At 61.9% G+C, this 54,421-nt stretch carries 61 protein-coding genes (2 of these 61 only partly in view); 32 read left to right on the top strand and 29 right to left on the bottom strand.

Annotated features, from left to right (window positions below; translation table 11 throughout):
- Window positions 1-1,023 carry the 3' portion of a cell wall hydrolase gene (locus HY17_RS09860; RefSeq protein ID WP_065382903.1) on the top strand. 60 nt of this gene lie to the left of the window's left edge, so 1,023 of the gene's 1,083 nt are visible here — the last part of the coding sequence; its start codon lies off the left edge, out of view; the stop codon is at window positions 1,021-1,023.
- Window positions 1,024-1,100: 77 nt separating this feature from the next.
- Here the strand turns inward: HY17_RS09860 and HY17_RS09865 are convergent, their stop codons facing one another.
- From HY17_RS09865 to HY17_RS09895, 7 genes are all read right to left on the bottom strand, one after another.
- Complete coding sequence (locus tag HY17_RS09865; RefSeq protein WP_034766238.1) at window positions 1,101-1,910, bottom strand: SDR family oxidoreductase; 810 nt, start codon at window positions 1,908-1,910, stop codon at window positions 1,101-1,103.
- 45 nt (window positions 1,911-1,955) lie between these two features.
- Complete coding sequence (nadC, locus tag HY17_RS09870; protein ID WP_034766239.1) at window positions 1,956-2,810, bottom strand: carboxylating nicotinate-nucleotide diphosphorylase; 855 nt, start codon at window positions 2,808-2,810, stop codon at window positions 1,956-1,958.
- Window positions 2,807-4,348 carry an L-aspartate oxidase gene (locus HY17_RS09875; RefSeq protein ID WP_051599905.1) on the bottom strand — a complete coding sequence of 514 codons (1,542 nt, stop codon included), beginning with the start codon at window positions 4,346-4,348 and terminating at the stop codon, window positions 2,807-2,809. The genes nadC and HY17_RS09875 overlap by 4 nt, the downstream gene beginning before the upstream one ends.
- A 1-nt stretch (window position 4,349) precedes the next feature.
- A complete protein-coding gene (locus HY17_RS09880) occupies window positions 4,350-4,814 on the bottom strand; it encodes a hypothetical protein (RefSeq protein WP_034766240.1) in 465 nt (154 codons plus the stop codon).
- A 71-nt stretch (window positions 4,815-4,885) separates the two neighbouring features.
- Window positions 4,886-6,028, bottom strand: coding sequence for a quinolinate synthase NadA (nadA, locus tag HY17_RS09885; RefSeq protein WP_034766241.1), 1,143 nt, complete (start codon window positions 6,026-6,028; stop codon window positions 4,886-4,888).
- A 211-nt stretch (window positions 6,029-6,239) separates the two neighbouring features.
- Window positions 6,240-7,697: an amidohydrolase gene (locus HY17_RS09890; RefSeq protein WP_081813091.1), complete on the bottom strand. Its 1,458-nt coding sequence runs from the start codon at window positions 7,695-7,697 to the stop codon at window positions 6,240-6,242.
- Between the two features lie 89 nt (window positions 7,698-7,786).
- A complete protein-coding gene (locus HY17_RS09895) occupies window positions 7,787-8,356 on the bottom strand; it encodes an NYN domain-containing protein (protein ID WP_034766397.1) in 570 nt (189 codons plus the stop codon).
- A 157-nt stretch (window positions 8,357-8,513) separates the two neighbouring features.
- On the opposite strand from HY17_RS09895, the gene rpoZ reads away from it, so the two are divergent.
- The 8 genes from rpoZ to recO are packed head-to-tail and all read left to right on the top strand — an operon-like array spanning window position 8,514 to window position 15,289.
- Window positions 8,514-8,864 (top strand): DNA-directed RNA polymerase subunit omega, encoded by a 351-nt coding sequence (gene rpoZ, locus HY17_RS09900; protein ID WP_034766242.1) that lies wholly within the window; start codon window positions 8,514-8,516, stop codon window positions 8,862-8,864.
- 8 nt (window positions 8,865-8,872) lie between these two features.
- Window positions 8,873-11,128, top strand: a complete 2,256-nt coding sequence (locus HY17_RS09905; protein WP_081813079.1) for a bifunctional (p)ppGpp synthetase/guanosine-3',5'-bis(diphosphate) 3'-pyrophosphohydrolase — start codon at window positions 8,873-8,875, stop codon at window positions 11,126-11,128.
- Complete coding sequence (gene pyrE / locus HY17_RS09910) at window positions 11,118-11,699, top strand: orotate phosphoribosyltransferase (protein ID WP_034766243.1); 582 nt, start codon at window positions 11,118-11,120, stop codon at window positions 11,697-11,699. Before HY17_RS09905 ends, pyrE begins: the two co-directional genes overlap by 11 nt.
- Window positions 11,699-12,454, top strand: coding sequence for a pyridoxine 5'-phosphate synthase (locus HY17_RS09915; RefSeq protein ID WP_034766244.1), 756 nt, complete (start codon window positions 11,699-11,701; stop codon window positions 12,452-12,454). Before pyrE ends, HY17_RS09915 begins: the two co-directional genes overlap by 1 nt.
- Entirely contained in the window at window positions 12,451-12,861 is a 411-nt protein-coding gene (acpS, locus tag HY17_RS09920) for a holo-ACP synthase (RefSeq protein ID WP_034766245.1), read from the top strand. The genes HY17_RS09915 and acpS overlap by 4 nt, the downstream gene beginning before the upstream one ends.
- A complete protein-coding gene (gene rnc / locus HY17_RS09925; protein ID WP_081813080.1) occupies window positions 12,858-13,607 on the top strand; it encodes a ribonuclease III in 750 nt (249 codons plus the stop codon). Before acpS ends, rnc begins: the two co-directional genes overlap by 4 nt.
- A gap of 2 nt (window positions 13,608-13,609) precedes the next feature.
- Window positions 13,610-14,557 carry a GTPase Era gene (gene era, locus HY17_RS09930; RefSeq protein ID WP_034766246.1) on the top strand — a complete coding sequence of 316 codons (948 nt, stop codon included), beginning with the start codon at window positions 13,610-13,612 and terminating at the stop codon, window positions 14,555-14,557.
- Between the two features lie 6 nt (window positions 14,558-14,563).
- Window positions 14,564-15,289 (top strand): DNA repair protein RecO, encoded by a 726-nt coding sequence (gene recO, locus HY17_RS09935; RefSeq protein WP_034766247.1) that lies wholly within the window; start codon window positions 14,564-14,566, stop codon window positions 15,287-15,289.
- A 3-nt stretch (window positions 15,290-15,292) separates the two neighbouring features.
- Here the strand turns inward: recO and HY17_RS09940 are convergent, their stop codons facing one another.
- Window positions 15,293-15,904: a glutathione S-transferase family protein gene (locus HY17_RS09940; protein WP_034766248.1), complete on the bottom strand. Its 612-nt coding sequence runs from the start codon at window positions 15,902-15,904 to the stop codon at window positions 15,293-15,295.
- Window positions 15,905-16,028: 124 nt separating this feature from the next.
- On the opposite strand from HY17_RS09940, the gene HY17_RS09945 reads away from it, so the two are divergent.
- On the top strand, window positions 16,029-16,217 hold the full coding sequence (locus HY17_RS09945; protein ID WP_034766250.1) for a hypothetical protein: 189 nt from the start codon (window positions 16,029-16,031) through the stop codon (window positions 16,215-16,217).
- A gap of 3 nt (window positions 16,218-16,220) precedes the next feature.
- Here the strand turns inward: HY17_RS09945 and HY17_RS09950 are convergent, their stop codons facing one another.
- On the bottom strand, window positions 16,221-16,838 hold the full coding sequence (locus HY17_RS09950) for an extensin family protein (RefSeq protein WP_175354437.1): 618 nt from the start codon (window positions 16,836-16,838) through the stop codon (window positions 16,221-16,223).
- Between the two features lie 197 nt (window positions 16,839-17,035).
- On the opposite strand from HY17_RS09950, the gene parC reads away from it, so the two are divergent.
- Entirely contained in the window at window positions 17,036-19,270 is a 2,235-nt protein-coding gene (gene parC, locus HY17_RS09955) for a DNA topoisomerase IV subunit A (RefSeq protein WP_034766252.1), read from the top strand.
- Between the two features lie 42 nt (window positions 19,271-19,312).
- On the opposite strand, the gene HY17_RS09960 is transcribed toward parC, so the two are convergent.
- Both HY17_RS09960 and HY17_RS09965 read right to left on the bottom strand, forming a co-directional pair.
- On the bottom strand, window positions 19,313-20,062 hold the full coding sequence (locus tag HY17_RS09960; RefSeq protein ID WP_034766253.1) for a Sir2 family NAD-dependent protein deacetylase: 750 nt from the start codon (window positions 20,060-20,062) through the stop codon (window positions 19,313-19,315).
- A gap of 32 nt (window positions 20,063-20,094) precedes the next feature.
- Window positions 20,095-20,541 carry an SRPBCC family protein gene (locus HY17_RS09965; protein ID WP_034766400.1) on the bottom strand — a complete coding sequence of 149 codons (447 nt, stop codon included), beginning with the start codon at window positions 20,539-20,541 and terminating at the stop codon, window positions 20,095-20,097.
- A gap of 47 nt (window positions 20,542-20,588) precedes the next feature.
- Between HY17_RS09965 and HY17_RS09970 the strand changes: the two genes are divergently transcribed.
- Window positions 20,589-20,930: a helix-turn-helix domain-containing protein gene (locus HY17_RS09970; protein WP_034766254.1), complete on the top strand. Its 342-nt coding sequence runs from the start codon at window positions 20,589-20,591 to the stop codon at window positions 20,928-20,930.
- Here HY17_RS09970 and HY17_RS09975 read toward each other — a convergent pair.
- Both HY17_RS09975 and HY17_RS09980 read right to left on the bottom strand, forming a co-directional pair.
- Window positions 20,927-22,132 carry a hypothetical protein gene (locus HY17_RS09975; protein ID WP_197020260.1) on the bottom strand — a complete coding sequence of 402 codons (1,206 nt, stop codon included), beginning with the start codon at window positions 22,130-22,132 and terminating at the stop codon, window positions 20,927-20,929. The two genes, HY17_RS09970 and HY17_RS09975, sit on opposite strands and share 4 nt — an antisense overlap.
- Before the next feature lie 81 nt (window positions 22,133-22,213).
- Window positions 22,214-22,936, bottom strand: a complete 723-nt coding sequence (locus tag HY17_RS09980; protein WP_081813081.1) for a VIT family protein — start codon at window positions 22,934-22,936, stop codon at window positions 22,214-22,216.
- A gap of 157 nt (window positions 22,937-23,093) precedes the next feature.
- Between HY17_RS09980 and HY17_RS09985 the strand changes: the two genes are divergently transcribed.
- The 3 genes from HY17_RS09985 to HY17_RS09995 are packed head-to-tail and all read left to right on the top strand — an operon-like array spanning window position 23,094 to window position 24,418.
- The gene (locus tag HY17_RS09985; RefSeq protein WP_034766255.1) at window positions 23,094-23,648 is read left to right on the top strand and encodes a LemA family protein; all 555 of its coding nucleotides are present in this window, start codon (window positions 23,094-23,096) and stop codon (window positions 23,646-23,648) included.
- A 45-nt stretch (window positions 23,649-23,693) separates the two neighbouring features.
- Window positions 23,694-24,056, top strand: a complete 363-nt coding sequence (locus HY17_RS09990; protein ID WP_034766256.1) for a hypothetical protein — start codon at window positions 23,694-23,696, stop codon at window positions 24,054-24,056.
- Window positions 24,053-24,418 (top strand): VOC family protein, encoded by a 366-nt coding sequence (locus HY17_RS09995; RefSeq protein WP_034766257.1) that lies wholly within the window; start codon window positions 24,053-24,055, stop codon window positions 24,416-24,418. Before HY17_RS09990 ends, HY17_RS09995 begins: the two co-directional genes overlap by 4 nt.
- A 68-nt stretch (window positions 24,419-24,486) precedes the next feature.
- On the opposite strand, the gene HY17_RS10000 is transcribed toward HY17_RS09995, so the two are convergent.
- From HY17_RS10000 to HY17_RS10035, 8 genes are all read right to left on the bottom strand, one after another.
- Window positions 24,487-24,864: a hypothetical protein gene (locus HY17_RS10000; protein WP_146740172.1), complete on the bottom strand. Its 378-nt coding sequence runs from the start codon at window positions 24,862-24,864 to the stop codon at window positions 24,487-24,489.
- 332 nt (window positions 24,865-25,196) lie between these two features.
- Window positions 25,197-26,324, bottom strand: a complete 1,128-nt coding sequence (locus tag HY17_RS10005; protein ID WP_034766259.1) for a pyridoxal phosphate-dependent aminotransferase — start codon at window positions 26,322-26,324, stop codon at window positions 25,197-25,199.
- A gap of 22 nt (window positions 26,325-26,346) precedes the next feature.
- A complete protein-coding gene (locus tag HY17_RS10010; RefSeq protein ID WP_034766260.1) occupies window positions 26,347-27,930 on the bottom strand; it encodes a TRAP transporter large permease subunit in 1,584 nt (527 codons plus the stop codon).
- On the bottom strand, window positions 27,920-28,588 hold the full coding sequence (locus HY17_RS10015) for a TRAP transporter small permease subunit (RefSeq protein WP_051599906.1): 669 nt from the start codon (window positions 28,586-28,588) through the stop codon (window positions 27,920-27,922). The genes HY17_RS10010 and HY17_RS10015 overlap by 11 nt, the downstream gene beginning before the upstream one ends.
- A 14-nt stretch (window positions 28,589-28,602) precedes the next feature.
- Window positions 28,603-29,712, bottom strand: coding sequence for a TRAP transporter substrate-binding protein (locus tag HY17_RS10020; protein WP_034766261.1), 1,110 nt, complete (start codon window positions 29,710-29,712; stop codon window positions 28,603-28,605).
- A 55-nt stretch (window positions 29,713-29,767) separates the two neighbouring features.
- Window positions 29,768-30,526, bottom strand: coding sequence for an arginyltransferase (locus tag HY17_RS10025; RefSeq protein ID WP_051599907.1), 759 nt, complete (start codon window positions 30,524-30,526; stop codon window positions 29,768-29,770).
- Between the two features lie 16 nt (window positions 30,527-30,542).
- On the bottom strand, window positions 30,543-32,387 hold the full coding sequence (locus tag HY17_RS10030) for an SLC13 family permease (protein WP_034766262.1): 1,845 nt from the start codon (window positions 32,385-32,387) through the stop codon (window positions 30,543-30,545).
- Between the two features lie 46 nt (window positions 32,388-32,433).
- A complete protein-coding gene (locus tag HY17_RS10035; RefSeq protein ID WP_034766263.1) occupies window positions 32,434-33,081 on the bottom strand; it encodes a flagellar motor protein MotB in 648 nt (215 codons plus the stop codon).
- A 172-nt stretch (window positions 33,082-33,253) separates the two neighbouring features.
- Here HY17_RS10035 and HY17_RS10040 point away from each other — a divergent pair, with 172 nt between their 5' ends.
- From HY17_RS10040 to HY17_RS10055, 4 genes are all read left to right on the top strand, one after another.
- Window positions 33,254-34,111, top strand: a complete 858-nt coding sequence (locus HY17_RS10040; protein ID WP_034766264.1) for an NAD(P)-dependent oxidoreductase — start codon at window positions 33,254-33,256, stop codon at window positions 34,109-34,111.
- 10 nt (window positions 34,112-34,121) lie between these two features.
- A complete protein-coding gene (locus HY17_RS10045; RefSeq protein ID WP_034766265.1) occupies window positions 34,122-35,123 on the top strand; it encodes a TIGR00341 family protein in 1,002 nt (333 codons plus the stop codon).
- Between the two features lie 28 nt (window positions 35,124-35,151).
- Window positions 35,152-35,706: a GNAT family N-acetyltransferase gene (locus HY17_RS10050; RefSeq protein WP_034766266.1), complete on the top strand. Its 555-nt coding sequence runs from the start codon at window positions 35,152-35,154 to the stop codon at window positions 35,704-35,706.
- 125 nt (window positions 35,707-35,831) lie between these two features.
- Window positions 35,832-36,269, top strand: coding sequence for a peptidylprolyl isomerase (locus HY17_RS10055; RefSeq protein ID WP_034766405.1), 438 nt, complete (start codon window positions 35,832-35,834; stop codon window positions 36,267-36,269).
- A 4-nt stretch (window positions 36,270-36,273) separates the two neighbouring features.
- Here the strand turns inward: HY17_RS10055 and HY17_RS10060 are convergent, their stop codons facing one another.
- From HY17_RS10060 to HY17_RS10070, 3 genes are all read right to left on the bottom strand, one after another.
- Window positions 36,274-37,155, bottom strand: coding sequence for a CPBP family intramembrane glutamic endopeptidase (locus HY17_RS10060; protein WP_081813082.1), 882 nt, complete (start codon window positions 37,153-37,155; stop codon window positions 36,274-36,276).
- A 45-nt stretch (window positions 37,156-37,200) separates the two neighbouring features.
- Window positions 37,201-37,554, bottom strand: a complete 354-nt coding sequence (locus HY17_RS10065) for a hypothetical protein (RefSeq protein ID WP_034766267.1) — start codon at window positions 37,552-37,554, stop codon at window positions 37,201-37,203.
- Between the two features lie 141 nt (window positions 37,555-37,695).
- Window positions 37,696-38,550, bottom strand: coding sequence for a metal-dependent hydrolase (locus HY17_RS10070; protein WP_034766268.1), 855 nt, complete (start codon window positions 38,548-38,550; stop codon window positions 37,696-37,698).
- Between the two features lie 68 nt (window positions 38,551-38,618).
- On the opposite strand from HY17_RS10070, the gene HY17_RS10075 reads away from it, so the two are divergent.
- Window positions 38,619-39,221 carry a TetR/AcrR family transcriptional regulator gene (locus HY17_RS10075; protein ID WP_034766269.1) on the top strand — a complete coding sequence of 201 codons (603 nt, stop codon included), beginning with the start codon at window positions 38,619-38,621 and terminating at the stop codon, window positions 39,219-39,221.
- Window positions 39,222-39,233: 12 nt separating this feature from the next.
- Here HY17_RS10075 and HY17_RS10080 read toward each other — a convergent pair whose 3' ends face one another.
- Window positions 39,234-39,707, bottom strand: coding sequence for a hypothetical protein (locus HY17_RS10080; protein ID WP_065383246.1), 474 nt, complete (start codon window positions 39,705-39,707; stop codon window positions 39,234-39,236).
- A gap of 182 nt (window positions 39,708-39,889) precedes the next feature.
- Between HY17_RS10080 and HY17_RS10085 the strand changes: the two genes are divergently transcribed.
- A complete protein-coding gene (locus HY17_RS10085) occupies window positions 39,890-40,693 on the top strand; it encodes a membrane protein (RefSeq protein ID WP_034766270.1) in 804 nt (267 codons plus the stop codon).
- 24 nt (window positions 40,694-40,717) lie between these two features.
- Here HY17_RS10085 and hemB read toward each other — a convergent pair whose 3' ends face one another.
- Window positions 40,718-41,713: a porphobilinogen synthase gene (gene hemB, locus HY17_RS10090; RefSeq protein ID WP_034766272.1), complete on the bottom strand. Its 996-nt coding sequence runs from the start codon at window positions 41,711-41,713 to the stop codon at window positions 40,718-40,720.
- A 30-nt stretch (window positions 41,714-41,743) separates the two neighbouring features.
- Entirely contained in the window at window positions 41,744-42,280 is a 537-nt protein-coding gene (locus HY17_RS10095) for a GNAT family N-acetyltransferase (RefSeq protein ID WP_034766273.1), read from the bottom strand.
- Window positions 42,281-42,344: 64 nt separating this feature from the next.
- Here HY17_RS10095 and HY17_RS10100 point away from each other — a divergent pair, with 64 nt between their 5' ends.
- The 3 genes from HY17_RS10100 to HY17_RS10110 all read left to right on the top strand — a co-directional run bounded on the left by HY17_RS10100 (window position 42,345) and on the right by HY17_RS10110 (window position 44,668).
- On the top strand, window positions 42,345-43,484 hold the full coding sequence (locus tag HY17_RS10100; protein ID WP_034766274.1) for an acyl-CoA dehydrogenase family protein: 1,140 nt from the start codon (window positions 42,345-42,347) through the stop codon (window positions 43,482-43,484).
- Window positions 43,485-43,508: 24 nt separating this feature from the next.
- On the top strand, window positions 43,509-43,976 hold the full coding sequence (locus HY17_RS20245; protein WP_139068952.1) for a hypothetical protein: 468 nt from the start codon (window positions 43,509-43,511) through the stop codon (window positions 43,974-43,976).
- A 215-nt stretch (window positions 43,977-44,191) separates the two neighbouring features.
- Window positions 44,192-44,668, top strand: coding sequence for a hypothetical protein (locus tag HY17_RS10110; protein ID WP_034766277.1), 477 nt, complete (start codon window positions 44,192-44,194; stop codon window positions 44,666-44,668).
- A gap of 21 nt (window positions 44,669-44,689) precedes the next feature.
- Here the strand turns inward: HY17_RS10110 and HY17_RS10115 are convergent, their stop codons facing one another.
- Window positions 44,690-45,049: a group 1 truncated hemoglobin gene (locus HY17_RS10115; RefSeq protein WP_034766408.1), complete on the bottom strand. Its 360-nt coding sequence runs from the start codon at window positions 45,047-45,049 to the stop codon at window positions 44,690-44,692.
- Window positions 45,050-45,195: 146 nt separating this feature from the next.
- Here HY17_RS10115 and HY17_RS10120 point away from each other — a divergent pair, with 146 nt between their 5' ends.
- The 4 genes from HY17_RS10120 to HY17_RS10135 all read left to right on the top strand — a co-directional run bounded on the left by HY17_RS10120 (window position 45,196) and on the right by HY17_RS10135 (window position 51,147).
- The gene (locus HY17_RS10120; RefSeq protein WP_034766278.1) at window positions 45,196-45,885 is read left to right on the top strand and encodes a helix-turn-helix domain-containing protein; all 690 of its coding nucleotides are present in this window, start codon (window positions 45,196-45,198) and stop codon (window positions 45,883-45,885) included.
- A gap of 92 nt (window positions 45,886-45,977) precedes the next feature.
- Complete coding sequence (locus tag HY17_RS10125; protein WP_034766279.1) at window positions 45,978-48,479, top strand: zinc-dependent metalloprotease; 2,502 nt, start codon at window positions 45,978-45,980, stop codon at window positions 48,477-48,479.
- A gap of 80 nt (window positions 48,480-48,559) precedes the next feature.
- Window positions 48,560-50,215, top strand: coding sequence for an acyl-CoA dehydrogenase family protein (locus HY17_RS10130; protein ID WP_034766281.1), 1,656 nt, complete (start codon window positions 48,560-48,562; stop codon window positions 50,213-50,215).
- A 92-nt stretch (window positions 50,216-50,307) separates the two neighbouring features.
- Window positions 50,308-51,147, top strand: coding sequence for a TauD/TfdA family dioxygenase (locus tag HY17_RS10135; RefSeq protein ID WP_034766282.1), 840 nt, complete (start codon window positions 50,308-50,310; stop codon window positions 51,145-51,147).
- A 34-nt stretch (window positions 51,148-51,181) separates the two neighbouring features.
- Here the strand turns inward: HY17_RS10135 and HY17_RS10140 are convergent, their stop codons facing one another.
- Window positions 51,182-51,442, bottom strand: a complete 261-nt coding sequence (locus HY17_RS10140) for a PilZ domain-containing protein (RefSeq protein WP_034766283.1) — start codon at window positions 51,440-51,442, stop codon at window positions 51,182-51,184.
- A 104-nt stretch (window positions 51,443-51,546) separates the two neighbouring features.
- On the opposite strand from HY17_RS10140, the gene HY17_RS10145 reads away from it, so the two are divergent.
- From HY17_RS10145 to HY17_RS10160, 4 genes are all read left to right on the top strand, one after another.
- Window positions 51,547-52,605 carry an enoyl-CoA hydratase/isomerase family protein gene (locus HY17_RS10145; protein ID WP_034766284.1) on the top strand — a complete coding sequence of 353 codons (1,059 nt, stop codon included), beginning with the start codon at window positions 51,547-51,549 and terminating at the stop codon, window positions 52,603-52,605.
- A gap of 76 nt (window positions 52,606-52,681) precedes the next feature.
- A complete protein-coding gene (locus HY17_RS19415) occupies window positions 52,682-53,419 on the top strand; it encodes a DUF805 domain-containing protein (protein ID WP_051599909.1) in 738 nt (245 codons plus the stop codon).
- 208 nt (window positions 53,420-53,627) lie between these two features.
- On the top strand, window positions 53,628-54,122 hold the full coding sequence (locus HY17_RS10155) for a MarR family winged helix-turn-helix transcriptional regulator (RefSeq protein ID WP_034766285.1): 495 nt from the start codon (window positions 53,628-53,630) through the stop codon (window positions 54,120-54,122).
- A gap of 141 nt (window positions 54,123-54,263) precedes the next feature.
- Window positions 54,264-54,421, top strand: partial view of a VOC family protein gene (locus HY17_RS10160; RefSeq protein ID WP_034766286.1) — the 5' portion only. 241 nt of this gene lie beyond the right edge of the window; the window shows 158 of its 399 coding nt (coding positions 1-158); the start codon lies at window positions 54,264-54,266; its stop codon lies off the right edge, out of view.

The following is a 54,421-nucleotide window of genomic DNA, read 5'->3' on the forward strand; positions in this document are numbered from 1 at the left end:
GTGGCAGCGACTGTGACCCTGCCTGTGATCGGCTCGGTTCAGTCCGATATTCGCGCTCAAGCAGATTTCAGCGAGCAGGCTCAGCGGTTTGCGCAGATCGAAGATGGCGGCGCCAGCGTCCGCCTGGCCGACCATGCACCGTCGCTGCTGGACACGCCGTGGATTCGCACAGTCGAATATACTCTGGAGCGCGACACAGCCTCCTCGATGAGCCGTTACGCCAAGCGTGACCGGGATGGTGCGGCAATCGCCTCGCTCGTCTCGTTCAAGCCGGAGCACCTGAAGCGCGCTGAAGCGCTCGACTCCGAAGCGCACTGCATGGCGCAGGCGATCTATTACGAATCCCGCAACGAGCCGCTGGCTGGTCAGCTCGCTGTTGCTGAAGTGATTTCCAACCGGATGCGCGACCATCGCTATCCGGACACCGCGTGCGGCGTGGTCTTCCAGGGTGCGACCCGGACGACCGGCTGCCAGTTCACCTTCACCTGTGATGGCGCCCTTGGCCGCAAGCCGAAAGGCACAGCCTGGGAACAGGCACAGGAGATTGCGGCCCACGTCCTGATGAACCTCGCCGAGGATCGTACGGGCGGCGCAACCCATTATCACGCGACCTATGTCGATCCGGTGTGGAGCGCGGGCCTGATCAAGACCGACAAGATCGGCCTGCATGTGTTCTACCGTTTCCCGCGCGGCTCCGAGTGGGCGAAGGTCCGCAGTGCGAGCGCGTCGCGGTCCGCCCCGGCGCCTGTGGTCGCTGCGGCGGAAACCAAGGACCTGAATGCGGAATCACTGTCCGTCCTGCGCGAAGCCACCGCGGATGAGATGAGAGTGGCTGCCAAGGTCGAAGCTTCTGCAGCTCCGGCCACGGTGACCACATCGACCCGCACCATCACCAATGGTGCCCCGCGCCTTACGACGGCCACCGAAGGATCGTTCGAGGTCGCCTCGAACGACATGGGCGTTGATTCCTACGCCGCTGCGCAGGCTGCGAAAGCTGTGACCGCATCAGGCGGCATGCGCTGATCTGAAATCCAGACAATGAAAAAGCCGCCGGCATATCACTGGCGGCTTTTTTTGTTTGCCTTACAGGCATGGAGGGATCAGTCGCGCGGCGGGACGGACTTTTTCACCTGATTGCGGATCAGGCCCGGCGCCCAGCGGCTGATGAACTTCGCCCGTTGTGCCGCTTTGCCCGCCATATAGTGGATGTCGTCACCATGCGCTGCGTCCCATGCCCGCTGAGCAGCCAGGGAGACCGGATAAACGTCTTGTCCATTCTCGCGGATCTCGTCTGCCATCTTCACATTGGCGCCTTCAGCGGTGCCCATGTCCAGGATCGGTGTATCGATAAACCAGGGCATCAGGCTGGTGACGCGGATGTCGAGATCCCGGAATTCCGCGTCGAGCGCTTCGGTCAATCCGCGGACGGCGAATTTCGTGGCTGAATATACGGCAAGGCGCGGCGAGCCGACTATCCCGGCTGTGGAGGCCGTGTTGACGATGCGCGCGCCTTCCGTTTCCTTCAGTAGCGGCAGGCAGGCCTGCACGCCATTGATGACGCCTTTGACGTTCACGTCGACAACGAGGTCGTTGTCTTCGCCCGAGATTTCCTCGAACCAGCCGTGCCGGCCGATACCGGCATTGTTAAACAGGACATGCATCTTGCCGCCGGTGGCTTCCGAGAAGCTCTTCACGCCCAGAGCCCAGTCATTGCGATCTCGCACATCCAGCTTCGCATAGACGGAATTGCCGGGGCCGAGTTCGCTGGCCACGTCTGCGAGGCCGGCGGTGTTCACGTCATAGAGACCGCAGAACCAACCCTTTTCGGAAAAGAAGCGCGCCGTTTCCGCGCCGATCCCGGAGGCGGCGCCGGTGATAAAAATGCTCTTGCGGCCGTTTGCGCTGGCCATGTCTGAAATCCCTCCTGCGCGGGCAGTTGCCCAATAAGCGCAGTGTCAGACCACATCCATTCCAAGGTCAAGGTTCGGCGCCGAATGGGTGAGCGCGCCAACCGAGATGAAATCAACGCCCGTCTCTGCAATTGCGGCGACTGTATCGAGGTTCACCCCGCCTGATGCTTCCAGCACGGTCTTGCCGCCGGCCATGGCGACGGCCTCGCGCAGCGTGTCGGGGCTCATATTGTCCAGCAGGACAGCATGTGGGCCGTGCGGAAGTGCTTCTTTTAGCTGGTCTAGCGAATCGACCTCGACTTCGATCATCCGCAAATGTCCGGCATAGGCTTTTGCGCGTTCCAGCGCAGTGGAGACCGAGCCGCAGGCCGCGATGTGATTGTCCTTGATGAGGACGGCGTCGTCGAGGCCATAGCGGTGAGCTGTGCCGCCGCCACAACGTACGGCGCGCTTTTCGAGAGCGCGGTGGCCTGGCGTAGTTTTCCGTGTACAGACAATTATCGCTTTTGTGTGCGCGATCTTGTCGGCGAAGGTGCGTGTCATGGTGGCCACGGCGGAGAGGCGGCCAAGGAAGTTCAGCATGGTCCGTTCAGCGATCAGGATGGACCGGGCAGAGCCTTCCAGGCGCGCGACCACGTCGCCCTTTTCCAGTACGGAGCCATCCGGCATTTCAATGGTCAGCTTTACGGACGGGTCGATCAGTTTCAGCGCGTAGGCTGCTGCGTCCAGTCCCGCGATCACGCCTTGCTGGCGCGCGGCGATGACGACTTTCAGCTGGGTGTCAGGCGCGATGGTCGCGTCGGTTGTCAGGTCACCTGCGCGGCCAAGGTCTTCCGCGAGCGCCAGGCGCACGATCGGATCAAGGATAATGTCGGGAAGAGGGGGCGGAACTTGAGTCATGAGGGAACGCTCTCTTTGAAGGGGCGTTGGAGGAACTGGCGATGCGGTTCGCCGGTTTCGGGAAAATCGGAACGGTAGTGGCCGCCGCGGCTTTCGTGCCGAGCCTGTGCGCTTTTTACGATCAGGCCTGCGGACGTGATTGCGCGGGCCGGACCATGTTGCTCACGCAGCTGGTCAATCAGCTCTGCCACTTCGGCGAGCCCGCTCGCATCACGGACCACACCGCAGTTTTGCGACATTGCTGAACGCAAGGCCTGCAGGGCTTCATGCGGCAGCGCGTCAGGCACATGCCCCTTGCTGGCTTTGATGTCCGGCAGTTTTGCCTCTCGCAGGCGCTCGGCAATGCGATGTGAGAAGACGACGGCTTCGAGCAGTGAATTCGAGGCGAGCCGGTTGGCGCCGTGTACGCCGGTGGACGTACATTCTCCGCAGACGGAGAGACCATCCAGGGAGGACTTGCCCCAGAAGTCCGGCACGATACCTCCCATGTGATAATGCGCTGCCGGGGCGATAGGGATCATGTCCACGCGCGGGTCTATGCCAGCCGATTTGCAGGCAGCAAAAACGGTTGGGAAGTGTTCGGGGAAATGTTCCCCGACGGCTTCTCGGCAATCGAGGAAAGCGCCGCGGCCGGATGTGCGCTCGGTATGGACCGCGCGTGCCACTTCATCGCGCGGGGCGAGTTCAGCCAGTTCATGATAGGATTCCATGAAGCGCTTGCCATCGCGGTTGCGCAGGATGGCGCCTTCGCCGCGCAGCGCCTCGGTGGCGAGCGGTGCCGGATCGCGGCCGATATCGATGGCTGTCGGGTGGAACTGAACGAACTCCAGATCTGCGACCAAAGCGCCGGCCTCCCAGGCCATGGCGATGGCATCGCCGCGCGCGGCAGGCGGATTGGTGGTGACCTGGAACAGGCCGCCTGAGCCGCCGGTGCACAGCACGGTTTCGCGGGCTGTCTGCGTCGACAGCCGCCCAGCGGCGTCGCGCAGGATGACGCCCGCAACATTCAGCTGATCGTCCTGCATCAAGCCGACAGCGCGCACGCCTTCAACAATACGGATGTGAGAGGCGGAATGAACGGCCGCGACGAGCGCGTCCATGATGGCCTTGCCTGCAAGATCTCCGGCCACGCGGGCAACGCGCGGATGGGAGTGGGCAGCTTCCAGTGACAGGGCGAGGGCGCCATCGGGCGTACGATCGAAAGGCACGCCAAGCGCGATCAGGTCGCGAACGCGGGCCGGGCCTTCCTCGGCGATCAGGCGGGCGATGATCGGATCCACAAGCCCGGCGCCCGCCGCGATCGTGTCGGCCGCGTGCTGTTCCGGGCTATCGTTCGGGTGAAGGGCTGCGGCAAGGCCGCCCTGTGCCCAGGCTGATGAAGCAGCCTGGCCGAGAGGTGCCGGCGAGATCACGATACAGGGACGCGGAGCGAGCTTCAGTGCCAGGAACAGGCCGGCGAGGCCCGCTCCCACGATCAGGACATCACTGCCGGCGTGTGCATCTGCCGTCAGGGTCTGAACATGCTGCCCGTCCGCCAAGTCAGGAAATACCGTTCGTTGCGCGCCGGAATTCCGCCGGAGCGGTCACCGCCGAGACAAGCGCGCCGAACATGCGGTCGGCCGACTCGATGGTGAGGGTGAAATTGTCGGGCACATAGATCAGACCCTCGACTTTGGATTCCAGCATTTCCTCGATCTCGGAACGAATGGAGAGCTGGTCCCCGAAGCGGCGCGCCTTGCAGGACTGGCGTACGACGGAGCGGCCCCAGACGGAGCACACTTCCACCGCTGTCAGCTCGCAGGTGAACTGGTCCGGTTCCGGGTGAGGGGTGAGATACATTGTGCCGGTCATCAGGCATTCACCACCGCGATAGGGTTTTGTACGGAAACTCCACGTGCCGAGCACGTCGGTCGCATCGTCTTCAGTTCCGGCATGAACCGGCGTTGTTGCCAGCAGGGTACCCGCCAGCGCGAGCGCGGTCATGCGTGCCAGGCGGGAGGTCATGCTGCCACTCCTATTTGTCCTCACACGCATAACCTAGACCCGGCGGCGGGATACGCCAACGCCCCAGCCGCTTAAACCACCATCTCGATTTCGAGGGGTGCAAGTCCAGTCACGAAGTCGAGCGGCTTCTCCATGCGCGGCAGGGCCATCATGGCATCGAGCGCTTCCTTGGCACGCAAGCGCACGTCTTCCGGAATGGTCACCTCATGCTCGCCCGTCACGAGGCAATCATAGATGTTTTCCAGCGTGATGCGCTTCATGTGCGGGCACAGATTGCACGGGCGAATGAAGTTCGTGCCCGGGTTCTCGGCGGCGACATTGTCGCTCATCGAGCATTCCGTCAGCAGCACGACCTTCGGCGGGTGTTTCTCAGCCACATAATTGGCGAGAGCTGCCGTGGAACCGGCATAGTCAGCGGCTTCCAGGACGTCTGGCGGGCATTCCGGGTGGGCCAGAATGACGACGCCCGGATGGGCATCGCGCAGCTGGTGAACGTCTTCGGCGCTGAACATCTCGTGCACTTCGCACGCACCCGGCCAGGTCATGATACGGATATCAGTCTGGGCGGCGACGTTCTTGGCGAGATATTGGTCCGGCACCAGGATGACGGTGTCGGTATTCCATTCCTTTGCAACGGCTTCCACAACCTGCGCTGCGTTGGAGCTGGTGCAGGTGATGTGGCATTCGGCTTTCACGTCGGCCGTCGTGTTTACATAGGTGACGACCGGATAGTTCGGGTATTTTTCCTTGATCAGCCGGACGTCCGCGCCCGTGATCGAGGCGGCAAGCGAGCAGCCTGCGCGTGTATCCGGGATCAGGACGGTCTTTTCAGGGGCGAGGATCTTGGAGGTCTCGGCCATGAAGTGCACGCCGGCTTGGACGATGATGTCGGCATCGACCTTGGACGCTTCGCGGGCGAGCTGGAGGCTGTCGCCCCGGAAGTCGCCGACCAGACGGAAAATGTCCGGCGTCATGTAATTGTGCGCCAGGATGACGGCGTTCTTCTGAACTTTCAGTCGGTTGATCGCAGCGACGAGCGGGGCAATGGCCGGCCACTCCATCGGCGTCACGAAATCTTTGACCAGCGGATAGAGATGGTCTGTTTCTGCGCGCACGGCATCATCATAGCTGAGGCCACGAGCCTCAGCCGCATTCGGGCCGCGCAGCGGCGTGGGGGTAGGGCAGCCAGGTCCAGAATCGATCAGACGAGCCATGTCACGTCCTCCTTTGACCAACCGAGCACTTTTGCTCGATTTGAGTATAATGTGGCCCCGAAAGTGTGCGTTTCAAGGGGAATACCTTCAAACGTCCGGGATCAGGGCGCTCGTGCGACAAGCAATTGAAGCTTTTGCGCACTCTGAGCAAAAGGGGTGTAGCGTAGCCGGCGCGAAAACGCAATCGCAGAAAGTTGAGGGTGGCGCGGCGTCAGTCTTTGAAAAGTTCCAATGCTGCGGCCGTCATGGCATCCGATCCGGTCTGGATGGTGCGGGCATAGTCTGGGGCGAACAGCGAAGAGTGCAGGGATGGCAGCGGCATGCCATCCGCCTTGGCCTTGGCGTACTTCGACGGTTCCACCGCGCCGACCCAGAACAGCACGCTCGGGATCTTGTCAGCCGTCCGACCGTATTGGGAGAAATCTTCTCCGCCCATAACCGGCTTCACCTGGGTCACATACTCCGCGCCCAGCTTCTTGCTGACCGCCTTCATCGCCCGTCCGGTTGTGCCGGGATCGTTGTACGTGGAGGGCGTATAGTCGGACTCGATGGTGATTTCCGGTTCCGGTGCGTCGAAGGCGGCGGCCTGAGCCTTGGCGATGCGTTGGATGCCGTCGAGCAGCATCTGGCGGGTTTCATCATCGTAGGAGCGGACCGTCAGCAGCAGCGTCGCCTCGTCCGGAATGATGTTGTGCTTCGCGCCGGCCTTGAAAGAGCCGACCGTCACAACGGCGCTGTCCAGCGGATCAACGTTGCGGGCGACAAGACTCTGCAGGGCGGTCACGATGTGGGAGCCGATCAGGATCGGATCGCGGGTCGCCTGGGGATAGGCACCGTGCCCGCCAATGCCCTTCACATGGATGTCCACGCTGTCGACATTCGCCATGGCATAGCCCGTGGAATAGACCACCGTGCCGGAAGGCGCATCGGCCGAGACATGCAGGGCGAGGTTGTAGTCAGGCTTCGGAAAGCGCTCGAACAGGCCGTCGGCCAGCATGGCTTCGGCGCCCAGGCCGATTTCTTCGGCAGGCTGGGCGATCATGACCAGTGTGCCTTTCCATTTGGACTTCTGGGCGACGAGCGCACGGGCCGTTGCGAGCCAGGATGTCATGTGCACGTCGTGACCACAGGCGTGCATCACCTTGCTTTCCACGCCGGTCCAGGTTTGGGCCTCGACTGTAGAGGCGTAAGGCACACCGGTTTGTTCAGGCACGGGCAGAGCGTCCATGTCCGTCCGGATCAGGACCGTCGGGCCATTGCCATTCCTGAGGACACCAACGATGCCATAGCCGCCCACGCCAGGTTTGACTTCGCCTATGTCGCGTGTCGCCTTGTCGACGACCCAATCCTGTCCAACGCCGGTCGTGACCTCAAATCCGAGGGTTTCCAGTTCGCTCGCAAGAATGGATGAAGTCTTGGCCTCCTTGAATGAGAGTTCCGGAGCCTGGTGAAGTTGAAGGTAGAGATCGAGGATAGATTGTTCCGGCGTGCCAACCTCGCGGACCGACATGGCGGCTGGCTGGACAATGGCCGTTTCTGACGCCGTGGATTCTGTCGCCGGGCTCGTGGATTCAGCATTGGCTGGCGCAGTAGCCGCAGGCGCTTGGCTCCTGGAGCATCCGGAAATGGCAAGGCCGAGGGCGAGTGTGGATACGAGAGCAGGGCGCAACATGGCAGATCTCCGGAAAACAGATTGGAAGACCCTAGCAAGGTTTCCTTGAGTGCCAAGTGTGGCCGCTGAGCGCGGATGTGGATCGCTTAGTCGTCTTCGTCGAGCGCCGGGGCATCCGGCTGGTCTCGCCGCGGCCGGGCGATCATTTCGGCGATGTCTTCCAGTTCGATAAAGGCGTCTGCCTCCCGGCGCAGGTCATCCGCCACCATCGGTGGGCTGGATGTGTTCGTTGAAACGACCGAGACCCGTACACCTTTGGCCTTTACCGCCTCGATCAGACGCCGGAAATCGCCGTTCCCGCTGAACAGGACGATATGATCCACATGAGCTGCCGCTTCGAGCATATCGACGGCCAGTTCGACGTCCATATTGCCCCGATGGCGCTTTCTGCCTTCGCGGTCGGTGTATTCGCGCGCGGCCTTCTTCACCACGCTGAACCCGTTATAGGCCAACCAGTCGACCAGCGGGCGGATCGGGCTGTATTCATCGCTCTCGACCAGCGCGGTATAGTAGCTGGCGCGCAAGAGGCGGCCACGACCTTGAAATTCCTTCAGAAGTTTTCGGAAATCAATTTCGAGCCCAAGTGCACGGGCCGAGGAATAAAGGTTTGCCCCATCGATGAAGAGCGCCAGGCGCTCATCCTTGTAAAACGCCATGATAAGCCTCGAAATCTCCGCTGCTGCGGGAACGGCCATTAATTGTGCAAAGTAATAGCCGGACAGCTTAGTTTCCGCTGCAATCGGGCGCAAGGGACGGGTTGCGCGGCCTTGTTGCGCTGCATATAAGGGGCGGTTCAAAGGAGACTCTGAATCCATGGCCCGAGTGACTGTCGAAGACTGCATCGAGCAGGTGCCGAACCGTTTTGACCTTGTGCTGCTTGCCGCGCACCGTTCCCGCATGATCCGCGAAGGCTCGCCGATCACTGTGGACCGCGACAATGACAAGGATCCGGTCGTCTCCCTGCGCGAGATCGCTGATCAGTCGGTTGACCTGAAAGTGGTGAAAGAAGCGCTGATCTCCGGCCTGCAGGACATTCGTCCGGGCGAAGAGAACGAGCGCGAAGCAGACCGTATGGCCCTCGAAGCTGCTCCGGCGGCAACCGAAGAAGACGTCATGCGCGCTTACCAGGCTGAGCTCGAATCCGGGCGCGACGACCGGCTCTAGGAGGTTCGATGGACGGCAGCACCCTTTCCGCCAAGGACAAAGGGGCTGGCGAAGCACCACCGGCCACTGAGGCCGTGGGTGAACACCATGTCCTCACCCGCGAAGAACTCATCGCCAAGGTCCGCGCGTATCATCCGCGCGTGAAGTCCGAGCTGCTGGGCGCAGCTTACGATTTTGCGAAAACCCATCATGGCGAGCAGAAGCGCGACTCTGGCGACGCGTACTATTCCCATCCCGTGGAAGTAGCAAGCCTGCTGGCCGATGTGCATCTCGACGAGATCACCATCGTGGCAGGCCTGCTGCACGACGTCGTCGAGGACGTTGAAGAAATCGACATCGGCGAAATCGAAGTGCGTTTCGGTGCCGATGTGGCCGAACTGGTTGATGGCGTTACGAAGCTCGACAAGATCGAATTCTCTTCGAAAGAAGCGGCGCAGGCCGAGAACTTTCAGAAATTCATCCTCGCGACAACCAGCGACATCCGCGTTCTTCTGGTGAAGCTGGCAGACCGACTCCACAACATGCGTACACTGCATTTCCGCAAGAAGCCGGAAAGCCGTTACCGGACTGCGCGCGAGACGATGGACATCTACGCGCCTCTTGCTCGCCGTGTCGGTCTTTACCAACTGGCTGCCGAGATGGAGGATCTGGCTTTCCAGGAACTGAACGCGGAAGCGCGCCGGGCCATCCTGTATCGCCAGGAAGAGCTGGCGCTGGAAAATGCAGACGATCTCGAACGCATCCGGGCTGACCTGACGCAATTGATGGAAATGGCCGGCATCCAGTGCCGTATCAAAGGGCGCCGGAAAGCGCCTTACTCGCTGTGGCGGAAACTTGAGCGCAAATCCATTTCCTTCCGCGACGTGGCCGATCTCTTCGCGTTCCGCATCATCGTTCGGTCTACGGAGGAATGCTATCGCGTACTTGGTGAAGTCCATACTCTGTGGGCCTGCATTCCGGACCGGTTCCGTGATTTCATTTCCGTACCTAAGCCGAACGGCTATCAGAGCCTGCATACGACGGTGCGCGCCTCGGGCAATCGCCGCGTGGAGCTGCAGATCCGGACGGAGGCGATGGACCAGACCGCCGAGTTCGGCGTCGCCGCGCACTGGGGCTACAAGAACAAGCAGTATGGCTTCGATGCGGAGTCTGCGAAGGCGGCTGGCCTCGACCCCGCTGCCAGCCTCGAGACAATCTCCAGCCTCCTGCACGACGGCGCAGATGCGCGGGAATTCCTTGAGCATGCCAAGCTCGAAATGTACCGAGAGCATGTCTTCACGTTCACGCCAAAGGGCAAGCTGATCATCCTGCCGGCAGGGGCAATGCCGCTGGACTTTGCCTATGCCGTCCACTCGGCCGTTGGCGACACCTGCGTGGGTGTGAAGATCAATGGCGAGGTCAAAGCGCTGCGGCGGCCGCTCAAGAATGGTGATGTTGTCGAGATCATCCGGGGCAAGATTCCGGCGGCCGTCCATGGCTGGGAAGGCTTGGCGATCACGGGCCGCGCGCGGTCCGCGCTTCGCCGGCTGGTCCGTGAACGGGATACCGCAGATTTCCGGCGCCTCGGTGAAGGCCTGATCAATCAGGCCCTGCGCCGCGCCGGCATCGACCCGGTCGATGTGAAGATGACCCACACGGCTCAGCTTGCCGGGTTTGAAACGCGCGAAGAAATGGCCGAAGCGGTCGGGCGCGGCCGGATCAGTTCCGCCGATGTGATCCAGGCAGCCTTCCCGGGCTACAAGGCCGAGCCGATGGGCGACCCGTCGAAGACGAAGGTCGATTCCCAGCACGCCCCTCTGCTGGTATCGGGCCACGACCTGACCCCCGGCGTGACGCTGCATCTCGGCCATTGTTGCTGTCCGTTGCCGGGCGACCGGATTATGGGGGTTCAGGTGCCGGACCAAGGCATCGTGGTGCACGTGGCGAGCTGTCCCAAACTGGCCGAATACGATGACAAGCCAGAGCTCTGGGTCGACCTCAGATGGACTGAGCTCGCCCGTACAGATGCCATGGCTGTGGGGCGGATTCGCATCAATGCCGCGAACACACGCGGCGTGTTGGCCAAACTCTGTGCGGCCGTGGCTCAGTCCAACGGGAACATCGTGAATATTGCCACGGTGGACCGCCAGAAGGACTTCACAGAGCTGGTCATGGAAATTGAGGTTGAAGACCTGAAACGCCTGACGCAGATACTGGCCGCGCTCCGGTCGCTCGCAGTGGTCGACCGGGCAGTGCGTGACCAGGAGGGTGATGATGACCAATGAAGAAGTGCTCGCGGTGTTTCGCGAGGCAGGGGCGTTGCTGGAAGGGCATTTCATCCTTTCGTCCGGGCGCCGCAGCCCGGTGTTCCTGCAGAAGGCGCTGGTCTTCTCCCAGCCGGACAAATCCGAGAAACTCTGTGCGGCGCTCGCGAACAAGCTGACCGAGAAGTTCGGCAAGATCGACGTAGTCGCTGGCCCGGCCGTGGGCGGCATCATTCCGGGCTATGAACTCGCCCGTCAGCTTGGATGCCGTTCCATTTTTGCTGAACGCGTGGACGGACAGCTTCAGTTCCGCCGCGGCTTCTCCATCGCCGAAGGCGAGCGCGTGCTGATCGCTGAAGATATTGTCACGACCGGCCTGTCATTCCGTGAGACCGTCGAGGCGCTTGAAAAGCTGCCGGGCGAAGTGGTTGGCGGCGCTTGCATCATCGATCGCTCCGGCGGACGTGCCGATGTTGGCTGTGAACTGGTCTCACTCGCTTCGGTCAATTTCCCTGACTATGACGCGGACGACCTGCCTCCCGAACTGGCGCTGATGCCGGCTGTGAAGCCAGGCTCGCGAGGGCTTGCCTGATGAGCGGGCGGCTGCGCCTTGGGGTGAACATCGATCATGTGGCGACCATCCGGAATGCCCGCGGCGGTGCGCATCCCGATCCGGCGCGGGCCGCCGAGATTGCAGCGGCCGCTGGGGCGGACGGCATCACGATCCATTTGCGCGAAGATCGCCGTCACATCCGTGATGGCGACCTGGAAGCCATTCGGACCGCCTCCAGTCTGCCAATCAATCTGGAGATGGCGGCCACCCAAGAAATGACCGCGATCGCCTGCGGGTTCCGTCCGCATGCAGCCTGTATCGTGCCCGAGAAGCGCGAGGAGCGCACCACGGAGGGCGGCCTCGACGTCGCCGGTCTTCACAACCAGATTTCCCCCATCGTTCGCCAGCTGCGCGATGCCGGGGCCCGCGTGTCGCTGTTCATTGAGCCGGATCCTGTCCAGATCGCAGTGGCCGAAGTGCTCGGCGCGCCGGTCGTCGAGCTGCATACAGGGCGCTATGCGGAGCTGTGGATCGATGGCGGCGCCGAAGCGGCTGCGCCTGAACTCGCCCGCCTTCAGGCCGCGGCGGACGAAGCTCGCAAGCGCGGGATCGAACCCCATGCCGGTCACGGCCTGACCTTTGATAATGTTGGCCCGGTAGCGGCCATCCCTGAGATCGCCGAATTGAATATCGGGCATTTCATTATTGGTGAGGCGATCTTCATTGGCCTCGAAGAGGCGATTCGTGAAATGCGCCGTCTCATGGATGATGCCAGAAATCAGGTGAGCGCATGATCATCGGTATCGGGAATGATCTCTGCAATATCGAGCGCATCGAGAAGACGCTGGAACGTTTCGGCGAGCGATTTGAAATGCGCGTCTTCACGGAGACGGAGATTGCGCTGGCGCGCCGCCGCCGCCGCACAGCAGAGACCTATGCCAAGCGCTTCGCCGCCAAGGAGGCTTGCGCCAAGGCACTCGGCACGGGCGTGCCGCGCCGAGGGGTGCACTGGAAACACCTGGGCGTTGTAAACCTGCCGACCGGCAAGCCAACGCTCGCGCTGACAGGTGGCGCAGCCAAGCGCCTCGAAGCGATGATGCCTGAAGGCCATCAGGCCATCATTCATCTGACGATCACGGACGATCATCCATGGGCCGAAGCGCACGTGATCATCGAAGCGATCCCGGTGAGTGGCAAATGAAGCCCGCTCGTCCGAAACGCACCCGCTTGCGCAGCAAGGGAAAGAATGGTGTCCCCACGCTGTCCGATGACCGCCTGAAGACGGCACAGGACGCGGTTGGCTACAAGTTCAAGGACCCGAAACTTCTGGTTCGCGCACTGACGCATCCAAGCGCGGTAGGCGGCGGTGACCCCGTTCGGGAATCCAACCAGCGTCTCGAATTTCTTGGCGACCGGGTGCTGAACCTTGTTATCGCTGAACGTCTCATGGAGCGTCGCAAGATGGAGAGCGAGGGCGAGCTTGCCCCGCGTCTCAATCGTCTGGTCAAGAAGGGCGCCTGTGCGGATGCCATGCGTCACCTGGAACTTCAGGAATTTATCTTGCTGTCCGATGGTGAAGAAGCTGCCGGCGGCCGCTCGCGCGAATCCACACTGGGGGATGCCTGCGAGGCGGTGATTGGCGCGATCTTCAAGGATGGTGGCCTGTCGCCAGCGCGCAAATTCATCGAGAAGGCTTGGGCCCCGCAATTCGCATCGGCTCCGGCGGAAACAAAGGATCCGAAAACCCTGCTGCAGGAGTGGGCGCAGGGGCAAGGCCTTCCGTTGCCGGACTATGACGTGTTGAGCCGGTCAGGCCCGGATCATGAGCCCATTTATGAAATTGAAGCGAAGGTCGAAGGACGCGGCAGTGCCGTGGCGACCGGGCCTTCCAAACGCGAAGCCGAGCGCAGCGCCGCTGCCCTGCTGCTCCAATCGCTGGCAGGATAGACATGAACGAAACAGACATCACCCATGCTGGCTTCTGTGCCATTATCGGCGCGCCGAATGCTGGCAAGTCCACGCTGACCAATCTTCTGGTCGGTGCGAAAGTAGCCATCGTCACGCACAAGGTTCAGACGACACGCTTCCCTGTGCGGGGCGTGGCGCAAACTGATCACACGCAGATCGTGCTCGTCGATACTCCCGGAATTTTCGCCGCCAAGCGCCGGCTGGACCGGGCCATGGTCAAGGCGGCCTGGAGCGGAGCCGAAGATGCCGATGCCATCGTGCACCTGGTGGATGCCTCCGCCTGGGTAGCGGACCGGGCCGGCAAGGAGACTGCCGCGCAAAAGCACTCCATCGAAGATGACCGCCGCGTTGTGGAGCAGTTGAAGGCCAGCGGTCGGAAAGCCATTCTGGCACTGAACAAGATTGATCTGTTCCCGCATGACCAGGTGTTGCCGATCATCGCGGAACTGAACCAGACCGGCGCCTATGAAGAGGTCCACATGATCTCCGCCGAGAATGGCGACGGTGTCGAAAAGCTGGAAGAAGCGATTGCCGCCCGTATGCCGGAAGGGCCTGCGCTCTACCCGCCGGATCAGGTGGCGGACCTGCCGATGCGCCTGCTGGCGGCAGAAGTGACGCGCGAGAAGCTGATGCTGCGTCTGCACCAGGAGCTGCCCTACCAGCTGATGGTGGAGACCGAGAGCTGGGAAGAGCGCAAGGATGGATCCGTCCGCGTGCAGCAAGTCATCGTGGTTGGCCGTGAAAACCACAAGTCCATGGTACTGGGCAAAGGCGGCCAGACGATCAAGGATATCGGCCGTATGGCGAGGGAAGAGCTCTCCGAAATGCTCGGCCGCAAGGTGCACCTCTTCCTGTTCGTGAAGGTCGATGAGCGCTGGCAGGAGCGCCGCGAAAGCTATCAGGGGCTCGGCCTGGAGTTCGATGTCTGAGGCACGATGAACTGGTCCGATGACGGCATTATCCTCGGTGGGCGCCGCTTCGGTGAAGGCGGCCTCATTCTGGATGTTCTGACGCGGAACCACGGACGCCGGTCTGGACTTGTCTATGGTGGCAATTCCCGGCGGCGGCGCGCGCAGTACGAAGCCGGAAACTCTGTATCTCTCTCCTGGACCGGGCGTCTGGAAGACCAGCTCGGCCGCTTCGAAGTCGCAGAAGCCAGCAAGGAACGCGCATCGCACGTGCTGGACGACGCCAAAGCCCTCGCGGCGGTTTCGGCCGTCACCGCCATTCTTCGCATGTCACTGGATGAGGGCGACGTCGCAGGTTCGGCCATGTTCGAGGCGACGGAAGTCCTTCTGGACCAGATTGAAGCGCGAGAGATCTGGCCAGTACTCTATGTGCGCTGGGAACTGGGCCTGCTCTCCGCGCTGGGCTTTGGACTGGATCTTGAAGAATGCGCCATCAGCGGCGCGAATGACGGGCTGACGCACGTCTCGCCGCGCACCGGCCGGGCCGTGCGCGGGTCGGAAGCGGAAGACTATGTCTCGCGCTTGCTCCGGTTGCCTTCGTTCCTTTTGTCCTCGTCAGCACCGGTCGGCGACGAGGATGTCGCCGACGGGCTGAAGCTGACAGGATATTTCCTGGAATCGCGGGTCTTCCACGCGATGAACCGTGCCATGCCGCCAGAGCGCGACAGGCTGGTCAGGCGATTGGTGGGCTGACGATCAGGCTTTGGCGCTCGGGCGTTCGCCGACCTTTGCAAACCAGGCTGCATAGTTCTTGAACTCGGGATTCAAAGGTTGGCCGATAACATTGCCGAATGCCTGGAAGCAGTAGAGCAGAATGTCTGCAAGGCTGAATTCGTTCCCAGCCACATAGGGCTGGTCCGCCAGGCGTGCATCGAGGAATTCGATCTTGTCCTGTGCGCAGGCCTTCAGGCCGTCTGCTGCTTCCGGGATGCAGCGCATGCGGTCCTTGAACATCGGCAGGCCTTCGGAAAAGCGGAATCCGTTGCCAAGCGGCTCGACGATGTTGAGGTCCACCCAGCGGGTCCAGCGCCGGTTCTGGGCGCGCTCTTCTGGTGTGTCACCCATCAGCTTCTTGCCGGGAAACTTTTCGTCCAGGTATTCGCAGATCGCGGTGATTTCGGTCACGACGGAACCGTCGTCCAGCACCAGACACGGCGTCTGGCCGGCCGGATTGGTTTTCAGATAGGGTTCCTGACGGTTCAGGCCCTTCTGGATGTCGAGTTCCTCCATCGGAATATCGATGCCGCGTTCGGCCATGAACATGCGCACGACGTGCGGATTTGGGCCTACCGAGTTGATGAGTTTCATATGCTTCCTCCCAGAAACTGCTGCCCGTCGCCTGCGAGCCTGCTGTATTCATAATCCGTTCAGGCGGCGCCGTCATAGGTGACGTCGGGGTAGATGGGCGTTTGCTTCCAGGAGGCTGATGCCAATGAAAAATTCGATGATCCTCGCCGGCGCGCTGCTGGCGGCGAGCCTGACCGGCTGTATTGCCGTCACCGGTGTGCATGACGAGGATGCCGTGCGGACCAATACCGATCTCGCAGTCCGCGTTTGCGGCGGCGAGGCGAATGTCAAAGAGGTGACCGAAGACGGTTACCGCTGCCAGTCGAACCCGTAATCATCACTTACAGGCGCTGCCGGGGCCCATATCCATGTGGAAGTGGTCCCGGTGCGCCGCATTGTATTCCGGCCCCAGCGTGACCGAGAACAGGTCGCAGGCGCCGGAATGCACTCTCTTCAGGAATTTCGCTTCCTTCCCGCCTTTTCCCCAGAATGTTTTCACGTCGATCAGGCGGCCGTCTTCCAGCCGGAAGCCGGAAATGTCGACTGCATTGCCGCGCGCATGTTCTGAGCGGCGCCCGGACCCGGCGATATTCCGGCAGGAAAAGCTGCCATACGTCTCGATCCTCGCCAGCGGCGAGCCGAGGATATCCACAGCTGCTGGCCGGGCGACATGGCGCTCCCAGACGTAAAGCGCGGCGGCTTCACCACAGGTCATGCGCAGCGTCGCGGAATAGGGTGTCAGCGTCCGGTCCAGCGTCAAGGCATTGTAAAGACCGCATTTTTCGCCTTTCGGTGCATCGTCCAGCGGCGTGTAGAGCACGCCGACCTTGTCCAGTGCCGGGAAACAGACCTGCGGATGCCTGGCCGCGCGGGCCAGTTGGTGGCCAGTGCCAAGTCCCGGCCGGTCTGTCAGATCCACCGGCGCGAAAGGGTTGTGCCGGGGCGGTGCCGACAACAGGAACAGCGCCACGCACAAGGTGGGCACGGTGAGGAGGAGAAGCCAAGCGCGTAAGTGAGGCATCTGCAGTCAGTACTTAGAGATTTCCTTAACCAAACGGCGGTTTCTGTTAACTCTAGACGCGTTCGCGACTCGCAGGCGATTCTGCCCGCGGACCTGCACCAGAATGTGGCACGAACCGAGAAGGGGCCAGAATGTCCGACCTCAAGGATGGCGAGCCGGAAAACCGGATTATCAATGAACCCATGAGTGAGGCGCTCTCGAAGCGCTATCTCGCTTATGCGCTCTCGACGATCACGGCGCGGGCCCTGCCGGATGTCCGCGATGGCCTGAAGCCCGTGCAGCGCCGCATCCTGTACGGCATGCGCGTTCTGCGGCTGGATCCGGAAGGCGGCTATCGCAAGTGCGCCAAGATTGTCGGCGACGTGATGGGTAACTTCCACCCGCACGGCGACAGCTCGATCTACGACACGCTGGTCCGTCTGGCGCAGGATTTCACCGTCCGCTACCCGCTGGTCGACGGTCAGGGCAATTTCGGCAATATCGACGGCGATAGCGCCGCTGCCTATCGTTACACGGAGGCGCGGATGACCGTGGCAGCAGAACTGCTGCTGGATGGCCTCAACGAAGACGCCGTCGACTTCCGCGCAAACTATGCCGAGAATGATGAAGAGCCAGTGGTGCTTCCGGCGGGTTTCCCGAACCTGCTGGCCAATGGAGCAAGCGGCATCGCCGTTGGCATGGCCACCTCGATCCCGCCGCACAATGCGGCCGAAGTGATCGATGCGGCGCGCCTGCTGATCGAGAAGCCGAAGGCGACGACCGCCGAACTGATGGACTTCGTGAAGGGGCCGGACTTCCCGACCGGCGGCATCATCGTCGAACCTTATGAGTCGATGCTGGACGCCTACGAGACCGGCCGCGGCAGCTTCCGCATGCGCGCGCGCTGGGAAACAGAGGATACCGGCCGGGGTACTTACCAGATTGTCGTCACCGAAATTCCCTATCAGGTGCAGAAATCGCGCCTGCTGGAAAAACTCGGCGAACTGATCGAAGCCAAGAGAGTCCCGCTGCTGGACGATGTCCGCGACGAGTCTGCTGAGGATGTGCGCCTTGTCCTGGTGCCGCGTTCCAAGACGATCGAGCCGGACGTGTTGATGGAAAGCCTGTTCAAGGTCTGCGATCTCGAAACGCGCTTTAGCCTCAACATGAACGTGCTGCACAAGGGCGCGCCGCAGGTCATGGGCCTGAAGGAAGTGCTGCAGGCCTATCTGGACCACCGCCGCGAAGTGGTCGTGCGCCGGGCCCAGCACCGCCTCGACAAGATCGAGAAGCGTCTGCACCTGCTCGACGGATATTTGACCGCCTTCCTCAATATTGATGAGGTAATCCGCATCATCCGGAACGAGGATGAGCCGAAGCCTGTCCTGATGGAGACGTTCAGCCTCACCGATGTTCAGGCTGAAGCGATCCTCAATCTCCGCCTGCGCGCCCTGCGCAAGCTGGAGGAAATGGAAATCCGCGGCGAGCACCAGAAGCTCACCGAAGAACGCGAAGATTTGATCAAGTTGCTGAGCTCGGATCGCCGCCAGTGGACGAAAGTGTCCAAGGAACTCAAAGCCGCCCGCGATGCCTTTGATCCGGACTCTGAGCTTGGCCGCCGCCGCGCCAGCTTCTCCGACGTCAAGGAAGTCGACCTTGCTGCGGCCCTCGAAGCATCCAAGCCGAAGGAGCCGATCACGGTCGTCCTGTCACAGCAGGGCTGGATCCGCGGTATGAAGGGCCATGGTCTGGATACGAGCTCGGTCAAGTTCAAGGACGGGGACGATCTCTACCTCGTCGAGGAAGTGATGAGCACCGACAAGCTCATCCTGATGTCGTCCGACGGCCGGTCGTTCACCATGGCGGCGGACAAGCTGCCGGGCGGGCGCGGCCATGGCGAACCAATCCGCCTGACGATCGATCTGGAAGACAGCGTCGATATCGTCGCCATGTTCCGGTTCGAACCGGCGCGCAAACGCGTGATGGCGTCTTCCACAGGCTATGGCTTCGTTGTCGATGAGAAAGAGCTGGAGTCCAACCGCAAGGCCGGTAAATCCGCCGTGAACACGGGCAGTGGTCATCTCGTTTGCTGTCCTGTAGTCGAAGGCGACATGATCGCGGTTGTCGGCACGAACAAGAAGATGCTGATCTTCCCGCTGTCCGACCTGCCGGAAATGGCACGCGGCAAGGGCAACAAGCTGCAATCCTATAGCGGCAAAGCCGAGTTGAAAGACCTTATCACCTTCGACAAGCGCGACGGCCTGATCGTCATGACCGGGGACCGCCACCGTGCCTTCCCGGAATGGAAAGACTGGAAAGGCCAGCGCGCCCAGGCCGGAAAGGTCGTCCCGAAAGGCTTCCCGAGAAGTGGGACGTTTACAGGGTAATAGAAAGCGCCCGGCCAGCCAGCCGGGCGTATTTTATTCCGGTTAGTAAACCCGCGCGACGACCTGCTTCATCAGCGGACCGATCTCCGTGTGCAGAACAAGGTCGGCATAGGAGTCGTGATCGGTTTCCTCGCGGTTGACGATGACCACGGTGGCACCGGTCCGCTTGGCGATCACCGGAAGTTCGGCTGCCGGATAGACAACAAGCGAGGAGCCGAGCACGATGAACAAGTCGCTTAGCGCGGCTTCTTCCATGGCGCGGTTCATTTCATCTTCCGGCATGGCCTGGCCGAAGGAAATGACGGCGGTCTTCACGAGGCCCGTGCAGAAGACGCAGGTGATGTCTGCGCCGGCTTCCCAGCGCGGTTTCAGGTCTTCCAGTTCGTAGCGCTTGCCGCACTGCAGGCAGCGGGCATAGCTGGCATTGCCGTGCACTTCGATCACCCGGTCATCTGCCACACCGGAAGCCTGGTGGAGATTGTCCACATTTTGGGTGATGACGCTGGAAACCTTGCCCATCTTCACCAGGTCCGAAACGGCGAAGTGGCCGTCATTCGGTTTCGCCCCAGTCCAGCCGGCGGGATTATTGAACACCCGGTTCCAGGCTTCGTTGCGTTGCTCGCGCGAGCTGACAAAATCCTGGAAATAGATCGGCTTCATCTTGCTCCACACGCCACCGGGGCTGCGGAAGTCGGGAATGCCGCTTTCAGTGGAGATGCCCGCGCCGGTAAAAACCACGGCGCGGCGGCATTGCGAGATCAGGCTGGCGAGAGCTTCGGGTGCGTCAGTCATTACCTTAATGCTACACGATTTTTCGGCGTGCGCTACTTGTACATGCCGTCGCGCAAATTGATACCGTGCTCGATCCAGGCTTTCATCGCGCTAAGCATCTGCGACCAGCCCATGCAGTTGCCATACGACTTGCCGAAGCCCTGCTCGGTCGACGGCCAGCCTTCTTCGGCGATCGAGACGATGGTGCGCCCATCGCCAGTCGGCTCGAAACGGAAGGTGACGGTGGTCTCGCCGCCGTCGCCATCATCCCATTTGAAGACTACCCGTTTGTCTTTCTCGACTTCAACGACCTTGACCGGGAAAGCACCGGGGAAGTCATTGAAATCCCACATGACCGTGGCGCCTTCCTCAATGCGGCCCTTCGCGCCGCCGGTCGTGAAATACCGGGACAGGATGTCCGGGTTCACGAAGGCTTCGAAGACTTCGGGGACCGGTCGGCCGATGCGGCCGCTCACCTCGAATTTCGGTTTGATGTCCATCGTCATGTCTCCTTGCCTTCCAGCTAACAATGTTATAAATATATAACATGTCAAGCGAAGCTAACGACGACCTCATTTTCAGGGCGCTGGCTGCGCCGGTAAGGCGGCAGATCCTTGACGCGCTGCGGGACAAGCCACAGACGACAGGCGAATTGTGCGCCCGGTTTGCGGACCTGAACCGGTGCACGGTGATGCAGCATCTGGGCGTGTTGGAAGAGGCTGATCTCGTGCTGGTCCGCCGGGTTGGTCGGGTGCGGTGGAACTACCTGAACGCCATTCCGATTAAGCGTATAAACGACCGCTGGATCGGCCCCCACGCAGCCCGGGCGGTGGGCATGCTCGACGAACTGAAATGTCAGCTTGAGACGGACGACGCGCCCGCCGCTTAGCCTGCGCCTTCCACTGGCTGACCAAAAAACAATACAGCCAGCGCAAGAATGCCGAAGGCGCCGAAGGCTGTGCCCCGTATCGGCGCTTTCGCCTCCCGGAAGGCGCCGACCGATGCGATCCCGCACTGCAGGGCATAATAATAGGCGAAGGCTTTTGAGGCGAAGCTGATAATCTGGAAGACATTGGAAAACCAGGTCAGGCTCAGCCCGATCAGCACGAGCATAAGATAGGCCATCCGCGGCGAGATCCGGCTGCCCGACAATTCCTCCACCAGCCCGCCAGCACCACTCGTGTCCGCAATGGCGGCGCTGAACTGCGCGGAAAGGGCCGCGACGATCAGCATGGCGGGCAGGACGGCCGAGACAATCTTCATCATGTCGACAATCGCGGTTTCGGTGAGCGGTATGGTTTCGGCATCGAATGCGTAAGTCAGCAGCACGACATAGGCCATGTAGATGGCCGTCGCGAGCCATTGGGAATAGCGCATTGAGCGGACCCGCATGTCCGGCTTGTATTCGCTGCCGAGATAGCGGGACGTTTCGAAGCCTTGCACGGTGATGATCAGGCCGAAGGCCAGGGCGACTCCGGTCCAGCCGGTTTCATCTGGCGCCATGACCACCAAACTACCCTGACCGGCCTTGCCTGCGAAATAGAAACAGAGCCCTGCCAGCAGGCCCGCGATGATCGCGAGCTTCAGGCTGACGGCGGCCTGTTCCATCCGCTCCATCGCGGAGAAGCCGCGCAGCCAGCCAACCGCGAGGATCAGGATCATCGCAGCGCTGGTGACCAGCTTTGCATTCACAGGAGAATTGAACGGCGTCATCTTCACGGCGAAGGCGCCAAACAGGTTCAGATAATAGGCGACTGAGATGCAGTAGGCGAAGGACAGCGCCCAGGAGGCGAAATACTCGGTCCGCCGCTCCGAGGCCGATCGGTTGGGATGCCGGTCAATGTTCGCAATATTGAAGCGGATGGCTGCGCCAAAAGCGTAGGCCGCCATGCACAGCAGCAACATCACCATCGGCGCATACTTGCCATAGGAATGGGACAGGATCGGCCCCAGCACGAGGAAGCCGCTGCCGATAATCGAGGCGAGCGGCGTGACGGTCGCGCGCCAGGCCCGGTGATCGCGCACGCGCGGCCACATCAGCAAGCCGAGAATGCCGAGCGTGATAATGCTGATGAGGATTTCCTGCAGCAAGCCGGCGGGTTCCTTCAATCTCCGGAACAGAATGGATGAGACTGCGCCGGGTTCCGTTTACTGGCCCGTTCCGGCTGCAGTCTATACCACGGTTCCGAACAGGTGACCGATGACGCCGGTGACGACCATCGCCGCAACACCCCAGAAGACGACGCGGGCAGAGGCGCGTAGCTTGCTGGCGCCGCCCGCCCTTGCGGAGAGCGCACCAAGCACGGCGAGACTGACCAGCGAGACGGCTGCCACAACCGGTGTGATCTGGCCAGCTGGCGCGGCAACCGCGGCAAAGATCGGCAGGGCGGCACCGACAGTAAAACTGGCCGCAGAGCTGAATGCCGCCTGCACGGGCCGGGCCGCGACCGCGTCGCTCATGCCGAGTTCGTCGCGCGCATGCGCTTCCAGTGCGTCATGCTCGGTCAGCTGGCGGGCGACTTCGCGGGCCGTTTCCGGGGTTAGGCCGCGCTTCAGATAGATATCGGTCAGCTCCTCCAGTTCCGCCTCCGGATGGCTTTTCAGGGCTGCCCGTTCGACTGCGAGGTCTGCTTTCTCGAGGTCGGCCTGAGAGGAGACGGACACATACTCGCCCGCCGCCATCGACATTGCGCCGGCCACCAGACCTGCCAGACCGGCCGTCAGGATGGCGCCGGTCGACGCCTCTGCTGAAGCAACTCCGATGACGAGGCCTGCGGTCGACAGGATGCCGTCATTCGCCCCGAGCACTGCCGCACGCAGCCAACCAACCCGCTGGAAATAGTGGTGTTCGGTGTGGATGTAGGACTCGTCGGAATGTGGAGGAGATTCTGCCATGTGCCTATCCTGCGCAATAAATCATGCGTGGCCAAGTCGGTGCCGATGGTCAAGCGCGCAAATTGCCCTGCGGTCGGCAAGACTGACCCGCTTTTCCTTGCACGATCCGGCGGCGGCGTTTAGGCGTTGAGACGCAAGGATATCCGGAGGGACACACATGCTCATCACGCTTGGCATTATCGTTGCCGTCATCGGCTTTATCATCCTTATCTATAACGGACTGGTGATGAAGCGGCAGCGGGTCAACCAGGCCTTTGCCGATGTGGATGTCCAGCTGAAGCAGCGCCAGAACCTGATCCCGAACCTCGTGGAAACGGTGAAAGGTTATGCCAAGCATGAGCAGGAAACCTTCCAGCAGGTGATCGAGGCCCGCAATGCCGCGCAGAGCGCCGCGACGCCGGCCGAGATGAGTCAGGCCGAAGGCATGCTGACCGCCTCGCTCGGCAAGCTGTTCGCCCTCGCCGAAGCCTATCCGGACCTGAAGGCCAATCAGAACTTCATCCAGTTGCAGAACGAACTCTCCTCCATCGAGGACAAGCTGGCCGCGGCGCGCCGCTTCTACAATTCGGCTGTTCAGGACTACAACACGTCCCGCGAACAGTTCCCAGGCTCCATCATCGCTGGCATGTTCAACTTCGAATCCCGCGATTTCTTCGATGTCGGCGTCGAAGGCCGCGAAGCCCTCAGCACTCCGCCAGAAGTAAAGTTCTAGCCGGTACGTAGATGTGTTAGCTTCCCGGTGAAACGGGAGGTGACCATGAACAGATTTATCAAAGCGGCGGCAGTCCTGACTGTCGCCGCCTTTGCATCCGGCTGCGCCGCCGGCCCCAGCAGCGGCAGCTGGAGCGCGTCGAGCTGGAACGGGCTGGCACCGCAGAATGTCTATGGCGGCAATTACCAGTTCTATGCTGCGCCGGCCGAAGGCCAGGGCTTCAAGCTGAAATTCACGGTGAAGACTGACGGGAATTTCAACATCGCCAGCGCCGGCCCGCCCGCCGAGGCGGATCTTGAAGCCGCCGCCAAGGCCGCCGCGCCGGAAGGCTGTACGCTAGCCTCCATCGAGCGCACCGCGGATGGCGGCGCGGTTGCGGACTATGATTGCGGCGAGGCGACGCAATGATCGTCAAAGTCTCGACCTATCTGATGTTCACGGGACAGGCCGCCGAGGCGCTCGCACTCTACACGGAGGTTTTTCCGGAGAGCGAGTCCAGCGTGCGTGACGGCCCGGTCTATATGGCCGACTGGCGGCTGGCCGGGCATGATGTCATGCTGGTGGACAGCCCGCCGGTCCATGATTTTACGTTCACGCCATCGACCTCCCTGTTCGTGGATTTCGACGATGCCGCAGCGCTGGACGCGACCTTCGCCAAACTCTCAGACGGAGGATCGGTGATGATGCCAGTCGATAATTACGGCTTCAGCCAGCGTTTCGGCTGGGTCGCAGACCGTTTCGGTGTCAACTGGCAGCTGAACCAGCCCTGAGACAAGCACGCGCGACGCCCGTGAAGGCGCTTTGTAGGGGGACTGAGTTTTCAGGCGATGGCTGCGTGTCAGGTTTCCGGCAATGGGAAATTGATGGCACAGGCTGGCGCGATGCGGCGGATGGCAGGCGCAACGCCGGCATCGCGGGGCTCGCTGAACTGGGTGGTGTAGCCGGGCGCAGCTGCGCGGCCATCGCAGGCTGCAGCGAGGCGGTCATTGAGATGCTTTCGCGGTATCAGCCACTCACGCGCTGCCTTGTCCTCCGGCCTGAAGTGAATGCAAGTCAGGAACACGCGTCCGTTCGGGGTGATGCTCCAGCGATAGGTCGTGTCCTTCCCATAGGCGGCCCGCACCGCTGCGCCGAGCAGCCGGAGCTGGAACCAGACGAGCGGCCAGAAGATGACAAGGTGCGGCGGGAAGCCTTCGGGTGGATGAAAGAGCGACATGGCGCACAATATACATCCGAATACGGAGGTGTCGGATGGGTTTGTTTTCGCGGCAATGATTGTGGCAGGTTTGGGCGCGTCAGGTGGTGGATAGCTTTCCACATGCATCATCCCCGGCCGCCCAGCGGTCTGGGGACCCATCTCCTGACGATGCCTCGGGTACGTCATGGAATGACGCACATGCCGCGTCTTTCAGAGATGGGCGCCCAGATGGCTTTCAACCATCGGGCGTGACGTGGGTGGGGAATGATCAACAGAGGGCAAAATCCGGCTGCGCCATGACCACGCATGATCAATCATGATCATAACAGACTATAGGTGACTATGCCGGACTACAGCGCGCCGAACCACGGCACCAGCCGATCTATCGCTTCCTCGATCTGTGGCGTCGAGAGGGCGAAGGAAAAGCGCATGAAATGCTTGCCGCCGACGGGGTCGAAGTCGACGCCGGGCGCGGTGGCCACGCCAGTGTCTTCCAGCAGCTTAAGGCAGAAGGCGAGGCTGTCGTCGGTGAAGCGGGACACATCCGCATAGATGTAGAAGGCACCGTCCGGCGGGGCGATCTTTTCGAGGCCGAGCTTCGGCAGCGCCTCCAGCATCAGTTCGCGGTTGCGGCGGTAGACTTCGACATGGCCTTCCAGTTCCTCGCGCGCGTCCATGGCGGCGAGGCCAGCATGCTGCGACAGGGACGGGGCGGTGAGGAAGAGGTTGCCGATATAGGCGCCGGTACGCCGCGCCATGTCCGGCGGGGAAACCAGCCAGCCAAGCCGCCACGGCGCCATGGAGAAGTATTTCGAGAAACTGTTCACAATGTAGGTGTCCGACGCATATTCCAGCATGGAATGGATCTCCGGTCCGAAGGACAGGCCGTGATAGATCTCGTCGGAAATGATGCGGATGCCCTTGGCCTTTGCCACTTCTGCGATGGCGGCCAGTTCGGAGGCCGGAATGATCGTGCCGGTGGGATTGGCGGGGCTGGCGATGATGACGCCTTGCGGCGCCGGGTCCAGCCTATCGAGCGCGGCCGCGGAGATCTGGTAGCGCGTGTCTTCCCCGCAAGGGATCTCAATGCCTTCAAAATTCAGGGCACGGACCGTGTTGCGGTAGGCCACATAACCGGGCCGGGCAAAGGCGATTCGGTCGCCAGGCGAGAAGGCCGTGGCGAGCGCCAGCACCAACGCAGGCGAGGCGCCGCAGGTAATGGCGAGGCGCCCGGGCGTGATGTCGACGCCATACATATCCTTGTAATGCTGGCAGATGCGGGCCTTCAGCGGCTGGCTTTCCCAATAGCCCATCGGGTCTGTGTCCAGCACTTCATGGCTGCGCGCGATGGCAGCCTTCGGCGCGGGCGTTGAGGGTTGGCCGAACTCCATATGCAGGATGCTGCGGCCTTCTTCCTTCAGCTCATGCGCGCGTTTGGAAATCGTGATCGCGCGGAACGGATCGATGTCTTGTCCCATGGGAGACCTGTTTCGTGTTGGATTACTTGGCGATGAGAGACGGAAGCCAGGTGGCGAGGCCGGGCACGGTGGCGACCAGTGCGATCAGGAGCAGCTGCAGCATGATGAACGGCACGGCGCCGCGCCAGATCTGCATTGTGCTGACTTCCGGCGGCGCCGCGCCGCGCAGGTAGAAGAGGGCGAAGCCGAAAGGCGGCGTCAGGAAGCTGGTCTGCAGGTTCAGCGCCATCAGGATGGCCAGCCAGACCGGGTCGAAGCCCAGCAGGATCAGCGGCGGGGCGACCAGCGGCACGACGACGAACACGATCTCGATGAAGTCGAGGAAGAAACCGAGCACGAACATGACGATCATGGTCATCAAGAGGGCGCCCCAGCGGCCGCCCGGCATGGCGTGCAGCACGTCCTTGACGATGTCGTCGCCGCCGAAGCCGCGGAAGACGAGGCTGAACAGCGAGGCGCCGATCAGGATCAGGAACACCATCGACGTAATGTGCGTGGCGCTCTTCAGCGCTGGCATCAGCTGCCGCACGCGGCGCAGCACCAGCAGGCCCGAACCGATGGCGGCGAAGAAGATCAGGCTGGCGATGAGCGTGACGATGATGCCGGCCAGGCTCGCGGTGCTCATGTCCTCCACGCCGAGGCGAAGGTCCATCGTGTTGCGCACGATGAGGACGAGGATCAGGCTGATGAGGCCGGCCATGATGACTGGGGTGAGGCGGCTGCTGGTCTCACGCGAGAGGCGCAGGCCTGCCAGGAGGATGGCGCCGGCCGCGCCGATGGCGGCGGCTTCCGTCGGCGGCGCGACACCGCCGAGAATGGCGCCGAGCACGGCGAAGATGAGCGCCAGCGGGGCGCCGAAGCCGAAGGCGACTTCCTTGAGGGTGAGCGGCGCGGTGTCCTCGTCCACCGTCACCGCCGGACAGCGCGCGGGGCGCATCACGGCGTTGAAAGCGATCCAGGCAAGGTAGAGCCCGACCAGCATGAGGCCGGGGATCAGCGCGCCGGCGAAGAGGTCTCCCACCGAGACGACGAGCGACTTGCCGCCGCTCGACAGGCTGGCCTGGCTGGCCGCGTTGGAGACTGCGTCAGCCAGCAGGATCAGCACAATGGACGGTGGGATGATCTGGCCCAGCGTGCCAGAGGCCGCGATGGTGCCGGAGGCGAGGCGCGGATCATAGCCCTGTTTCAGCATGGACGGCAGGGCGATCAGCGTCATGGTGATGACGGTCGCGCCGACAATGCCTGTGGAGGCCGCCAGCAGCGCGCCAACCAGCACGACCGCATAGCCGAGGCCGCCATTCAGCTTGCCTAGCAGGCGGCTGGCGATGTGCAGCAGGTCTTCGGCCACGCGCGAGCGTTCGAGGATCACGCCCATCAGCACGAACAGGGGCACGGCAATCAGCGTCGTGTTCTGCATGATCGAGCCGCCTTGTATGCGGCTGGGCAGGGAGCGCAGCATGGGTTCCGGGAAGACGCCGAGGCCGATGCCGATCAGCGCATAGATCAGCGCGACGCCGCCAAGCGTCAGCGCCACGGAATAGCCCATCAGCAGCGCGCCGATGGCACTGGCGAACATGAGCAGGGCGAGGATGATCTCAAGCTCCATGAGCGCTCTCCGTCTCGGAGGTGGCGGGAACTTCGTTCTCCAGCTTGCCGGTCAGGCGCAGCGCTGCCTTCAGCGCTTCCGACAGGCCCTGGCCCAGCATCAGCACGGCGAAGGCCGGAACCAGCGTCTTGAAGAGATAAAGGAAGGGCAGGCCATCGGACTCGGTGGAGCCTTCAAACAGCGACCATGCGCGGGCGAGGCCCTGCTCGCCGGTCGTCAGGATACGGATACAGATCGGGAAGAGGAAGAAATAGATGCCGGCCAGTTCGATCCAGTTGCGGCCATCGGCGCCGAAGCGCGGGCGCAGGATGTCGACGCGCACATGCCCGTCATCGCGCAGCGTTGCGGCAGAGCCCAGCATGAACATCGCGGCGAAGGCGTAGATCACCAGCTCGTTCAGCCAGGTGAAGCTGATGCCATAAGTGTATCTCAGCACGACCACAGACAGCTGGAACAGGACCAGCAGCAAGGCGCTGGCAATTGCCCCGCCGAGGGCCACACCGCTGATCGCATCAATCAGGCCGCTGACGCGTTTCGAAATGCCTTCGACCAGGTTCGGCAGGACGAGGGTGATGAGCGGCAGCAGGAAGAGGGGCAGCAGCGCAATGCCCGCCCATTTCAGGATTGTGCCGATATGAAGGAAGAAAGCCGGATCCATGACGGGGCGACCCGCTATTTGTTCGCGTCGCGGGCGGCGTAATAGGCGCCGTCCGAAATGGTGGACCAGCCGCGCATCAGCTTCAGCGATTTCTCGAAGCTGTCATAGATGCGCTTCTCGATTCCGTCCTTGCCGGAGTCTGCCCGCACGTCCCAAGCCGCTTCGGCCATGGCGGAAACAACTTCCGGCGGGAAGCTGCGCAGCTGCACGTTATGTTCGCGCAGCAGCAGGTCGAGATGGACGGCATTCTGATAGGTGAACTCGCCGACCGCTGTGTGGTTCACGCTTTCACAGGCCGCTTTGAAGACAGCCTGTTCCCCAGGGGAGAAACTGTCCCAGACGCGGCGGTTGATGCCGCAGGCGAGGCTGGAGCCTGGCTCGTGGAAGCCGGGGCCGTAATAATAGGGCGCCTCGCGGTGGAAGCCGAGATAATAGTCGTTCCACGGGCCGACCCATTCGGTCGCGTCGATCGCGCCGGTCTGCAGCGACTGGTAGATCTCCCCGCCCGGAATGGCGATGGACGAGCCGCCGAGCGCACGCAGCACGTCGCCGCCCTGACCCGGAATGCGCATCTTGAGGCCGACGAGATCGTCGAGGCTGTTGATCTCCTTGCGGAACCAGCCGCCCATCTGGTGGCCGGAGTTTGCCGCCTGGAAGGCTTTCACACCGAACTGGCCGGACAGCTCGTCCCAGAGCTCCTGTCCGCCGCCGAAATCGATCCAGCCCATGATCTCCTGCGCCGTCATGCCGAAGGGCACTGCGGTGAAGAAAGGATAGGCTGTGGATTTGGCCGTCCAGTAATATTCCGCGCCGTGATACATGTCGGCCGAGCCGTTTGCGACCGCGTCGAAACATTCGAAGGCAGGCACGAGTTCGCCTGCGGCAAAGACCTTCACCTCAATCACGCCATCTGTCTCGGCCATGATGCGGCGGGCGACGCGCTCTGCGGCTTCGCCAAGGCCCGGCAGGCCCTTCGGCCAGGTGGTGACCATGTTCAGCTTGCGCCGGTTGCGGCTGATGGCCGGGGTGCCGGCGAGCGGCGTTGTGCTGGGATTGGCAAAGGCGGCTGCTGCGCCGCCAAGACCGAGTACGCCCGCGCCAACGAGGTTACGTCTGTTGATCATGCGTTTCCTTCCCCATTACCCGTTAGGGTGCCCCGGACCCGGTCTCTCACGGACCTTATTCGTCGTCGCGGAGCAGCCTCCAGCGGTCTCCGTCGAGCACCTCGAGCGGTTTGTAACGGCGCTTGTAATCCATTTTCGGGCTGCCCTTGACCCAATAGCCCAGATACACGTGCGGCAGGCCGAGGTCCTGCGCGAGCCGGATATGGTCAAGGATCATGAAGTGGCCGAGTCCGCGGCCCTCCTGATCCGGGTCGAAGAAGGTGTAGACCATCGAGAAGCCGTCGCGCAGCACATCGGTGATCGAACAGGCGACCAGCAAGGCGTCTTCCTCTGGCCCGTCGCGATATTCGAAGATATGGCTTTTCACCGGACTGCCGCCGACCATGGCCGCATAGTCGCGATAGGACATTTCCGACATGCCGCCGCCCTCATGACGGGTCTGCACATAGGATTTCAGCAGGGCGTATTGCTCCCGCGTCGGTTCAGCGGGGACTTCGCGGCGCACGAGGCCACCATTGCGCTGCATGGCGCGCCGGTCATTGCGGGACGGGATGAAATCCCGCGTCGGTACCCGCACACTGCGGCAGGCATTGCAGCGCGGGCAGGCCGGCCGGTAAGCGATGGACTGGCTGCGCCGGAAACCCGACTGGCTGAGCAGATTGTGGACCAGATCTGATTCGGTGATCGAGAGATTCGTGAACGCCTTGCGCTCTTTGCGGCCCGGCAGATACGGACAAGGGCTGGGATTCGTTACGTAAAAACGCAACGAACGCTCCAGACCGGGGGGCAGGATCTTCGAGTCCGTAAATTTCATGCTTTAGACACTACACTTACAGATCGAACCGCCAAGGGGCGAAGAGCGTAAACACGCACCAAAGCACAAAAACGAGCGGTCCGCCGAAGCGTACGAAGTCCCCGAAGCGGTAATGACCGGGACCCATGACCAGCATGTTCGTCTGATAGGCGATCGGCGTCGCGAAACTGCAATTGGCACCGTAAATGACCGCCAGCAGGAAAGGTAGCGGGTCGGAGACGTTCAACTCATGCGCCGCGGAGAGGGCAATTGGCGAGAACAGAATGGCCGTGGCGGCGTTCGAGAGCAAATTGGTCAGGATCGCGACGGCCAGGAACAGGGCCGACAGAACGGCCAGCGTGCCGAAGGGTGACGCGACATTGACCACGGCATGGGCAATGAAGGAGGCCGCGCCGGTTTTCTCCAGCGCCATGCCCATGGCGAGCGCAGCGCCGATAACGAGGAAGATGCGCAGGTCCAGCGACCGGCTGGCCTGCCGGTAGTTCAGGCAGCCTGTGACCAGCATGGCCACGGCGCTGAGCACCGATGCATGCAGAATCGAGAGGATGCCGGAGGCAGCAGAAATGACAAGCGCGAGCGAGATCACCCGCGCGGCAAGGGCCTTGGTGGTCAGCGGGATTTCGGTCTGTGACCATTCCAGCAGGATCAGGTCACGGCTCTGGCGCAGTTCCAGGAAGGCATCCGGCGGGCCGCACAGCAGCAGCGTGTCACCCGATTCCAAGCGGATCTCGCCTAGCTTGGTGCGGATCATGCGGCTGCGGCGCTGGATGCCCAGCGTCACGGCGCGGGTCAGGCGGCGGAAGCCCAGCATCTCGACCGTCCGGCCGACCATGCGCGAGCCGGGGGCGATGACCGCCTCGGTCAGCGACAGGCGGCGCGGGCGGCCGCTTTCGTCCATGTCGCCGCCGGCAGACTGCCAGACCTGTTGCAGGAAGTCCGGCTGGCGGGCGAGGACATTCTGAAGTGCCGCGCGCGTTGCGGCCACGATGACAAGGTCGCCGGGGCGCAGCTTGATGTCCTCGTAGGGTGGCAGAAAAGCACGCTCGCCGCGCTGGATCATGCGTACGGTCATGTCGGGCAGGTCGGTGAACATGCCGGCGACGGGCTTCTTGCCTTCCAGGAAGTGGCCCTGCGTGACTTCGATCTGGGTCAGGAACTGCTTTGATGAGGTCGGTGCGATGTCTTCCGTCAGGCCCTCGCGGACCGGCAGCAGGAAGCGCGAGAAGACCAGGAGATAGATCATGCCCGCGACGGCCAGGACGAGGCCCATCGGTGATTGTTCGAAAAAGCCAAGCTGGCGGCCCTCGATCCGGTCAAAGGCTTCGGCGGCCAGCAGGTTGGTCGAGGTGCCGATCAGCGTTGTCATTCCGGCGAAGATCGAAATGAAGCTGAGCGGCATCATCAGTTTCGAGGCCGAGGACTTCATCCGGTGGGCGATGGCGCTCATCACCGGCAGGAACATGATCACGATCGGCGTATTGTTGACGAAGGCGCTGATCCCGAACACGGCGAGAAAGGCGAGCAGAAGCGTCATCCGCGGGCGCCGGTCATAGCCGGACAGCAGCGCCTTGGTCGGGCCTTCAAGGGCGCCGGTCTGGAACAGGCCCTGGCCGACGACCAGCAGGGCCATGATGGTGATCAGGGCCGGATTGCCGAACCCGGAGAGCAGGTCCTGCGCGCTGATCGGGGTGCCGTCTTCGCCATGCGCACCGGGCAGGGTGAACAGGACCAGCAGCGCCGCAATCACGCAGACGGAGACCAGCTCCATCGACCAGCGGTCCAGCATGTAGAAACAAATGGCAGCCAGGACGACGCCAAGGCTCGCCCACATGGTCCAATGTGTCAGGAATTCTGCGAGCATCAGGGCTCCGGGACTTTCTGGTATGGCCCCCGGAAACCGGAGGGCGTTAACCCTCTACTTGGACCAGTATGCTGACCCGCCGGTTAACGGGCAAGTGGGGCTGAGCCGGGATGAGTGGCCGAGTATCGGCCAGACCGGCCACACCGCGAATACGTTCCGCCGCGACACCTGCGGCCTCGAAGATGCGCCGGGCCTCGTTCGCCCGGTCCGAAGACAGCTCCCAGTTGGAGTATCCGGGGGTCAGGCTCGGGAAGGCGTCGGTATGGCCTTCAAGGACAAGTGTACCCGTCGTACCGGCCAGTGCGGCCGCCGCATCGCGGGCAAGGGTTAGGCCGGATTCGGTGAAGCGGCCATCGGCGCGGTCGAACAGCGGACGCTCTGCCGTGTCGACGAGGTCAATGCGGATGCCGTCTGCCTCTTTTGCCAGCACCACGCTGGCGCCTGCCGCAACAAGCGCCGGATTTTCGCTGAGCGCGCTGAACACGCGATCCGCTGCCGAGGGGCCGGATTGTACTGAGACGGCGGTGGCGGCGTCCGGTGTACGATTATGGAAATAGTCGGCAATCTCGGCGCGGTCGTCGGCGGACACGCCGCTGACCAGCCACATGAGAAGGAAAAACGCCATGAGCGCGGTCAGGAAGTCGGCATAGGCCATCTTCCAGGTGCCTGCCTTTCGGGCGGGCGCAACGGGCATTCTGCCCGCGCCTTGTGAAGAGTAAGTGGCATAAGCCATCTGCTCGCTCGAACCCTCTCCTTCTGAGTGGTCTGCTTGTATTAGCAGGCCTTGGTGAAGGTCAGGTCACGCCAGACGGTGGGATTTCGATGAAATTCGATCTATCTGGTACGGGCGTAATTGGAGAATCGATATGGCACGCACGGCATTTCTTGGCCTCGGAGTGATGGGGTTTCACATGGCGGGCCATCTCGCCGCGAAGGGGCACGAGGTCGTGGTGTGGAACCGGACCCATACCAAGGCCGAGAACTGGGCGACCCAGCACAAGGGCGAAGTGGCCAAGGACCCGGCCTCTGCGGCCTTCGGCGCTGAATGCGTCCTGCTGTGCCTGGGCGACGATCCGGACGTGGCCGAAGTCTTTGCCGCGCTGGAGCCGAGCGTGGCGGCCGGCATGGTGATCGTCGATCACACGACCGCCTCGGCAGACCTTGCGCGCGATCTCTATGCCCGCTGCAAGGCGAAGGGCGCGCATTTCCTGGATGCCCCGATCTCCGGCGGGGAAGCCGGCGCGCGCAACGGCGCCCTGACCATCATGTGCGGCGGCGACGACCCGACCTTCGAACAGGCCCAGCCCATCATGGCGGCCTATGGCAAGCGGATGACCCATATCGGCTGCGCCGGGTCCGGCCAGCTGGCCAAGTCCGTCAACCAGATCTGCATCGCCGGCATCGTGCAGGGCCTCGCCGAAGGCCTGCACTTCGCGGAGAAAGCCGGGCTGGATGTCGCGGCCGTGATCGAGGCGATCAGCGGCGGCGCGGCGCAGAGCTGGCAGATGGAAAACCGCTGGAAGACGATGGTAGATGATCATTACACGCACGGGTTTGCCGTCGACTGGATGCGCAAGGATTTGCGCATCACGCTGGAAGCGGCCCGCGACAATGGTGCGACGCTGCCGGTGACCGCACTGGTCGACCAGTATTATGCCGACGTGCAGGCCATGGGCGGCAATCGCTGGGATACGTCCAGCCTGCTGGCCCGGCTGAAGCGATGAGACGGCTCGGGTGAGGCGGCTTGATATTCATCTGAGGGCGGATGAACGCCTTGATGTGGTGCTCCGGGCGGTGAAAGCGTCCGAGCCTGTTGACTATTATGTGCTCGAAACGGAGCAGAAGGATCGCAGGCTGGTTTCCGTCTTCGTCCGGGAAGGCGTGGAACAAACGCTGATGGACAATGTCCAGTCCGCCCTGGAAGGGGCGAATGGCTGGCGTATCTCCATCCTTCCCATCGAGGCGACGGCCCCGAAGCTGGAAGAGCCGAAACCCGGCAAGGAGGCGAAATCAACACAGGCGACGCGCGAGGAAATCTATTCCGACGTGGCAAGCGGTGCGCGCTTTGACCGGAATTTCTTCATCATGGTGGTGCTCTCCACCATCGTGGCGGCAATCGGCCTGAACTCCGATGGGGTGGCAGCCGTGATCGGCGCAATGGTGATTGCGCCGCTGCTTGGACCTGTGCTCGGTTTTTCAATGGGCGCGGCGCTTGGCGACTTTGCGATGCTGAAGCGGGCGACGGTGACGCTTGCAGCCGGCATAGGCACGGCGCTTGCCTGTTCGCTGCTCCTGTCGTTCCTGCTGCCGATTGACCTGCAGAGCCATGAGCTGATGTCGCGCGCGGAGGTCCGTCTCGACGGACTGGCGCTTGCCATGGCGGCGGGCGGAGCGGCGGCGCTTTCGCTGACGCGTAGCCAGTCTGCTGCGCTGGTGGGTGTCATGGTCGCAGCAGCCTTGCTGCCGCCGGGTGCAGCCGTTGGCCTGTTCATGGGGGCAGGCGAGTGGGCGCTGGCCCTGCGTGCCTGCCTGCTGTTGGCACTGAACGTGGCGGCGCTGATCCTTTCGGCGCTGATCGTTTTCCGGTTGCGCCGCATCCGGCCGCGCTCGTGGATCGAACAGAAGAATGCCAACCGGGCTGTCCTGCTGAATGCCCTTTTGTCGGGCTTTGTGCTGATCGTCTCCGTCGCGCTGATACTTTATCTTGATCTCGGGAACAAAGTATCGATCGGGTAGTGCGAAACAGACAGGCGCAGAGACTCAGATGAATGATCCAGCCCGATTCCGCTCGCGGATTGCGACGGAAGACGATATTCCCGCGATCACTGAGCTGATGCGCGCCTCCATCGCAGTCAACATGCGGGCGTTCCTGTCCGAACCGGAAATCAAGGCCGCGCAGGAGACAATGGGTGTCGACCGCAGCCTGATTTCAGACGGGACCTATTTCGTCATTGAAACCGATGTGGACGGCGAAACGGTCATGGTCGCCTGCGGCGGCTGGGGCAAGCGGCGGACGCTGTATGGCGGCGACCACTCACCTGGGCGGGACGACAGGCTCTCCAATCCGGCAACCGATGCAGCGCGAATCCGCGCCATGTACACCCATCCGGACTGGATCCGTCAGGGCCTTGGAACATTGCTGCTGGAACGGGGAGAGGGCGCGGCCCGGAATGCAGGTTTTAAGACAATCGAGCTGGGTTCCACTGTCCCTGGCCGCCCGCTCTATGAGGCCCGCGGCTACGAGGCTTACCATATCGAACACCACACCGGTGCAAACGGAGAGCGGAATACCGTGATCCACATGCGCAAGCTGCTGTAAGCAGGCGGGGCGGGCGGGTTTACATCCGGGCCTGAACTTCTAGGTTGGGGGGTGAGACCCCCAAAGCACCCGCGAGAGCGACGCGGCCTTTGATGACCCACACACCCGAAAAGATTGGAATTATCATGACGCAAGTCAAAAACGGCGACACCGTGAGCATCCACTATACCGGGACGCTGAACGACGGCACGACCTTCGACAGCTCCGAAGGACGTGATCCGCTGGCCTTCCAGGTCGGTTCCGGACAGATCATCCCCGGTCTCGACACGGCCCTTCCGGGCATGGCTGTCGGCGACAAGAAAACCGTCAACGTTCCGTGCGATCAGGCTTACGGCCCGGTCAATCCAGACATGCGCCAGCAAGTGCAGCGCACCGAAATCCCGGCGGAGATCCCGACCGAAGTCGGCACACGTCTCCAGATGCAGGCGCAGAACGGCCAGGTCATCCCGGTTGTTGTCGTGGACGCCAACGAAGCCACGGTGACCCTGGATGCCAACCACCCGCTGGCCGGTCAGGACCTGACCTTTGCCATCGAACTGGTCGACATCAAACCGGCCGCCTGAGGCTCTACAGGCCGTCCTTTTTCGCCTTCCACAGGAAGAGGACGGCCAGGGCCACGCTGACGATGGGCAGCAGGATGCCAAATTCGTCGATATAAAAAAGCGTCTTCTCGCCATGCGCCGTCAGCGGGGTGTAGATCCGCTGCAGGAACAGATTGTGGCTCGCGTGCAGGATCGCCGCGGGCCACAGGCTTTTTGAGCGGAAGGTGATCCAGGCATAGACGATGCCCATCGGCATCACCGAAAGGGTGAACAGGATCATCTGCAGCACCTGGTTTCCCTCGCCGGCATTGTAATCCGTAAACAGAATGCCTGGCCAGTGCCACAGCGACCAGATCAGGCCTGACAGCAGGCCGACCGCCCAGAAGGGCATGATCTTGCGTATCTCCCAGATCATGAAGCCGCGCCAGCCGATCTCTTCACCGAGCGCCCGTGACATGGAGGCCGCCATGCCGAGTGTGCCGGTCATCAGGATGCCGCCGGCCGCGGCAAGGGCGCCCGGGGGTTCGCTGGCGCTGACGAAGCTGGCAAAACTGGCCAGTGCCTCAGGATCGCCGAAGCCGCTGCCGCCGAGACCGAGCAGCCAGACGGGCAGGTACATGGCGAGGCCGTAACCAATCGGCAGGACGTAAGCCAGCCAGTTCCATTTCCATTCCCCCCAGCCCCAGGGCAGGCTCGCCACCGGACGTCTCAGGATCAGGCAGGTGAGCGCGGCCGCAATTCCGGGAGACCACATGATGCCCGTGACGCTGAGCAGGTTCATGGCCCCCTGCGTGATCATGATGGCGTAGAAGACGCAGCTGATTGCCAGCATCAGCAGGAGGAACAGCCCGAAAGCCTTCCACGCTGCGGACTTCTCATCCGATGTTGTCGCCGCTGCAGAATTCATCACTCGCCCCCTCTGGCCTTAAAGCGTGAGGGCTAGCATGACGCCTCAGCGCATGGGAAGGTCCATGAATTCCAGGGAGCGCTCCATAACAACCGTGCCGAGATGCTCGCCGTACATGCGTACGGCGTATTCGAACATCGGGGTGCCGATTTCGTTATAGCCCACGCCGCAATTGCCCGTGGCGGACAGGCCTGCCTTCAGCATCAGGCTGGCCATTACGGTGGTGGCTTCGTTTTTCTTCTCCTGCAGGGCCAGCAGCATCAGCTGCTTCATCTGGTCGACATCGTTCTCCGTCGAGTGCCGGATCATGCAGCTGCCGATCTGTTCGGCACGCGATTCGGCAAGCGCCGGGGTGGCGGTGAAGGAAATGGCGGCGGCAAGACAAAGACTACGGATCATCCGGGGCTCCTGAGCTGATCTACGCATATGCCGGGGCGTACGCGCAGATCGTGTCAGGATTTGGATGCGGCAGGCCACATGAACAGTGTCTGAAGCAGCGGAGCTGATCAGGTTACGGATTGTTCATCCCCGGGCGGCGGATTACTCCGCCGGAACGGCCGTGAACTCTTCTTTCCAGGCCGTCATTTCTTCGCGGTTGTCATGGTCCCATGGGTGGAAGCCCGGCTTGAACCAGGACAGCCAGATTTTCCAACCCTTGCCGAACAGGGACGGCTTCTTCCACAGGAAGGCCTTTATGGCGCGGTCGGCCTCTTCCGGCGAATAGCCATCGGCTTTCAACAGGTCAGCGGCATAGCCGGCAATATTGTTCGTGAAATTGCTGGTGATGATCAGCATGGACATACAGCGGCGGTAATAGCGCTTCAGCGGCGACCAGTCTTTCGTCGCTTCAAGGAAGACGTCATAGGCGACGGCCTTGTGCTCTGTCTCTTCCATGGCGTGCCAACGCCACAGCTGTTCCAGCGCCGGGTCGGTCTTGCTGAACAGCTGGCCGTAATCGGTTTCCAGGTCCATCATCAGGTCCGCCATCATGGCGGTGAAGTGTTCGAGGCAGATCGTTGCCATCAGCATACGGAACCGACCACCATCATAGGCGAACTTCACTTTCTCGCGGATCTTCGCCTCGATGGCGTCCACCGGATATTTCGTCCGGTCGATCTTGTTGTTCAGCAGGTGGTGCTCGCGCGAGTGGATGGCTTCCTGGCGAATGAAGTCTTTCACATCCTGTTCCAGCTTGCCGGAGACTTCGTTCTTGTAGGCCTTCACCGCGTCAATGAACATGCGCTCGCCATCCGGAAAGGTCAGCGACATGGCATTGAAGACCGCCGTGGCGACCGGATCACCATCCAGCCAGGGGCCATTGTCGGCGGCGGCCATGTCAAAATGCAGGTCGCGGGGCAGAATCGTTACATCTTCAGGCGTGCGCTTGGTCGTCATGGTGCTAGGAACCTTGAGGAAATATCTGGACAACAGTCTTATGCTGACAAATAACACTACTGACAAAAATGTCAATAAAGAGTAACGACACCCCGAGAATCCGGCGCAGTCCGGAAGAGTCCCGCGCCAATATTCTGGCAGCAGCGGAGCAGCTGTTGGTGGAGCAGGGGCCGCAATTGCTGCGCCTGGCAGATGTGGCCAAGGCGGCCGGCGTCGCCAATGCGACCGTGCTGCACCATTTCGGCTCCATCAGCGCCGTTCACACTGCCCTGATGGAGCGGATGATCGGCGACCTCGTCGACAGCATCATGGCGATCGAGATCCCGGCCGACGCGCCGGTGGAGGCCCGCGCCGTCGGCCTGAAAACGCTGTTCGATGCGCTGGAGACGCCGGGCGCTGCACGCCTAGCGGCCTGGCTGGAACTGACGGATGAGACGAGCCGCCTCACCGTCGTGCGCGAAGCCGTTCAGGAAGTGGCGCAGAAGAAGATCTCGCAGGCCGGCGTGCCGGAGGACGTCGCCGAAGACATGATCCTGCTCAGCGTGACGCTGGCGCTCGGCGTCGGCCTGTTCGGCCCGTCATTGGGAAAGCTGATCGGCAAACCGGAGGGACGGGCACGAGAGCTGACGCTTCAGATGCTGCTCGCGAACTTCCAGCGGCTGGCGGGGTGATGGCTACGCCGGTCAGGAACTGGCCGGGTTGTTACAGGATGCCGGCTGGTCCAGCAGGTCGTCGATGAACACGGAGACCAGCATCGCCTGGCTGCTCACACCCGCTTTTGCGTAAATCTGGCTCAGTTGTGACCGTATCGTCCCCGCGGCCGCGCCGCGAAGCCGTGCGATTTCAGCCACGTCGCATCCCTTGAGGGCGAAGAGCGCAACCTCTTCTTCACCCCGTGTGAGACCCCATTCCCTAAAGCGCAGATCGACATGCTCGGCGAAAGCGCCACGGGCCCGCGATAGTGCTTGCTCCTTCCGGCGCAGATCGCGGGTCAGCTGAACGATATTTCGGGAACTGAGGATCACGCCCGTCAGCAATCCCACGGCGATCACGAACTCCATCGCCAGTTCGAGCCTCAGTCCATTCGTGCCGGCCACGAACCAGTCCTCAAACCCATCGGCGACGAAAAAGGCTGCGGCCACGATCTGCAGTGCCATGAGCGCCACCGGAAGTACAAGCGACCATTCCGGAAGCCGCGACGTGCGGCGGGCATCGCTCTGGGGAGCATTTTTCATAGGACATCCGCTTAATAAGACCGCTTTGAGCGCCTGCTTATGGGCTTCCCGGGGCGACGAATCTAGCAGCGAAGGCGGATGACGATCAACCGAGGAGCCGACGCGTGACCCAAACTGAAAGAGCCGCATTGACCAAAGTGCCCGCAATTACCCTCGGGTTCTGGATCATCAAGATCCTCGCGACGACGTTCGGTGAGACGGCAGGCGACAGCGTCTCGATGTCATGGTTGGGCGAAACCACGGCCAATGCGTCGACGTCATTCTGGCAAAGCGGCTATCTTATCGGAACGGGGATATTCGGCCTCGTCCTGGCGGTTTTGGTGTTGGCACAGATTCGCGTCAGCCGGTTCAACGCATGGCTATACTGGGCGACCATCATCGCCTCGACCACCGCCGGCACAACCATGGCCGATTTTGCCACGCGGTCGATGGGCATCGGTTATCCGGGAGGAGCGATGGTCTTGCTGGCGGCCGTGCTGACCTCGCTGCTGGTCTGGCACCTGGTGCTGGGCACGGTGTCGGTCAGCTCTGTGCACGAGCCGAGGGCGGAGGTCTTCTACTGGCTGACGATCACCTTTTCACAGACACTCGGCACGGCGCTGGGAGACTGGATTGCGGATGGACCGCTCGGCTATTTGGGCTCTTCGGTCATATTTGGTTCTCTGCTCGTACTGATCGCGCTGGCCTGGTTCCGCACGTCGATTGACCGGGTCGCGCTGTTCTGGGCGGCCTTCATCCTGACGCGTCCCCTCGGGGCGGTCGTGGGCGATTTCCTCGACAAGCCCTACGCGCAGGGTGGGCTTGAGTTGAGCCGTGTGGGGGCGACGCTGGTGCTGGGCGGCGCGATCATCGTGCTGATCCTGCTGTTCCGGCAACGCGCGGCACCTGCAGAGGTGCACCAGGTGTAAAGCGAGGGCCTGAGGCGGGCGCGCTTATCCCAGCGCTTCCGCCGCCTTTTCTGCGAAGTAGGTGATGATCCCGCTCGCGCCGGCGCGTTTGAAGCACATCAGGGATTCCATGATTACGCGGTCGCCGTCGATCCAGCCGTTCTGTGCAGCGGCCATGATCTGGGCGTATTCGCCAGAGACCTGGTAGGCGAGTGTCGGGACGCCGAAGGTCGAGGAGACGCGGTGCACAATGTCCAGATACGGAAGACCCGGCTTCACCATTACCATGTCGGCGCCTTCGGCGAGGTCGAGCGCGACTTCGCGCAGGGCTTCGTCTGAATTGGCCGGGTCCTGCTGGTAGGTCTTCTTGTCGCCCTGAAGGGACTTCGCCGAGCCAATGGCGTCGCGGTACGGGCCGTAGAAGCCGGAGGCGTATTTCGCAGCGTAGGAGAGGATCATCATATTGGTGAAGCCTTCCTCGTCGAAGGCTTCGCGGATGGCGCCGATACGGCCGTCCATCATGTCCGAAGGGGCGACGATGTCTGCGCCGGCCTTGGCGTGGGCGAGGGCCTGTTTCACGAGGCGCTCCACCGTCGCATCGTTCGGGATGGTGCCGTCCGGGTCCAGCAGGCCGTCATGGCCGTGACTGGTATAGGCGTCCAGCGCGACATCGGTGATCAGGCCGACGCCGGGGGCGGCATCCTTCATCGCACGCAGGGCGCGAGGCACGAGGCCGTCCGGGTCGAGCGCGCCGGTGCCTTCCTCGTCTTTGCCTTCCGGCCCGATATAGGGGAACAGCGCGATCGCCGGGATGCCGAGACGTTCGGCCCGTTTGGCCGTCTTGGCCGCTTCATCGATGCTCAGCCGGTCAATGCCCGGCAGGCTGCCGACGGGCGTGCGGCCTTCGCCATCATGGATGAAGACGGCCCAGACAAGGTCTGCCGGGGTGAGCGTGTTCTCGGCGACAAGGCTGCGGACCCAGGACGACTGGCGCAGGCGCCGCATACGGGTGTTCGGGAAGGATTGAGGAAATTTGGTCATGGCTCAGTGAGTGCGCCAAAATCCGGCGGCTTACAACCAGCCAATCTTACGCACCATGAAACAGCGCTGCGAGACGTCAAGGCTCTCGGCCTGGATCTTCTCGAGCTCCAGCATCCAGTCAGCCATGTCTTTCCGCGCAATCTCGCGGAAGCCCAGCTTGCCATAGAACGGCGCATTCCATGGCACATCCCGAAAAGTAGAAAGTGTGACCTGTTTCAGGCGGCGCTGTTTGGCGATCTGGAACACATGCCGCACCAGGTCTCCGCCCAGCCCCCGGCGACCATGATCGGGGTGCACGCTGATCTGGTCCAGATAGAGCGTTCCGCCGCGCTGGGAGATCAGGGCGAAGCCGGCGGGCGCGCCACCCTGCGTGCTGATTTTCAGCAGGTCGCCTGCCTCGATGGCCTGCAGCATCACGGCTTCCGGCACATGATCCTGCAGCGCATCATTGGTGAGCAGCCCCGTCGGCGCGAACAGTTGTCCAGCCGCAAGGTCCACCTCGATGAGGCGGCCGATATCCTCCCGCAACGCCGGGGCGATATCATAATCGAAGCGGGTCTGTTGCATTGACAATACCGGTGACACGGGGAATTCCCGACTCATTACTTGAGATAGTCAAAAGGTGGAACCCATGAGCGCGTTGTTTTCCGACGAACAATTGATGATTCGCGATATGGCGCGAAAGTTCGCGGAAGAGGAGCTGCTGCCGAATTCCGAGGAATGGGACCAGAACAGCCACTTTCCGGTCGATGTGATCCGCAAGGCGGCGGAACTCGGCTTCGCCAGCATCTATGTAAAGGAAGATGTCGGCGGCGCAGGCCTGACGCGCACCGATGCGGCGCTGATCTTCGAACAGCTGGCCTATGGCGATGTTTCCACGGCGGCCTTCATCTCCATCCACAACATGGCAAGCTGGATGATCGACACGTTCGGCTCCGACGCGCAGCGTCAGGAATGGCTGCCGCGCCTGACCAGCATGGAGCTGATCGCCTCCTACTGCCTGACCGAGCCGGGCGCCGGATCTGACGCCGCCAGCCTCAAGACAAAAGCCGTCCGCGAGAGCGATGAATATGTCATTTCAGGTGCAAAACAATTCATCTCTGGCGCGGGAACCTCGGATATATACGTCCTGATGGCGCGGACGTCCGACGATGGGGCAAAGGGCGTTTCCACCTTCATCATCCCAAAGGATGCGCCGGGCCTCAGCTTCGGCGCCAATGAGCGCAAGATGGGCTGGAAGAGCCAACCGACCCGACAGGTGATCCTCGATGGCGTGCGCGTGCCGGCGGCGAACCGCGTAGGCGAAGAAGGCCACGGCTTCAAATTTGCCATGGCGGGTCTCGATGGCGGGCGCCTGAACATTGCGGCGTCCGCGCTCGGCGGAGCACAGCTCGCGCTCGACAAGGCGCTCGCCTACGCCAAGGAGCGCGAACAGTTCGGCAAGGCGATTGCGGACTTCCAGGCCACCCAGTTCAAGCTGGCCGACATGGAGACCGAACTGCAGGCCGCGCGCGTGATGCTGTACGAAGCCGCCGGACGGCTCGACCGGAAAGACCCGGCTGCCACCCGCTGGTGCGCCATGGCGAAGCGGTTCGTCACCGACACGGCCTTCAACGTCGCGAACAATGCGCTGCAGATCCATGGCGGCTATGGCTATCTCGCCGACTATGGCGTGGAGCGTATCGTCCGTGACCTGAGAGTGCACCAGATCCTCGAAGGTACGAATGAGATCATGCGCGTCATCATCAGCCGGGATATGCTGAAGGACTAGGGCGCGGTGCCAGAAGGTGCGGCAATGATTTTTTCTTATGTACGGCACTTTTTCACGCGAGTAAAAAATAGGCACAGCTCACAAATTGTATCCGCGCCGCATGAAGGCAGAACACCTAACCCGGAATACGAGACCTATAGCGCTTCATGCCTGCGGCAAGCGGCTGAAGCGATTGGCAAGGGCTATAAGAATCCAGAAGCCCTCCGAGAGCTTCTGATATGGACGACCCACAAAGACACTTACCCGGTTGTCATGAAATATTTCCGCCAGCATCTTCACGACCCTAACTTGCTGAGCGCCCTTATGAATATTGCATCGGAAGGTGAGGACGCTGGTGATGCGCCCTGGACCGCCGCTAATATTATCGAAGAGTTTCCTTCCGAGCTTTTGGCGCCGCATGAATCTTCATTGCAGCAACTGAGCGAAGAGGGCTGGACTTACCTCAGTGATCCAGCCAAGCGCGCATTGGCAAAACTCACGCGTTCCAATTAGTCCAGACCTTCTTCCAATACTGCCTCGAACTCGCCGGCCTACACGAATTCCAGGAGTGAAGCCTGACGCGCCGAACCCCAACTGAACATTACAAAAAATTGTGGCCCGCCTGAGTGGCGCAGGCCACGATTTATGCCGTAGTTTCCATCCTGTGGCTGGGGAAGCGCTGATCTGACCGTCAGTGCAGTGTCCACGCTAGCCATGAGGGATCCGTCATGACGGTTGTCCGCGCAACTCTCGCAACCCTGTCCATCCTCGCTTTCGGCGCCTGCGCCAGTCCGCCGCCCAATCTCAACGATGACATGATCATTCCCGGCGAGCGCGTCGGCAATGTCGAGCTCGGCATGTCGCTGGCGGAACTCTTCGCCGTGAAGGGCACGCCGCACAAGACGATCCCCATCGCGGGCACGGGCGCGACAAGCTACAACTATCCCGGCCTGACGGTTGGCGCAGATGACAAGGTCTACTGGATCATCGCGCGAGATGCCCGCTTCCGCACACCAGCCGGCGTCGCCAAAGGCAGTGAGCAGATCTTCGCACGCGGCGTTTACGGCACCCCGAGATGCGTCGTCACGCGCGGCGATGTCACCGTCTATGATTACAACGACGTATATTTCGAAGTCGACAACGACACCGGCAAGGTCAGCCAGATCGGCATTCAGAAAAACACGCAGACCTGCAATGGAAACTAGCGTTCTGTCTGGCAGGTAAGGCTATTCCCCAACCACGTCATTCTTCATGCTGAAGAATGTGAACAGGACTTCCTCTTTTTCCCGTTGCCCGATCAGGTTCTTGTCGAGCGCGACTAGGACATCGTCGAGTACGGCCATGAACTCGTCATTGGAAATGTTCATCCCGCGATGCGTGCCGACCATGTCCTTGCCCTTGTAGACGCTCGGACCGCCGGTGCCAGTGATGAAAAACTCCGCCGCACCTTTGGTCGCCGCGGGAATGTCCGTATTCACATATCGTCTGGATATGACCGGGTTGTTCAGATGGGCATCCATCAAGTCCCTGGCGATCTGGTTGATGCCCTTTTCACCACCCAGCCGTTCAAACAGATTTGCAGACATGATCATTCTCCTCTTCCGGCCGTTGGTATTTTTGTTGGATCGTTTGTTTTGGCCGAATAACCGGACCTTCCTTTGAATACACTCGTGCGTCCAGTACAGTTATTGAATCTGCGCAGAACCTTCCCGCAGATTCAGGAGGTTGGGGTATGACGGCAAGTTACAAACAATTCTGCCCGGTTGCGATGGCATCCGAGATTCTTTGCACGCGTTGGACGATAGTGCTTTTGCGAGAGTTGCTCGCCGGGTCGACCCGTTTCAACGAACTCCGCAAAGGTGTCCCTCGCATGTCACCTTCGCTACTGTCACGACGCCTGACCGAACTGGAAGCGGCTGGTATTGTCCGGCAGGTAGTAGAAGATGAGCGTGGAACCCCGGAATATCAGCTTACAGAACCTGGTAGGGACCTTCGCCCTGTGATCGAGTCAATCGGCATCTGGGGGCAACGTTGGGTCGATGCGGACTTGTCGCTCGATAATCTGGATCCATCGCTTCTCATGTGGGATATGCGCCGCAATCTTGACGCTTCGCCGCTACCAGATGAGCGAAGCGTCATCCAGTTCATCTATTCTGACTTGCCTCTTTCCCAGAAGAACTGGTGGTTGATTGTGGAGCCGGATGGGATGGTCGATTTGTGTTCGGTCGATCCCGGTTTTGAGATCGATCTTTACGTGACCACTGATTTAAGGCCGATGACGGCAATCTGGATGGGACTGTCTACGGTAAAGGCGGAAAGAAAAAATGGTGCTCTGGATCTGATTGGGGATCAGGAATTGTCCCGGCATATGCAAACGTGGCTCGGATTGAGCCCATTCGCGGTCGAGCCGAAGAGGGTGTGATTAACAAATGGTCGCAACGCCAAGATGAAAGATTGAACCCATTCCCCTTATGCGGCACCGTGCGGCCAGTTTCGGGCGAATGGAGTTTCGGTATGCGCGGGTTGGCGGCTTTCCTGTTTTCGGTTCTGGCACTGGTCTGGGCGGGGGCCGCAGCGGCAGACGATCCGAAAAGTTGGGGCGAGGCGACGAGCGGCCTGATGCGGGCCGATGGCTTCCTGCCTTACTATGCTGACGCCAAAGGCGGGCGCATCCTTGCTGCCTTTCCGAAGCCGGATGATGACGGCATCTCGCTACGCGCCATCCAGGCGACCGGGCTGACGGCTGGGCTTGGCTCCAATCCGATCGGGCTGGACCGGGGCCTGTTCGATGGCGGGTCGCTGATCGCCTTCCGCCGGGTGGGCAAGAAGCTGATCGCCGAGCAGGAGAACTGGAGCTATGTCGCCAGCGCCGACAATCCACTGGAACAGAAAGCCGTCCGCCAGTCCTTCGCCAGCTCTTTCCTCTGGTCCGGCGACGTAATCGCGGAAAGCCCCCGCGGTGAATTGCTGGTCGACATTTCCGGCTACCTCACGCGCGATGCGCTGGATGTGAAAGCGGCGCTGAAGAACAATCCGAAGGGTGGCAGCTTCTCACTGGCGGCTGACCGCTCCATGCCGGACGCCACCGCCGCGCTCGCCTTCCCCGACAATGTCGAATTCGACGCCTACCTGACGCTGACCAGCGATGAGCCAAAAGCTGAAGTGCTGGCGACCGCCGCCGATGGCCGGGCGATCACGCTGGTTCAGCATGTCTCGCTCGTGCGCCTGCCGGACGATGGCTACACGCCGCGCGCCTTTGATGTGCGAAGCGGGACGATCGACGTGCCTTATTATGACTTCTCCGCGCCGCTGGAGGGCCAGGTGCGCAAATCCTACGCCCGCCGGTTCCGGCTGGAAAAGCAGGAGCCGACTGCCGCGTCCAGCCCGGCAAAGGAACCGATTGTCTTCTACGTCGACTCCGGTGCGCCGCCAGAGATCCGCGATGCGCTGATCGAAGGCGCGTCCTGGTGGTCCGATGCGTTTGCGGCAGCAGGCTTCCCGGATTCCTATCGCGTGGAGGTCCTGCCGGAAGCCGCCCATCCGCTCGATATCCGTTACAATGTGATCCAGTGGGTACACCGCCAGACGCGCGGTTGGTCCTATGGCGGTGGCGTCTATGATCCGCGCACCGGGGAGATGCTGAAGGCGAACGTCATCCTCGGCAGCCAGCGCGTGCGCCAGGACCGGATGATCTTCGAGGGGCTTGCCGGCGCGTCCAGGACAGGCACGGGTGAGGCGGACGACCCAGTACAGGTGGCACTGGCCCGTATCCGCCAGCTCTCGGCGCATGAAGTCGGCCACACGCTCGGCTTTGCGCACAATTTCGCCGCGTCCACGAATGACCGCGCCTCGGTGATGGATTATCCGGCGCCGTGGGTGAGGGTCAGCGAGAACGGCCAGCTCGATTTCTCTGAGGCCTATGATGTCGGCATCGGGGAGTGGGACAAGGTCTCGGCCACCTGGCTCTATGCGCAATATCCGGAAGGCACCGATGCGGATGCCGAGGGCGACAAGCTGCTCCGCGCCGCCTATGGCGAGGGCCTCCGTTTTGTCGACGACCCCGAGGCACGCGGTACTGGCACGGCCCATCCCTATGGCAGTGTCTGGGACAATGGCGAAGATGCCATTGCTGAGCTTTACAACACGCTGCGTGTACGGAAGATTGCGCTGGATCGCTTCGGCCTCGACGTCATCGAGCCGGGGGCCGACACGTCCCGCCTGCGCCAGACACTGGTGCCGGTCTATCTCTACCACCGCTATCAGGTGGCGGCGGCGGCAAAGTCTGTCGGCGGGTTTGAATTCTACTATTCCCGCCGGGGCGATGGCGGCGGCATGGCGCATGCCGTGGCACCGCAGCGCCAGCGGGCGGCGCTTGCCGCGCTGCTCGTCACGCTGGAGCCGACCTCGCTGGATCTGCCGGACGGTGTGCTGAACCAGCTGACACCGCCGCTTGCGGCCTTCTCCTACAACACAGGTGGGGCGGAATATTTCCCCGGTGACACCGGCCCGATGTTTGACCTGCTGACGGCCGCTGATACGGCGACCCAGACGACCATTGATGCGTTGCTGCACCCGGCCCGCGCGGCACGCCTGGTTGAGACCAGTCGGCGCGATCCGGTGGCATTGTCCTTCGAGGAAGTGCTGGCCGAACTGGAACGGGAAGTCTTCACGCCTGCGCCGACATTGCGTCAGGCCGAGATCCGCCGCCGCCAGCAAGCGCGGTTTGTCTCTTCCCTGATCGCGCTCGCGAGCGACCCGGCCACGTCACCGGGCGTCACGATGCGGGCCGATGCCTTCCTGAAAGGGATGAGCCAGCGCCTGAAGCCTGCACGCCGGACGGACCCGGTCGACGCCGCTGCACGCGAAGACCTGCAGCGCCGCATCGCCGCGCATCTGGAGCGTCCGGCGCCGGCGCTTGCGCCGGGGGTCACGGAAGTCGACGTCCCGCCCGGCAGCCCCATCGGCGCCGGCGCAGGCGAGGAAGGCTGGTTCAACGACCTGGTGTTAGCGCAATGATGATGTGACGCCCCGCCCCCTTCCGGGGGTGAGGGCAGCGACTTATTGTGAGGTCCGAACCACAGGCGGAGGGCCTCGCCATGCCACACCATGCACCCCAGTCGGAACTTGAGACGCACACTGTCTCCAACCAGCCGAAAGCCTTCGGCGATGTGGACCTGTTCGCTTCCGACAAGGCGCTGAAGGGCGCGGTAGAGAAGGCGGGCGGCGGTGCGCACGCGGCAAAGCTGTCGGAATTCGGCAAGCGCTGCGGCGCTTTCGAGACGCAGGACTGGTCCCGGCAGGCACAGGAGAATTTGCCGAAGCTGAAAAGTTTCGATCGGTTCGGTCATCGGTTGGACGAGGTGGAGTTCCACCCGGCCTACCATAACCTCATGTCGCTTGGTCTCGACAGCGGCCTGTCGGCGTCTGCGTGGAATACGGGCGAGGCAGGCCATGTGCTGCACGGCGCGATGATGATCCTGATGAATCAGGCAGATGCAGGCGTAACGTGTCCGATGTCGATGACTTATGCCTGCGTGCCCGCGCTCCAGTCGACGCCGGAGATTGCGGAGAAATGGGTGCCGCGGGTTCAGGCGTCTTCTTACGATTCGAACTTCCTTCCGGCAGACCGGAAAACCGGCGTCACCATCGGCATGGCGATGACGGAAAAACAGGGCGGCAGCGATGTGCGCGCCAACACGACCCGCGCAGTGCCGGACGGGCAGGGCGCTTATATCCTGACCGGGCATAAATGGTTCTGCTCCGCCCCGATGTCGGATGCGTTCCTCACCCTTGCGTATACGGAGGAAGGGCTCACCTGTTTCCTCGTGCCGCGCTGGAAGCCGGACGGCACGCGCAACGGCATCCATGTCATGCGCCTGAAAGACAAGATGGGCGACAAATCCAACGCGTCGTCTGAAATCGAGTATCATGGCGCCTGGGCCGAACGGCTCGGCGAGGAGGGCCGGGGCGTGCGCACCATCATCGATATGGTCCAGCACACGCGTTACGACTGCATCCTTGGCTCCACCGGAGGTATCCGCGCGGCGCTGGTGCAGGCGCTGTGGCACACCTCCCAGCGCCGGGCTTTCCAGAAGACGCTGATCGACCAGCCCGCCATGCGCGCGGTGCTGGCGGACCTTGTGATCGAGAGTGAAGCGGCCACCGCCATCGCCATGCGCGTCGGCGCGAGCCTCGACCGGATGGCGGCAGATGAGCAAGAGGCGGCCTTCATGAGGCTCGCCACGCCGCTTGCAAAATATTGGGTGTGCAAACGCCAGCCGGGTTTTGTCTATGAGGCGCTCGAATGCCATGGCGGGGCAGGTTATGTGGAGGAAGGCCCGATGCCGCGTCTCTATCGCCAGTCGCCGCTTAACGCGATCTGGGAAGGCAGCGGCAATGTCATCGCACTGGACGTGCTGCGCGCACTCTCGCGGGAGCCGGACAGTTTGAAGGCGGTGCAGGCGGAGCTGAAAAAGCCACTCGGCCGCCATCATGCCTATGATGCGCATGTTAGCCGCCTCGCCGAGTATCTCACTCCGGGAAACCTGCATGAAAGCACCGCGCGTGGCTTTGCCCGCGATGCCGCGCTGGCCCTGCAGGGGGCGGCGCTGCATGAAATGGCGCCGGACTTCGTGTTCGAAGCCTTCTGCGCCCAGCGCCTCGCCAGCGACCGCAATGGCCTTCTCTATGGTGACGTCTCACCGGATGTGGACCAGGCCCGCTTGATCGAACGGGCCATACCGGCGGTATGATTCCATTCAGCCAAGGAAAACGTTTTCCGGAGCGGGTGCAGGCAGTATAGTGGCACCCAAGATGCCTAAAGGTGGCACATTGGGAGGAAGTCATGCAGATCGAGACCTTGCCCGGCGTGGGCGCGGAAATCACCGGAATTGACCTCAAGAACCTGACGGATGCGGAGTTCGATGCGATCCGGCAGGCCTATGCCGTTCATGGTGTGATCTTCTTCCGCGACCAGGATCTGACCGAAGACGACCATATCGCCTTCGCCGAACGCTGGGCGCCGATCAATGTGAACCGCTTCTTCGCCGCGCATCCGGACTATCCGCAGATTGCCATGGTCGCGAAGGAAAAGGAGCAGAAGGACAATATCGGCGGCGGTTGGCACACGGACCATTCCTACGATCAGGAACCGGCCATGGGCTCCATCCTGGTCGCGCGGGAACTGCCGGAGCGGGGTGGCGACACGATGTTCGCCTCCATGTATCGCGCCTATGAGACGCTGGACGACGCCACGAAGCAGGAAATCGACGGTTTGCAGGCTGTCCACTCCGCTAAGCATATCTTCGGCTCAAGCGGAGAGACCTATTACAATACGACCGATGCCGGCGGGAACCGGATCGGCAATGCAGCGGCGGCCGACGTTCTGGCCGACGTGACCCATCCGGTCGTGATCACCCATCCGCTGAGCGGCAAGAAGGCGCTTTATGTGAACCCGGCCTTCACGGTGAAGATCGTCGGCAAGACGGACGAGCAGTCTCAGGTCTTGCTCTCGCGCCTTTACGCGCACGCCATGGACAAGGCGCATGCCTATCGCTTCCAGTGGCAGCCGGGCTCGATTGCTTTCTGGGACAATCGTTCCACCTGGCACTGGGCGCTGAACGACTATCATGGCCACCGGCGCATCATGCACCGCATCACGCTGGATGGCTGCGCGCTTCACTGATGGCGCCTGAAAGGATGGGGCATGGCAGGACCGGTCAGATGAACTCGACGCCGGTCTCGCTGCCGAACTCCCAGCGACGCAGGCAAACACGTTCGCCCTCGAACAGGCAGGAGGTCAGCACGAACTGCTCCGGAAGGTCTATACCTTCGGCCGCAGCGATGCGCGCACCGCCGCACGAGATATCGCGGATCTCGCAAGTCACCCATTTACGCCACCCGATGCGGAGACGCCCGACTGCCTCTACCTGGCAACGGACCTCCCTGCGATCGAGGGCTTCCACCTCAAACGCATACATTCGCCAGACTCCCCCTCTGAGCGAAACCCCGCTTAGATGCCAGAATCGGGTTAACAGCGCGCGCGTTTTATTTGTAAAATTTCAGGGTTGAGTGAGGGGTTTTGATGACTGAAGACGTTTCCATCCGGGTCGAAGGCGGCGTTGGCCGCATCACGCTGACCCGGCCATCTGCGCTGCATGCGCTGAACACGCCGATGTGCGCGGCGATTCTGAAAGCGCTGACGGAGTGGGCAGACGATGACGCCGTAAACCTCGTCTTGATCGACCATCAGGAAGGCACGCGCGGTTTCTGCGCCGGCGGCGACATCCGCATGCTGGCCGAAAGCGGGGCAGGTGATGCGAGCGAGGCGCGGGAATTCTTCGCCACCGAATACCGGATGAATGTCGCGCTGGATGAGTTCCCGAAACCCGTGCTGGCCATCATGGATGGCGTGACCATGGGTGGCGGCGTCGGCCTGTCGGTGCATGGCTCTCATCGGGTCGCGACCGAGCGGACGCTGTTCGCCATGCCGGAAACGGGCATTGGCCTGTTCCCGGATGTCGGCGGCGGCTGGTTCCTGCCGCGCCTTGCCGGTGAACTTGGCACCTGGCTGGCCCTGACGGGTGACCGTCTGAAAGGCGTGGACGTTGCGGCCGCGCGCGTGGCGACGCACTTCCTGCCGTCGGAACTGGTGCCGAACCTGATGAAGCAGATCGCCTCGGCGGACTTCTCCGTCGGCGCGGCGGAAATGCTGAACGAGATCCTGCGCACGCTGACCCATTCCATCCCGGTAGGCGGGTTCGAGGAACACCGTGCTGTCATCGACAAGTGCTTCGCCTTCGACACGGCGGAGGAGATCGTTGAGGCGCTGGAAGCCGATGGCAGCGACTGGGCGCTGGCCCAGGTGAAGACGCTCCGGTCGAAATCGCCGGAAACGATCAAGGTCGCCCTGCGCCAGCTGCGCGAAGGAAGGCGGTGCAAGACCTTCCGCGAGAACATGCAGATGGAATATCGTATCGGCTGGCGGAAAGTGCAGAGCCACGACTTCCAGGAAGGCGTTCGCGCGGTGATCGTCGACAAGGACAATGCGCCCGCATGGTCTCCGGCGACGATCGAAGACGTGCCAGCCGAGATGGTCGACAAGTATTTCGCGCCGCTGGGTGAAGACGAACTTACCTTCTGAGTCTTCGCCAAAGCACTGGACAAGCCGTCCAAGTATTCCCGATAGTCTTCAGGGAACAATATTTGAGGCTGGGTAAATGCGTGGGCAGGTTCTGAAAGCAGATGGCGCAGACGGGCCGGGGCTTATCCTCGGTGACGATGGCGTTCGCTACAATTATGAACAAGCGCAGGTGCGGGGCGGCGGTTCGCTGGCCCCCGGCCAGAAGGTGGACTTTATCGGCCTTGGCGACGAAGCGCGGGACATCTACGCGCTTGGCCCGGCGCCGCAGGCTGCGCCGCCAGAGCCTGCTCCCGCGATGGCAGCGGCTCCAGCTGCTGCAGTTCGGCCATCTTATCCCCAGCCCCACGCTCAGCCTCAGGCGCGGACCGCCTCGCAGGCTTATGGCACTAAGCCGCCAGCGGTGCAGGGCGACGGCGTCTGGACCTATTTCATCCGCAGCCTCACGAAGAACTATTTCAAGTTCACGGGCCGGGCGCGGCGGCAGGAATACTGGGGTTACACGCTTTTCAACGTGCTGGCCTATGTCGTGGTCTTCTTCCTGGATATTGTCCTGAGTGCCATTGTCTTTGGCGGTGATGAATTCGTGCCGCTGCTGACGCTGCTCTGGTTTCTCTACCAGATCATCCCGTCCATCGCGGTGACGGTCCGGCGGCTGCACGATCAAGATCTGTCCGGCTGGCTCTATCTGATCACCTGGGTGCCCTATATTGGCTGGCTGGTGATCTTCGTCTTTATGCTGATCGACTCCCGTCCGGAGTCGAATGTCCACGGGCCGAGCCCCAAATACGACCCGGCCACTTCAGCGTTCAACTGATCCCGACAGAACAGGTAATCGCACGCGCGCATCGCAGGTGCAGGCGGATTTCGTGAATCAGAAGTAAAATTGTTTCGCAAAAGTAACGGTTAATGAAAGCGGACGAATATTAACTAACGACTTGCCCAAACCCAACATGCTTATCAGTTTATTAGGATGGCTCGTGTAGTTCTGTTCAAACTACAACAAAAGTTGAGTGGTGGTTGAAATGATGATTGCTGAAATGCAGGAAACTGCAGAACTGAGCCTGGGCGAGTCTTTCCTGAAGTCTCTCTCTCTTCTTGAACAAGCGCACCGTCGTCTTCACGATGTTGTCAAAGACGATCTGGAACGCGGCGGCGAGCGTTCGCTGACGGGTGTCCAGGCACTTCTGATCTACGAAATTGGCGAAGGTGAAGCTCCGGCTTCAGTCCTGCGTGCCCGCGGCGCTTTTGCCGGCACCAGCCTCTCCTACAACGTCAAGAAGCTGCAGGAAGGTGGTTATCTGATCCAGACGCGTTCGGAAGACGACAAGCGCACCGTGACGCTGCGCCTGACCGAGCGTGGCCTGAAGGTCCGCGCGCGTGTTGCGAAGCTCTTCGAAAAGCAGGCCAATGCGCTTGAGCCCACCGCCAGCGTGCGTCCGGACGACCTCTCGCAGCTGAACAAGACCATCACGCGCCTTGAGCGCTTCTGGTCCGACCAGATCCGTTTCCGCCTCTAAGAAGCGGTCCGGTAAATACCCTGGGAGAAAGCCCCCGCCTCGTGCGGGGGTTTTTGTTTGGGCGTTTGCACATTCCCGCTTGACCTCAACCTTGATTGAGGTCCGACAAGGCCGCCCTGAGATCAACAGGGAGTCGCCTTCATGACACTCGAACAAGCAATAATCCGGATTGCGCGGCCCACGGACGACCTGGCTGCCCTCTTGCCATTCTATCGTGATGGCCTGGGGTTCAGCGTGCTCTATGAATTCAAGGGGCATGACAGTTTCGACGGCGTCATGCTCGGCCATCCCGGGGCGCC

Source organism: Hyphomonas sp. CY54-11-8 (assembly GCF_000682735.1).
Taxonomy (GTDB): domain Bacteria; phylum Pseudomonadota; class Alphaproteobacteria; order Caulobacterales; family Hyphomonadaceae; genus Hyphomonas.

Excerpts from the sequence above, each read along its gene's own strand:
- HY17_RS10115 (WP_034766408.1), bottom strand. The coding sequence starts at position 45,049 with ATGTCTGCAAATCTGTTTGAACGGCTGGGTGGTGAAAAGGGCATCAAC.
- HY17_RS10125 (WP_034766279.1), top strand. The coding sequence starts at position 45,978 with ATGCGCGGGTTGGCGGCTTTCCTGTTTTCGGTTCTGGCACTGGTCTGG.
- HY17_RS10070 (WP_034766268.1), bottom strand. The coding sequence starts at position 38,550 with ATGACGACCAAGCGCACGCCTGAAGATGTAACGATTCTGCCCCGCGAC.
- HY17_RS09865 (WP_034766238.1), bottom strand. The coding sequence starts at position 1,910 with ATGGCCAGCGCAAACGGCCGCAAGAGCATTTTTATCACCGGCGCCGCC.
- HY17_RS09990 (WP_034766256.1), top strand. The coding sequence starts at position 23,694 with ATGAACAGATTTATCAAAGCGGCGGCAGTCCTGACTGTCGCCGCCTTT.
- HY17_RS19415 (WP_051599909.1), top strand. The coding sequence starts at position 52,682 with ATGCGTGGGCAGGTTCTGAAAGCAGATGGCGCAGACGGGCCGGGGCTT.
- HY17_RS10015 (WP_051599906.1), bottom strand. The coding sequence starts at position 28,588 with ATGGATCCGGCTTTCTTCCTTCATATCGGCACAATCCTGAAATGGGCG.
- HY17_RS09980 (WP_081813081.1), bottom strand. The coding sequence starts at position 22,936 with ATGGCAGAATCTCCTCCACATTCCGACGAGTCCTACATCCACACCGAA.
- nadA (WP_034766241.1), bottom strand. The coding sequence starts at position 6,028 with ATGGCTCGTCTGATCGATTCTGGACCTGGCTGCCCTACCCCCACGCCG.
- HY17_RS10025 (WP_051599907.1), bottom strand. The coding sequence starts at position 30,526 with ATGAAATTTACGGACTCGAAGATCCTGCCCCCCGGTCTGGAGCGTTCG.
- HY17_RS09880 (WP_034766240.1), bottom strand. The coding sequence starts at position 4,814 with ATGACCTCCCGCCTGGCACGCATGACCGCGCTCGCGCTGGCGGGTACC.
- pyrE (WP_034766243.1), top strand. The coding sequence starts at position 11,118 with ATGACCAATGAAGAAGTGCTCGCGGTGTTTCGCGAGGCAGGGGCGTTG.
- HY17_RS10065 (WP_034766267.1), bottom strand. The coding sequence starts at position 37,554 with ATGATCCGTAGTCTTTGTCTTGCCGCCGCCATTTCCTTCACCGCCACC.
- recO (WP_034766247.1), top strand. The coding sequence starts at position 14,564 with ATGAACTGGTCCGATGACGGCATTATCCTCGGTGGGCGCCGCTTCGGT.
- HY17_RS09895 (WP_034766397.1), bottom strand. The coding sequence starts at position 8,356 with ATGGCGTTTTACAAGGATGAGCGCCTGGCGCTCTTCATCGATGGGGCA.
- nadC (WP_034766239.1), bottom strand. The coding sequence starts at position 2,810 with ATGACTCAAGTTCCGCCCCCTCTTCCCGACATTATCCTTGATCCGATC.
- HY17_RS10145 (WP_034766284.1), top strand. The coding sequence starts at position 51,547 with ATGACTGAAGACGTTTCCATCCGGGTCGAAGGCGGCGTTGGCCGCATC.
- HY17_RS10130 (WP_034766281.1), top strand. The coding sequence starts at position 48,560 with ATGCCACACCATGCACCCCAGTCGGAACTTGAGACGCACACTGTCTCC.
- HY17_RS10110 (WP_034766277.1), top strand. The coding sequence starts at position 44,192 with ATGACGGTTGTCCGCGCAACTCTCGCAACCCTGTCCATCCTCGCTTTC.
- HY17_RS10040 (WP_034766264.1), top strand. The coding sequence starts at position 33,254 with ATGGCACGCACGGCATTTCTTGGCCTCGGAGTGATGGGGTTTCACATG.
- HY17_RS09945 (WP_034766250.1), top strand. The coding sequence starts at position 16,029 with ATGAAAAATTCGATGATCCTCGCCGGCGCGCTGCTGGCGGCGAGCCTG.
- HY17_RS09970 (WP_034766254.1), top strand. The coding sequence starts at position 20,589 with ATGTCAAGCGAAGCTAACGACGACCTCATTTTCAGGGCGCTGGCTGCG.
- HY17_RS10005 (WP_034766259.1), bottom strand. The coding sequence starts at position 26,324 with ATGGGACAAGACATCGATCCGTTCCGCGCGATCACGATTTCCAAACGC.
- HY17_RS10000 (WP_146740172.1), bottom strand. The coding sequence starts at position 24,864 with ATGTCGCTCTTTCATCCACCCGAAGGCTTCCCGCCGCACCTTGTCATC.
- HY17_RS10135 (WP_034766282.1), top strand. The coding sequence starts at position 50,308 with ATGCAGATCGAGACCTTGCCCGGCGTGGGCGCGGAAATCACCGGAATT.
- HY17_RS09960 (WP_034766253.1), bottom strand. The coding sequence starts at position 20,062 with ATGACTGACGCACCCGAAGCTCTCGCCAGCCTGATCTCGCAATGCCGC.
- HY17_RS10035 (WP_034766263.1), bottom strand. The coding sequence starts at position 33,081 with ATGCCCGTTGCGCCCGCCCGAAAGGCAGGCACCTGGAAGATGGCCTAT.
- HY17_RS10010 (WP_034766260.1), bottom strand. The coding sequence starts at position 27,930 with ATGGAGCTTGAGATCATCCTCGCCCTGCTCATGTTCGCCAGTGCCATC.
- HY17_RS09985 (WP_034766255.1), top strand. The coding sequence starts at position 23,094 with ATGCTCATCACGCTTGGCATTATCGTTGCCGTCATCGGCTTTATCATC.
- HY17_RS10075 (WP_034766269.1), top strand. The coding sequence starts at position 38,619 with ATGTCAATAAAGAGTAACGACACCCCGAGAATCCGGCGCAGTCCGGAA.
- HY17_RS10095 (WP_034766273.1), bottom strand. The coding sequence starts at position 42,280 with ATGCAACAGACCCGCTTCGATTATGATATCGCCCCGGCGTTGCGGGAG.
- HY17_RS10020 (WP_034766261.1), bottom strand. The coding sequence starts at position 29,712 with ATGATCAACAGACGTAACCTCGTTGGCGCGGGCGTACTCGGTCTTGGC.
- HY17_RS20245 (WP_139068952.1), top strand. The coding sequence starts at position 43,509 with ATGATTTTTTCTTATGTACGGCACTTTTTCACGCGAGTAAAAAATAGG.
- HY17_RS09905 (WP_081813079.1), top strand. The coding sequence starts at position 8,873 with ATGGACGGCAGCACCCTTTCCGCCAAGGACAAAGGGGCTGGCGAAGCA.
- parC (WP_034766252.1), top strand. The coding sequence starts at position 17,036 with ATGTCCGACCTCAAGGATGGCGAGCCGGAAAACCGGATTATCAATGAA.
- HY17_RS10155 (WP_034766285.1), top strand. The coding sequence starts at position 53,628 with ATGATGATTGCTGAAATGCAGGAAACTGCAGAACTGAGCCTGGGCGAG.
- HY17_RS10140 (WP_034766283.1), bottom strand. The coding sequence starts at position 51,442 with ATGTATGCGTTTGAGGTGGAAGCCCTCGATCGCAGGGAGGTCCGTTGC.
- rpoZ (WP_034766242.1), top strand. The coding sequence starts at position 8,514 with ATGGCCCGAGTGACTGTCGAAGACTGCATCGAGCAGGTGCCGAACCGT.
- acpS (WP_034766245.1), top strand. The coding sequence starts at position 12,451 with ATGATCATCGGTATCGGGAATGATCTCTGCAATATCGAGCGCATCGAG.
- era (WP_034766246.1), top strand. The coding sequence starts at position 13,610 with ATGAACGAAACAGACATCACCCATGCTGGCTTCTGTGCCATTATCGGC.
- HY17_RS09995 (WP_034766257.1), top strand. The coding sequence starts at position 24,053 with ATGATCGTCAAAGTCTCGACCTATCTGATGTTCACGGGACAGGCCGCC.
- HY17_RS10080 (WP_065383246.1), bottom strand. The coding sequence starts at position 39,707 with ATGGCACTGCAGATCGTGGCCGCAGCCTTTTTCGTCGCCGATGGGTTT.
- HY17_RS09915 (WP_034766244.1), top strand. The coding sequence starts at position 11,699 with ATGAGCGGGCGGCTGCGCCTTGGGGTGAACATCGATCATGTGGCGACC.
- hemB (WP_034766272.1), bottom strand. The coding sequence starts at position 41,713 with ATGACCAAATTTCCTCAATCCTTCCCGAACACCCGTATGCGGCGCCTG.
- HY17_RS10100 (WP_034766274.1), top strand. The coding sequence starts at position 42,345 with ATGAGCGCGTTGTTTTCCGACGAACAATTGATGATTCGCGATATGGCG.
- HY17_RS10030 (WP_034766262.1), bottom strand. The coding sequence starts at position 32,387 with ATGCTCGCAGAATTCCTGACACATTGGACCATGTGGGCGAGCCTTGGC.
- HY17_RS09965 (WP_034766400.1), bottom strand. The coding sequence starts at position 20,541 with ATGGACATCAAACCGAAATTCGAGGTGAGCGGCCGCATCGGCCGACCG.
- HY17_RS10060 (WP_081813082.1), bottom strand. The coding sequence starts at position 37,155 with ATGAATTCTGCAGCGGCGACAACATCGGATGAGAAGTCCGCAGCGTGG.
- HY17_RS10050 (WP_034766266.1), top strand. The coding sequence starts at position 35,152 with ATGAATGATCCAGCCCGATTCCGCTCGCGGATTGCGACGGAAGACGAT.
- HY17_RS10120 (WP_034766278.1), top strand. The coding sequence starts at position 45,196 with ATGACGGCAAGTTACAAACAATTCTGCCCGGTTGCGATGGCATCCGAG.
- rnc (WP_081813080.1), top strand. The coding sequence starts at position 12,858 with ATGAAGCCCGCTCGTCCGAAACGCACCCGCTTGCGCAGCAAGGGAAAG.
- HY17_RS09940 (WP_034766248.1), bottom strand. The coding sequence starts at position 15,904 with ATGAAACTCATCAACTCGGTAGGCCCAAATCCGCACGTCGTGCGCATG.
- HY17_RS10055 (WP_034766405.1), top strand. The coding sequence starts at position 35,832 with ATGACGCAAGTCAAAAACGGCGACACCGTGAGCATCCACTATACCGGG.